This window comes from Rhizobium sp. N122 (assembly GCF_002211295.1).
Classification (GTDB): domain Bacteria; phylum Pseudomonadota; class Alphaproteobacteria; order Rhizobiales; family Rhizobiaceae; genus Rhizobium.
In genome coordinates this window covers 1-55159 of sequence record NZ_LOKU01000023.1, presented here as the reverse complement: position 1 = coordinate 55159, position 55159 = coordinate 1, and the positions used below count along the sequence as shown (strand labels likewise).

At 62.8% G+C, this 55159-nt stretch carries 56 protein-coding genes, 3 pseudogenes and 1 riboswitch (1 of these 60 cut by a window edge); of the genes and pseudogenes, 18 read left to right on the top strand and 41 right to left on the bottom strand.

Features of this window, described 5'->3' with window-relative positions:
• Positions 1 to 695, bottom strand: partial view of an ABC transporter substrate-binding protein gene (locus ATY75_RS17075; RefSeq protein ID WP_088938489.1) — the 5' portion only. 541 nt of this gene lie to the left of the window's left edge; the window shows 695 of its 1236 coding nt (coding positions 1–695); its start codon is at positions 693 to 695; the stop codon falls past the left edge of the window.
• Between the two features lie 454 nt (positions 696 to 1149).
• On the opposite strand from ATY75_RS17075, the gene ATY75_RS17070 reads away from it, so the two are divergent.
• The 4 genes from ATY75_RS17070 to ATY75_RS17055 all read left to right on the top strand — a co-directional run bounded on the left by ATY75_RS17070 (position 1150) and on the right by ATY75_RS17055 (position 4699).
• Entirely contained in the window at positions 1150 to 2193 is a 1044-nt protein-coding gene (locus ATY75_RS17070) for a LacI family transcriptional regulator (RefSeq protein WP_064838880.1), read from the top strand.
• 246 nt (positions 2194 to 2439) lie between these two features.
• Entirely contained in the window at positions 2440 to 3054 is a 615-nt protein-coding gene (locus ATY75_RS17065) for a C39 family peptidase (protein ID WP_088938488.1), read from the top strand.
• A gap of 32 nt (positions 3055 to 3086) precedes the next feature.
• Positions 3087 to 4163 carry a D-alanine--D-alanine ligase family protein gene (locus ATY75_RS17060; protein ID WP_088938487.1) on the top strand — a complete coding sequence of 359 codons (1077 nt, stop codon included), beginning with the start codon at positions 3087 to 3089 and terminating at the stop codon, positions 4161 to 4163.
• A gap of 2 nt (positions 4164 to 4165) precedes the next feature.
• Positions 4166 to 4699: an AAA family ATPase gene (locus ATY75_RS17055; RefSeq protein ID WP_088938486.1), complete on the top strand. Its 534-nt coding sequence runs from the start codon at positions 4166 to 4168 to the stop codon at positions 4697 to 4699.
• Positions 4700 to 4730: 31 nt separating this feature from the next.
• Here the strand turns inward: ATY75_RS17055 and ATY75_RS17050 are convergent, their stop codons facing one another.
• From ATY75_RS17050 to gndA, 4 genes are all read right to left on the bottom strand, one after another.
• A complete protein-coding gene (locus tag ATY75_RS17050; RefSeq protein WP_088938485.1) occupies positions 4731 to 5348 on the bottom strand; it encodes a class I SAM-dependent methyltransferase in 618 nt (205 codons plus the stop codon).
• A gap of 89 nt (positions 5349 to 5437) precedes the next feature.
• Positions 5438 to 5947 carry a GNAT family N-acetyltransferase gene (locus tag ATY75_RS17045; protein WP_088938484.1) on the bottom strand — a complete coding sequence of 170 codons (510 nt, stop codon included), beginning with the start codon at positions 5945 to 5947 and terminating at the stop codon, positions 5438 to 5440.
• A 38-nt stretch (positions 5948 to 5985) separates the two neighbouring features.
• Entirely contained in the window at positions 5986 to 6480 is a 495-nt protein-coding gene (locus ATY75_RS17040) for an N-acetyltransferase (protein ID WP_088938483.1), read from the bottom strand.
• 120 nt (positions 6481 to 6600) lie between these two features.
• The gene (gene gndA, locus ATY75_RS17035) at positions 6601 to 8052 is read right to left on the bottom strand and encodes an NADP-dependent phosphogluconate dehydrogenase (RefSeq protein WP_190241375.1); all 1452 of its coding nucleotides are present in this window, start codon (positions 8050 to 8052) and stop codon (positions 6601 to 6603) included.
• Between the two features lie 204 nt (positions 8053 to 8256).
• Here gndA and ATY75_RS17030 point away from each other — a divergent pair.
• The 3 genes and pseudogenes from ATY75_RS17030 to ATY75_RS17020 all read left to right on the top strand — a co-directional run bounded on the left by ATY75_RS17030 (position 8257) and on the right by ATY75_RS17020 (position 9876).
• Positions 8257 to 9047: pseudogene (locus ATY75_RS17030) on the top strand (helix-turn-helix domain-containing protein).
• A 70-nt stretch (positions 9048 to 9117) separates the two neighbouring features.
• Positions 9118 to 9516 (top strand): polyketide cyclase, encoded by a 399-nt coding sequence (locus tag ATY75_RS17025; protein ID WP_088938481.1) that lies wholly within the window; start codon positions 9118 to 9120, stop codon positions 9514 to 9516.
• Complete coding sequence (locus tag ATY75_RS17020; RefSeq protein ID WP_088938480.1) at positions 9517 to 9876, top strand: VOC family protein; 360 nt, start codon at positions 9517 to 9519, stop codon at positions 9874 to 9876. It begins immediately after the preceding gene.
• 26 nt (positions 9877 to 9902) lie between these two features.
• Here ATY75_RS17020 and ATY75_RS17015 read toward each other — a convergent pair whose 3' ends face one another.
• The 7 genes from ATY75_RS17015 to ATY75_RS16985 all read right to left on the bottom strand — a co-directional run bounded on the left by ATY75_RS17015 (position 9903) and on the right by ATY75_RS16985 (position 16236).
• Positions 9903 to 10604, bottom strand: a complete 702-nt coding sequence (locus ATY75_RS17015) for a PAS domain-containing protein (RefSeq protein ID WP_088938479.1) — start codon at positions 10602 to 10604, stop codon at positions 9903 to 9905.
• 225 nt (positions 10605 to 10829) lie between these two features.
• Positions 10830 to 11765 (bottom strand): lipid A biosynthesis lauroyl acyltransferase, encoded by a 936-nt coding sequence (locus ATY75_RS17010; RefSeq protein ID WP_088938478.1) that lies wholly within the window; start codon positions 11763 to 11765, stop codon positions 10830 to 10832.
• A 7-nt stretch (positions 11766 to 11772) separates the two neighbouring features.
• Positions 11773 to 12801, bottom strand: a complete 1029-nt coding sequence (locus ATY75_RS17005) for a zinc-binding dehydrogenase (RefSeq protein WP_088938477.1) — start codon at positions 12799 to 12801, stop codon at positions 11773 to 11775.
• Between the two features lie 57 nt (positions 12802 to 12858).
• A complete protein-coding gene (locus ATY75_RS17000; RefSeq protein WP_088938476.1) occupies positions 12859 to 14145 on the bottom strand; it encodes a beta-ketoacyl-ACP synthase in 1287 nt (428 codons plus the stop codon).
• Between the two features lie 12 nt (positions 14146 to 14157).
• On the bottom strand, positions 14158 to 15363 hold the full coding sequence (locus ATY75_RS16995) for a beta-ketoacyl-ACP synthase (RefSeq protein ID WP_088938475.1): 1206 nt from the start codon (positions 15361 to 15363) through the stop codon (positions 14158 to 14160).
• Complete coding sequence (locus ATY75_RS16990; RefSeq protein WP_003564235.1) at positions 15360 to 15842, bottom strand: 3-hydroxyacyl-ACP dehydratase FabZ family protein; 483 nt, start codon at positions 15840 to 15842, stop codon at positions 15360 to 15362. Before ATY75_RS16990 ends, ATY75_RS16995 begins: the two co-directional genes overlap by 4 nt.
• Before the next feature lie 115 nt (positions 15843 to 15957).
• A complete protein-coding gene (locus ATY75_RS16985) occupies positions 15958 to 16236 on the bottom strand; it encodes an acyl carrier protein (protein ID WP_003540486.1) in 279 nt (92 codons plus the stop codon).
• A gap of 427 nt (positions 16237 to 16663) precedes the next feature.
• Between ATY75_RS16985 and ATY75_RS16980 the strand changes: the two genes are divergently transcribed.
• Complete coding sequence (locus ATY75_RS16980; protein ID WP_088938474.1) at positions 16664 to 17386, top strand: Crp/Fnr family transcriptional regulator; 723 nt, start codon at positions 16664 to 16666, stop codon at positions 17384 to 17386.
• Here the strand turns inward: ATY75_RS16980 and ATY75_RS16975 are convergent.
• The 8 genes from ATY75_RS16975 to ATY75_RS16940 all read right to left on the bottom strand — a co-directional run bounded on the left by ATY75_RS16975 (position 17376) and on the right by ATY75_RS16940 (position 24079).
• Entirely contained in the window at positions 17376 to 17804 is a 429-nt protein-coding gene (locus ATY75_RS16975) for a L,D-transpeptidase (RefSeq protein WP_049731878.1), read from the bottom strand. The two genes, ATY75_RS16980 and ATY75_RS16975, sit on opposite strands and share 11 nt — an antisense overlap.
• A 149-nt stretch (positions 17805 to 17953) precedes the next feature.
• Entirely contained in the window at positions 17954 to 18154 is a 201-nt protein-coding gene (locus ATY75_RS16970) for a hypothetical protein (protein ID WP_064838911.1), read from the bottom strand.
• A 93-nt stretch (positions 18155 to 18247) separates the two neighbouring features.
• The gene (gene cbiB / locus ATY75_RS16965) at positions 18248 to 19228 is read right to left on the bottom strand and encodes an adenosylcobinamide-phosphate synthase CbiB (RefSeq protein WP_088938473.1); all 981 of its coding nucleotides are present in this window, start codon (positions 19226 to 19228) and stop codon (positions 18248 to 18250) included.
• Entirely contained in the window at positions 19225 to 20310 is a 1086-nt protein-coding gene (locus ATY75_RS16960) for a threonine-phosphate decarboxylase (protein ID WP_088938472.1), read from the bottom strand. The genes cbiB and ATY75_RS16960 overlap by 4 nt, the downstream gene beginning before the upstream one ends.
• Positions 20307 to 21614, bottom strand: coding sequence for a cobyrinate a,c-diamide synthase (locus ATY75_RS16955; RefSeq protein ID WP_088938471.1), 1308 nt, complete (start codon positions 21612 to 21614; stop codon positions 20307 to 20309). Before ATY75_RS16955 ends, ATY75_RS16960 begins: the two co-directional genes overlap by 4 nt.
• Positions 21611 to 22450: a uroporphyrinogen-III C-methyltransferase gene (gene cobA / locus ATY75_RS16950; protein ID WP_088938470.1), complete on the bottom strand. Its 840-nt coding sequence runs from the start codon at positions 22448 to 22450 to the stop codon at positions 21611 to 21613. The genes ATY75_RS16955 and cobA overlap by 4 nt, the downstream gene beginning before the upstream one ends.
• 189 nt (positions 22451 to 22639) lie before the next feature.
• Positions 22640 to 23590: a nucleoside hydrolase gene (locus ATY75_RS16945; RefSeq protein WP_088938469.1), complete on the bottom strand. Its 951-nt coding sequence runs from the start codon at positions 23588 to 23590 to the stop codon at positions 22640 to 22642.
• A gap of 69 nt (positions 23591 to 23659) precedes the next feature.
• Positions 23660 to 24079 carry a cobalamin biosynthesis protein gene (locus ATY75_RS16940; protein ID WP_088938468.1) on the bottom strand — a complete coding sequence of 140 codons (420 nt, stop codon included), beginning with the start codon at positions 24077 to 24079 and terminating at the stop codon, positions 23660 to 23662.
• 98 nt (positions 24080 to 24177) lie between these two features.
• Between ATY75_RS16940 and ATY75_RS16935 the strand changes: the two genes are divergently transcribed.
• A complete protein-coding gene (locus ATY75_RS16935; protein ID WP_088938467.1) occupies positions 24178 to 24963 on the top strand; it encodes a TSUP family transporter in 786 nt (261 codons plus the stop codon).
• 33 nt (positions 24964 to 24996) lie between these two features.
• On the opposite strand, the gene cobO is transcribed toward ATY75_RS16935, so the two are convergent.
• Genes cobO through cobU form a run of 4 tightly spaced genes read right to left on the bottom strand, consistent with a single transcriptional unit; the run spans position 24997 to position 31090 of the window.
• Positions 24997 to 25632, bottom strand: a complete 636-nt coding sequence (gene cobO, locus ATY75_RS16930) for a cob(I)yrinic acid a,c-diamide adenosyltransferase (protein WP_088938466.1) — start codon at positions 25630 to 25632, stop codon at positions 24997 to 24999.
• Positions 25629 to 29507, bottom strand: a complete 3879-nt coding sequence (cobN, locus tag ATY75_RS16925) for a cobaltochelatase subunit CobN (protein WP_088938465.1) — start codon at positions 29505 to 29507, stop codon at positions 25629 to 25631. The genes cobO and cobN overlap by 4 nt, the downstream gene beginning before the upstream one ends.
• Positions 29508 to 29511: 4 nt before the next feature.
• Positions 29512 to 30561: a cobalamin biosynthesis protein CobW gene (gene cobW, locus ATY75_RS16920; protein ID WP_088938464.1), complete on the bottom strand. Its 1050-nt coding sequence runs from the start codon at positions 30559 to 30561 to the stop codon at positions 29512 to 29514.
• Positions 30562 to 30565: 4 nt separating this feature from the next.
• Positions 30566 to 31090 carry a bifunctional adenosylcobinamide kinase/adenosylcobinamide-phosphate guanylyltransferase gene (cobU, locus tag ATY75_RS16915; RefSeq protein ID WP_088938463.1) on the bottom strand — a complete coding sequence of 175 codons (525 nt, stop codon included), beginning with the start codon at positions 31088 to 31090 and terminating at the stop codon, positions 30566 to 30568.
• A gap of 295 nt (positions 31091 to 31385) precedes the next feature.
• Positions 31386 to 31783: riboswitch (cobalamin riboswitch) on the bottom strand.
• Between the two features lie 226 nt (positions 31784 to 32009).
• Between cobU and ATY75_RS16910 the strand changes: the two genes are divergently transcribed.
• On the top strand, positions 32010 to 33800 hold the full coding sequence (locus ATY75_RS16910) for a chloride channel protein (protein ID WP_088938462.1): 1791 nt from the start codon (positions 32010 to 32012) through the stop codon (positions 33798 to 33800).
• Here ATY75_RS16910 and ATY75_RS16905 read toward each other — a convergent pair.
• The 3 genes from ATY75_RS16905 to ATY75_RS16895 all read right to left on the bottom strand — a co-directional run bounded on the left by ATY75_RS16905 (position 33749) and on the right by ATY75_RS16895 (position 37541).
• The gene (locus tag ATY75_RS16905) at positions 33749 to 34900 is read right to left on the bottom strand and encodes an adenylate/guanylate cyclase domain-containing protein (RefSeq protein WP_245317597.1); all 1152 of its coding nucleotides are present in this window, start codon (positions 34898 to 34900) and stop codon (positions 33749 to 33751) included. The genes ATY75_RS16910 and ATY75_RS16905 overlap by 52 nt on opposite strands.
• Positions 34901 to 35117: 217 nt before the next feature.
• Positions 35118 to 35888, bottom strand: a complete 771-nt coding sequence (locus ATY75_RS16900) for an SDR family oxidoreductase (protein WP_088938461.1) — start codon at positions 35886 to 35888, stop codon at positions 35118 to 35120.
• 198 nt (positions 35889 to 36086) lie between these two features.
• On the bottom strand, positions 36087 to 37541 hold the full coding sequence (locus tag ATY75_RS16895; RefSeq protein WP_088938460.1) for a cobyric acid synthase: 1455 nt from the start codon (positions 37539 to 37541) through the stop codon (positions 36087 to 36089).
• A gap of 543 nt (positions 37542 to 38084) precedes the next feature.
• Between ATY75_RS16895 and ATY75_RS16890 the strand changes: the two genes are divergently transcribed.
• Entirely contained in the window at positions 38085 to 39086 is a 1002-nt protein-coding gene (locus tag ATY75_RS16890) for a glycine betaine ABC transporter substrate-binding protein (RefSeq protein WP_190241374.1), read from the top strand.
• 34 nt (positions 39087 to 39120) lie between these two features.
• Positions 39121 to 39468 (top strand): hypothetical protein, encoded by a 348-nt coding sequence (locus ATY75_RS16885; protein ID WP_088938459.1) that lies wholly within the window; start codon positions 39121 to 39123, stop codon positions 39466 to 39468.
• Positions 39469 to 39523: 55 nt separating this feature from the next.
• Here ATY75_RS16885 and ATY75_RS16880 read toward each other — a convergent pair whose 3' ends face one another.
• Both ATY75_RS16880 and ATY75_RS16875 read right to left on the bottom strand, forming a co-directional pair.
• Complete coding sequence (locus tag ATY75_RS16880) at positions 39524 to 39679, bottom strand: hypothetical protein (RefSeq protein ID WP_003540537.1); 156 nt, start codon at positions 39677 to 39679, stop codon at positions 39524 to 39526.
• Between the two features lie 97 nt (positions 39680 to 39776).
• Positions 39777 to 40718: a LysR family transcriptional regulator gene (locus ATY75_RS16875; RefSeq protein WP_190241373.1), complete on the bottom strand. Its 942-nt coding sequence runs from the start codon at positions 40716 to 40718 to the stop codon at positions 39777 to 39779.
• Positions 40719 to 40789: 71 nt separating this feature from the next.
• Between ATY75_RS16875 and ATY75_RS35095 the strand changes: the two genes are divergently transcribed.
• The gene (locus ATY75_RS35095; protein WP_088938715.1) at positions 40790 to 41002 is read left to right on the top strand and encodes a hypothetical protein; all 213 of its coding nucleotides are present in this window, start codon (positions 40790 to 40792) and stop codon (positions 41000 to 41002) included.
• 140 nt (positions 41003 to 41142) lie between these two features.
• On the opposite strand, the gene ATY75_RS16865 is transcribed toward ATY75_RS35095, so the two are convergent.
• Positions 41143 to 41751, bottom strand: coding sequence for a LysE/ArgO family amino acid transporter (locus ATY75_RS16865; protein ID WP_088938457.1), 609 nt, complete (start codon positions 41749 to 41751; stop codon positions 41143 to 41145).
• A 100-nt stretch (positions 41752 to 41851) separates the two neighbouring features.
• Here ATY75_RS16865 and ATY75_RS16860 point away from each other — a divergent pair, with 100 nt between their 5' ends.
• On the top strand, positions 41852 to 42745 hold the full coding sequence (locus ATY75_RS16860) for a LysR family transcriptional regulator ArgP (RefSeq protein WP_088938456.1): 894 nt from the start codon (positions 41852 to 41854) through the stop codon (positions 42743 to 42745).
• A gap of 39 nt (positions 42746 to 42784) precedes the next feature.
• Here the strand turns inward: ATY75_RS16860 and ATY75_RS35560 are convergent.
• Together ATY75_RS35560 and greA are read right to left on the bottom strand one after the other, a co-directional pair.
• Positions 42785 to 43128: pseudogene (locus tag ATY75_RS35560) on the bottom strand (hypothetical protein).
• 136 nt (positions 43129 to 43264) lie between these two features.
• Entirely contained in the window at positions 43265 to 43747 is a 483-nt protein-coding gene (gene greA / locus ATY75_RS16850) for a transcription elongation factor GreA (protein WP_088938455.1), read from the bottom strand.
• A gap of 228 nt (positions 43748 to 43975) precedes the next feature.
• On the opposite strand from greA, the gene ATY75_RS16845 reads away from it, so the two are divergent.
• Entirely contained in the window at positions 43976 to 44695 is a 720-nt protein-coding gene (locus ATY75_RS16845) for an MgtC/SapB family protein (RefSeq protein ID WP_088938454.1), read from the top strand.
• Between the two features lie 27 nt (positions 44696 to 44722).
• On the opposite strand, the gene ATY75_RS16840 is transcribed toward ATY75_RS16845, so the two are convergent.
• Genes ATY75_RS16840 through ATY75_RS16830 form a run of 3 tightly spaced genes read right to left on the bottom strand, consistent with a single transcriptional unit; the run spans position 44723 to position 45437 of the window.
• Positions 44723 to 44908: a DUF3008 family protein gene (locus tag ATY75_RS16840; RefSeq protein ID WP_064841359.1), complete on the bottom strand. Its 186-nt coding sequence runs from the start codon at positions 44906 to 44908 to the stop codon at positions 44723 to 44725.
• Positions 44909 to 44940: 32 nt separating this feature from the next.
• Positions 44941 to 45150 carry a DUF2945 domain-containing protein gene (locus tag ATY75_RS16835; protein ID WP_088938453.1) on the bottom strand — a complete coding sequence of 70 codons (210 nt, stop codon included), beginning with the start codon at positions 45148 to 45150 and terminating at the stop codon, positions 44941 to 44943.
• 53 nt (positions 45151 to 45203) lie between these two features.
• Positions 45204 to 45437 carry a DUF2171 domain-containing protein gene (locus ATY75_RS16830; protein ID WP_012557983.1) on the bottom strand — a complete coding sequence of 78 codons (234 nt, stop codon included), beginning with the start codon at positions 45435 to 45437 and terminating at the stop codon, positions 45204 to 45206.
• Positions 45438 to 45713: 276 nt separating this feature from the next.
• Between ATY75_RS16830 and ATY75_RS16825 the strand changes: the two genes are divergently transcribed.
• Both ATY75_RS16825 and ATY75_RS35555 read left to right on the top strand, forming a co-directional pair.
• A complete protein-coding gene (locus ATY75_RS16825; protein ID WP_088938452.1) occupies positions 45714 to 45914 on the top strand; it encodes a hypothetical protein in 201 nt (66 codons plus the stop codon).
• A gap of 293 nt (positions 45915 to 46207) precedes the next feature.
• Positions 46208 to 47230: a GlxA family transcriptional regulator gene (locus ATY75_RS35555; RefSeq protein ID WP_088938714.1), complete on the top strand. Its 1023-nt coding sequence runs from the start codon at positions 46208 to 46210 to the stop codon at positions 47228 to 47230.
• Between the two features lie 30 nt (positions 47231 to 47260).
• Here the strand turns inward: ATY75_RS35555 and ATY75_RS16815 are convergent, their stop codons facing one another.
• Both ATY75_RS16815 and ATY75_RS16810 read right to left on the bottom strand, forming a co-directional pair.
• A complete protein-coding gene (locus ATY75_RS16815) occupies positions 47261 to 48592 on the bottom strand; it encodes a diguanylate cyclase (protein ID WP_088938451.1) in 1332 nt (443 codons plus the stop codon).
• Positions 48593 to 48778: 186 nt separating this feature from the next.
• Positions 48779 to 49609 (bottom strand): response regulator, encoded by an 831-nt coding sequence (locus ATY75_RS16810; protein WP_049731849.1) that lies wholly within the window; start codon positions 49607 to 49609, stop codon positions 48779 to 48781.
• A 211-nt stretch (positions 49610 to 49820) separates the two neighbouring features.
• On the opposite strand from ATY75_RS16810, the gene ATY75_RS16805 reads away from it, so the two are divergent.
• Positions 49821 to 50804, top strand: a complete 984-nt coding sequence (locus ATY75_RS16805; RefSeq protein WP_088938450.1) for a squalene cyclase — start codon at positions 49821 to 49823, stop codon at positions 50802 to 50804.
• On the opposite strand, the pseudogene ATY75_RS16800 reads toward ATY75_RS16805, so the two are convergent.
• The 4 genes and pseudogenes from ATY75_RS16800 to ATY75_RS16785 form a co-directional block, all read right to left on the bottom strand.
• Positions 50790 to 51188, bottom strand: a pseudogene (locus ATY75_RS16800) (TetR/AcrR family transcriptional regulator); the annotation flags it as partial. The gene ATY75_RS16805 and the pseudogene ATY75_RS16800 overlap by 15 nt on opposite strands.
• A 188-nt stretch (positions 51189 to 51376) precedes the next feature.
• Positions 51377 to 51643 carry a hypothetical protein gene (locus ATY75_RS16795; protein WP_088938449.1) on the bottom strand — a complete coding sequence of 89 codons (267 nt, stop codon included), beginning with the start codon at positions 51641 to 51643 and terminating at the stop codon, positions 51377 to 51379.
• Positions 51644 to 51755: 112 nt separating this feature from the next.
• On the bottom strand, positions 51756 to 54287 hold the full coding sequence (locus tag ATY75_RS16790; protein WP_088938448.1) for a mechanosensitive ion channel family protein: 2532 nt from the start codon (positions 54285 to 54287) through the stop codon (positions 51756 to 51758).
• 90 nt (positions 54288 to 54377) lie between these two features.
• On the bottom strand, positions 54378 to 54929 hold the full coding sequence (locus ATY75_RS16785) for a DUF924 family protein (protein WP_088938447.1): 552 nt from the start codon (positions 54927 to 54929) through the stop codon (positions 54378 to 54380).
• Between the last annotated feature and the right edge of the window lie 230 nt (positions 54930 to 55159).

The following is a 55159-nucleotide window of genomic DNA, read 5'->3' as shown; positions in this document are numbered from 1 at the left end:
TCGGCAGCCTTGAAGACCTTGGCGATTTCAGGACCGGCAGCAACTTCCGCGTCCTTATCCTTGAACACCTTGTTGAAGACGTCCTTGCCGGCGACGGCGACCATCAGCACGTCGAAAGCACCCGTTGCCTGCCACGGCTGGCCGCCGACGGCGAGCGGAATGATGCCGGCCTTTTCCAGAGCCGGAGCGGCAGCGACGAACTCGTCCCAGTTCTTCGGAACCTCGACCCCGGCCTTCTTGAAGGCGGCGTTCGAAAGCCACAACCACTGCCAGGAGTGGATATTGACAGGCGCGCAGTAGATCTTGCCGTCGATGGTGCAGGAATCGAGCAGGCTCGCCGGACGGATGATATCCTTCCAGTGCTCGGCAGTCGCCACATCGGTCAGGTCGCGCATCAGCCCGGCCTGGACGAGCTCCTCGGCCTGGCGGCCATGGTTGAACTGGGTGGCGCCCATCGGGTCGCCGCCGGTGATGCGGCTGATCATGATCGGACGGGCAGTACCGCCGGAGCCGGCGATGGCGCCGTCGACCCAGTGATTGCCGGTGGCGTCGAATGCCTTGGCCAGCTCGGCGACAGCAGCCGATTCGCCGCCTGAGGTCCACCAATGCGTGACTTCGAGATCGGTGGCATTGGCGGAGCCGAACGGAAGCGCGACCGACGCGGCAAGCAGGGCCGCCATAATACGGATTTTCATGAGTTTTCCTCCCTCACTGAAACGTTGCCGGAAAAACTTAGTTCAATCGATTTCAGCGCGCAACCGTCCGCCTGCAAATTTTTCCCCAAGAACAGGAAATGCTACCTATGCCTGCTTCAAACTGGATTGTAACTTCTTTTAAGCCGGCATTTAGCCACAGCATCTCGCAGGCGCACTGCCGCACCAGGCATGTGAAATTAAAAGCAAATTTTCGCTAAGACGTTTTCTCTGGCACATTATCCTTTTCGCATATGCAGAAAAACGCGGAATAAATCATGAATTCAACCTCTGCGTACAATGCTGCAATGCACTCAACACAAAGCACTCGACATTTCTACTGTATCGTTACAGATTGCGCTCCTTAGGGAGGCGCGATTTTGGCAGGCGGCGGGCTTACGGCGTCTGAAAAAGCCTCTATAAGCGACACCAATTCGCGCGAGGCAGGCCTACAGGGATGGAAAACAAGGGAAATTTCGGGCAAGCGGCATCGGCGCCGGCAGCGCGCGAGCGCCCGACGTTGAAGACGATCGCCTTCATGACCGGTCTCGGCGTGACCACGGTGTCTCGCGCGCTGAAGGATGCGCCCGATATCGGGGCTGAAACCAAGGAGCGGGTGCGCATGGTCGCCCGCCAGCTCGGTTACCAGCCGAACAGGGCGGGTGTGCGTCTGCGCACCGGCAAGACCAACGTCATCGCCCTCGTCCTCAGCATCGACGAGGAGATCATGGGCTTCTCCAGCCAGATGGTCTTCGGCATCTCCGAAGTGCTGTCCGGCACGCCCTATCATATCGTCGTTACGCCGCATTCCCACAGCAAGGATCCGATGCTGCCGGTGCGCTATATCCTCGATACCGGCTCGGCCGACGGCGTCATCATCTCGCGCATCGAGCCGGACGATCCGCGCGTGCGGCTGCTGACCGAGCGCGGCATGCCCTTCGCGACCCATGGGCGCACCGATGCGGGTCTGACCCACCCCTTCCACGATTTCAACAATGAAGCCTTCGCCCACCAGGCGGTGGAACGGCTGGTCAAGCGCGGCCGACGGCGCATCGCCCTGCTGCAGCCGCCGAGCAAGCTCACCTATTACACACATATCCGCATCGGCTTCCAGACCGGCCTGCATGACTACGGCGCAGAAGAAGTGCCGCTGCGTATCAACAGCGATGCGCCGCTCGCCGATATCCGCGACGTCGTCGAGGTGATGATGCGCTCGGAAAACGCCCCTGACGGCATCGTCTGTTCCGCCGGCAGCGCGGCAATCGCCGTCAATGCCGGCATCGAGGCCGCCGGCAAGGCGCTCGGCCGCGATCTCGACATGGTGTCCAAGCAATCGGTGCCGATCCTCAACTGGATCCGTCCCGAGATCATCACCGTCCAGGAAGACGTGCGCCAGGCCGGCCGAGAAATGGCCAAAGCCGTCATCGCCCGCATCGACGGCGTCGAACCGGAACTGCTGCAGAGCATCAGTCAGCCGATCTGGCCGGAAAACGGCAGGTAGGCGGGACGCGCGGCGCCGCTCCTTGCCTCCATCAAACGCCGGAACACCGCCCGCCTCATCCTTCGAGCCTGCATGGCAATGCTAGTCTCTCCTCCATCATTCCTGTGACGAGCTCAGCTCCTTGTTCGGACGATCGGTTGGCCGCGGTCTCCTGAAGAAAAATGAACCCTGCGCGCAAGCGGGCATTGGCTCGAAAAAGCCAAGATTGCCCGCCATCTCACAACCAGCGACGGGGAGATCAACAGAATGCGGCAGAGCGGCGTGCCCTATTTCAGCCAATGGGAAACACCCGGCATGACGCTGCCGGTGCTTGCCGAGGGATCGCAGGCCCTGCTCGGCGATCCGCTCTGGCGCCATTCCGGCGCCGCGACGATCGAGGAATATGCGCGCTGGGCAGGCAATGTCTGCGGCATGGCCTGCTTGAAGATGATCCTTGCCGCCCGCGGTGAGATCCATCCGACCCTCGAGCTTGCCCGCGCCTGCACTGCCTATGGCGGTTATGTCGTCAACGAGATCGATGCCTCGATCAAGGGGCTGATCTACGCACCCTTCGTCCGCTTCGCCGCCGACCGATTCGCGCTTGGTGCGGAGACGATGACAGGAGTCGAGACATCGGCCATTCCGGAGCTTCTATCGAGGCGACGCTTCTTCATCGCCTCGGTGCATTCGGGCATCCGCTGGCCGGAGCGCGAGCCACCGTCCAAGGGCGGACATCTGGTGCTGGTGACGGCAGCAAGCGACGAGACGATCCGCTTCCACAACCCGTCCGGCCATGACGAGGCAAGCCAGGCTGATGTGACGCTGCCGCTTGCCGTCTTCGACCGCTTCTTCGCCAATCGCGGCATATCTGTCGACGCCTGACCTTTTCAACACCAGATCGCTCGGAGGCTTGCATGACCCCTTCCCCAAACAGGCTGCGCATCGCCGTGCTCTTCGGCGGCCGCTCGGCCGAGCATGAGGTTTCCATCCTTTCGGCAACCAATGTCATGGGCGCGCTCAAGCCTGAAAGATATGACGCCATCCCGGTTTTCATCACCCGCGAAGGACAATGGCTGCTGAGCAGTTTCGCGGGCAGCGTACTGGCGACACCGTCATCAGGAGTCCAAATCTGCCTCGTGCCGGGCGGACGGGGCCGGATGCTGGCGATCCCGGCCCATGGCGCGGCCCATGAATTGCCGGGGATCGACATCCTGTTTCCCGTGCTGCACGGTCTGCATGGCGAAGACGGATCGGTGCAGGGTCTGGCGGAGGTGGCGCGCGTGCCGCTCGCCGGCTGCGGCATCCTCGGTTCGGCCGCGGCACTCGACAAGGACATCGCCAAGCGCCTGCTCCGGGCGGCGGGACTGCCGGTGGCGCGCTCCGTGACGGTGCGCGAAGATGCGGCCCCCTCGCTGGCAGCTCTCGAAAACGAGCTTGGGCTGCCGCTCTTCATCAAGCCGGCGCGGCAGGGATCGTCGGTCGGCGTCGCCAAGGTCCATGCCAGCCAGGAATTCGCGCCCGCCCTTGCCGAGGCCTTCCGCCATGATCGCATACTGCTCGCCGAGGAATTCGTTGCCGGCCGCGAGATCGAATTCAGCGTGCTGGAGGATACGGCAGGCGAGCTCTTCGTCTCCCGGCCGGGCGAGATCGTGCCGGCCGAAAGCCATGGCTTCTACAGCTATGATGCAAAATATATCGACGAGAAGGGCGCGGCGCTGAAAGTCCCGGCCGAACTGCCTGGGGAGGTCGAGGCGGCCATGCGCGACATGGCCGCGAGAGCTTTCCGGGCGGTCGGCTGCGACGGCATGGCCCGCGTCGACTTTTTCCTGACGGATGACATGCGGTTTCTCGTCAACGAGATCAACACCATTCCCGGCTTTACCGATATCAGCATGTATTCCAAGGCGATGGCCGCAAGCGGCGTCAGCTATGCCGAGATCATCGATAGGCTCGTCGATCACGGCCTGGCGCGCGCCCGCCGGGCTGTCTGAGCATGAACAGGTCGGTCCTGATTTCAGGCTGTTCCGGCGGCGGAAAATCGACGCTGCTGGCAGAACTCGGCCGTCGCGGTTATGCGATCGTCGAAGAACCGGGCCGGCGGATCGTCAGGCAGGAACTCGAAAGCGATGGTGCAGCCCTGCCCTGGATCGATATGGCGGCCTTCGCCCGCCGCGCCATCGAGATGGCGACGGCCGATCACGCGGCCACGCGCGGGCGGACCGGCTGGACGTTTTTCGACCGAGGGCTGATCGATGCCGCAGCAGCACTTCAGCATCTCACCGGAGAATCGGTCCTGGAAAGATTGAGCGCCCTCCCCCGTTATAACAGCAGCGTTTTCCTCACCCCGCCATGGCCGGAAATCTATGTTGCCGACCCTGAGCGGCGCCATGGCTTCGACGAGGCGGTCGCCGAATACGATCGGCTTGCCGCAACCTGTCCGGCGCTCGGCTACGACGTCGTCATGCTGCCGAAAACCGCGGTCGCCGACCGGGCGGATTTCATCCTCGATCGCCTGGAAGTGACGTAGCCGCCTCGCGGCTGCTTTTTCAAGGGAAACCTCAGCGCCTGCGGAAGACGCACCACTGAAACGACTGCCGGCCGCCGCCGGGCGTCGTATGCTCCTCGCGCCAGTCGCGCTGAAGCGCGAAGGCAGCGGAGAATTCACGCGCAAGGGCGGCCGCGTCGTAACGTTCGACCGGCAAGCCGCTGCACCGCTCCGGCCCGTCCGGTGCGAAAGTAGCGATGATCACGACGCTGCCCGACGCCGTTCCGGTTTCGAGCGCGCGGCGATAGGCCAGCCGCTGCTCGGGCTCGGTGAGGAAGTGAAAGACGGCGCGATCGTGCCACACATCGTACTGGCGCCCCGGTCTCCACATGGTGACATCATCAATCACCCAGGCGACGCGGGCGGCCTCGTCCCCAAGCCGCGCCTTGGTAACATCGAGCGCCGGCGCGGCAATGTCGAGAACGGTGAGATCGGACCACCCGCGCTCGACTAGACGATCGACAAGGCTCGATGCGCCGCCGCCGACATCGATCAGCGAAGCCGTGACCGGCAGTTGCAGCGCGTCAAGCGCCCGCAGGGAAGGCTCGGGCGTCGGCTGATACCAGCTGACGCTGTCGGCAGCTTTCGTGCGGTAGACCGTGTCCCAATGCTCCCGCTTCGCGTCCGTCATCCGGCATCCCCATTTTTGCAGCGCCCGATCCTGACCGATCAGCGTAAGGACTGAGACCTGCCTCCAAACGCCGTTCCCATGCCATTTTATCAGGAAGCGAAATGACGATAAACGAGAGCCGCTGGATCGGTCCGAGGGGCCGTCAGATCGAGACGCGCGCCCAGCCGCTCCGCCACGGCAATCGAGGCTGTGTTGCCGGGAGCGATATAACTGACGAGCGACGGCAGGCCGAGCGTCGCAAAGGCCCAATCCCGTAGCGCCAAGGCCGCCTCGGTCGCATACCCCCTGCCCTGACGGCTCTCATAGACGAACCAGCCCATCTCCTTTTCCGGAAAGAGCGGCCCGTGATTGATCCCCACCTGACCGACGCATTCGCCTGTCTCGGCAAGGTCGATCATCAGCGCGCCGTGCCCGAACAGCTGCCAGAGCGCTATGTCGTGACAGAACATTCCCCAGGCCATGCGCTCATCGAACGGCCCGCCCATGCCGACCGACCACGGCGAGGCCATGAGCCGCGCATAGGCGGCGAAATCGTCTATACCAGGCATGCGGAGAACAAGACGCTCGGTTCGGATGATGATCGCGCCCGATTCGAACATGTCGTCCCTTCTTTCGGATAAGGTGTGGCACGGAACGTCTAGCTTTCAAACGCCGGAGCGAACCGAATCGCGCCGCTCGGCTCTGGTCCGCGAAGAACAATACGCTGCACCAGCCGCGTATCGAGATCGAGATATGTCAGCTGGCCATCGCTGCTGAAACCGACGCGACTATAGATATCGGGATTTCCGATCAGCGCGCATCCGCTCGCGCCCATCTCCATCAACAGTTCAAGTCCCCTGGCTATCAACGCCTTGCCGATGCCTTGTCGCTGTCTCTCCGGCTTCACCGATATCGGACCCAGCCCGAACCAGCCACCATGCACGCCGTCGATCGTCACCGGCGAAAACGCAACATGTCCCAGGATTTCGCCTGCTTCTTCAGCAACCAGCGATATCGTCAGATCGCCGTTCGCGCGAAGCTTCCGGACGATCTCCGCCTCCGTACCCTCACTGTACGGCATCGGCGCGAAGGCAATCGAAGTCAGATCGTGGATCGCGTCGATATCCGCCGGTGTTTCATATCGGATGAGCATCTCCGTCAACTCCTCATGCCTGATCAATCGCGGATGGACGCCTCGCCGTCTGAGCGGCCAAAGCCACGAAAAAGCCCGGCGCGGCGGCCGGGCTCTTCCTTGATGTCTTCTCGGCAAACCTTAGAAGGTCGCCGCACCGCTGCCCCAGGGACCGTGGTGGAAATCCTTGCCATCCAGGCGATCGAAGCCATGGGCGCCGAAGAAGTCGCGCTGCGCCTGGATGAGATTTGCCGTTCCCCTGCCCTGGCGGTAGGCGTCGAAATAGGTGAGCGCCGAGGTCAGTGCCGGCACCGGCAGGCCGGCGGAGATCGCGGCGGCAACGACGCGGCGCAGCGCCGGGATCGATTCCTTGACCATGTCGGAGAAGGCCGGCGTGACGATCAGGTTCGCAGCGTCCGGGGCCTTGGTGAAGGCCGAGGTGATCTCGTCGAGGAACTGCGAGCGGATGATGCAGCCGGCGCGCCAGATCCTGGCGATCGTCGGCATCGGCAGCGACCAGTTGAACTCGCGCGAGGCTTCCGCCATCACAGCGAAGCCCTGGGCGTAAGCGCCTATCTTGGCGGCAAACAGCGCCAGTTCGAGATCCTTGTTGAGCTCGGGACCGTAAGCAATCGGGAAGGATGCGGCCTGCGTGCCGAAGATCTTTTCGGCGGCTTCGCGCTGCGACTTCATCGAGGAGAGGCTGCGGGCGGCGACCGCGGCTTCGATCGCCGTTGCCGGAATGCCCATGTTCTGCGCCTCGATCGCCGACCATTTGCCGGTGCCCTTCTGACCGGCCTTGTCGAGGATCATGTCGACCATCGGGCCGCCGGAAACCGGATCGGTCGCGGCAAGCACCTTCTCGGAAATCTCGATCAGGTAGGAGTTCAGCCGGCCCTTGTTCCATTCGCCGAAGATGCCGGAGATGTCGGAGGCGCTCTTGCCGAGGCCGTCACGCAGGATGCCGTAGATTTCAGCGATCATCTGCATGTCGGCATATTCGATGCCGTTATGGATGGTCTTGACGAAGTGGCCGGCGCCGTCATTGCCGAGCCAGGCGACGCAGGGCTCGTCATTGTAGCGCGCGGCAATCGAGGTCAGCACCTTCTCGACACGTTTCCAGGAGTCTTCAGTGCCGCCGACCATGATCGACGGGCCGTGGCGCGCACCTTCTTCGCCGCCGGAAACACCCATGCCGATGAAGGTGAGATCGGTATCCTTGAGGCGGTCGAAGCGGGCGACGGTGTCGCGGAAATTGGCGTTGCCGGCATCGATCATGATGTCGCCCTTGGACAGATGCGGGCGTAACGCCTCCATCTGCTGATCGACGGCGTCGCCGGCCTTGATCATGATGATGATCGGCCGTGGCGGCCGGATCGCATCGACGAACTCTTCGATGGTCTTGCAGGGAATGATCTGCTTTTTCAGATCGCCGGCGCTTTCGTAGAATTCGTCGGTTTTCTCAGGCGTACGGTTGAAGACCGCAATTTTATTGCCTTTCTCCGCGATGTTGAGCGCCAGGTTGGAGCCCATGACCGCAAGACCGATCAGTCCGATTTCTGCCTTTTCCACGACAAACCTCCGATGTGTCATTTGGACCGGTGTTGTGGCACTGTCTCGGTCAAACGGCAAGTCTCGCAAGGGTCTAATCGGTTCGCAAAAGCAATGAAATGAAGCTTACAAATATCCCGACTTGTCCGACAACCGCTTATGCCGGCCGGTCGGCAACCAAGTTTTCGCGCGACCTGCCCTTGATGCCCTATCTGATGATATCATCGGGATTCGGGAGGTGTCGCCTTGGCATCGGAAAGACGGAAAGATACGGCCCTGCTCGCCGCCCGCGCCGGCCGCTACCGCGAATATGCGCCGTCGCCGGCGCTGCGGCGTCATTTCAGCCGGCTCTGGTCACATGCGCTCCACGACGGACCGCCGGCGCAGGTGGCGATCGTTCCGGACGGTTATTGCGACCTCCTCTGGATCGAAGGCCGGCTGGCCGTTGCCGGGCCCGACAGAACGGCGGCCTTTCCCGTTCTCCGGCCCGGCGCGACCGTCATCGGCGCTCGTTTTGCGCCGGGCGCCGCCGCCACCTGGCTGAAGACGCCGCTCTCGGCGCTGGTCGGCTGTTCGGTGCCGCTTGCCGAGATCGGCTGGAAGGACACGGCCGAATTCGAGGCACGGCTTGGCGATTGTCCCGATCCCTCGGATGCCATGGCGCTCTTCGCCGGCTTGCTCGAAGAGGCCGCCCGCCATGCGGACGAACCCGCCCGGGACACCGCCGTGATCTTCGCCGCCGTTGATGGCGGTCGCCCGGCGTCCGGGCTGCTCGGCCGGCTCGGCATGAGTGAAAGGCAGCTGCGCCGCCGCTGCCATCACCATTTCGGCTACGGCGCCAAGACGCTGGAACGCATTCGCCGGTTCCAGCGTTTCCTCGATCTCCGCCGCAAGGCGGGCACCATGCCGCTTGCCCGCCTGGCGCTGGAAGCGGGCTTTGCTGATCAGGCCCCATGACGCGCGAGGTCGGCGAACTCTCGAGCCTGACGCCAGCCGTCATTCTTGACCAACTCGGCATGCCGAAAAGGCCCGACTGACCGTTTTGTTCAAGACACTGCGGATCAGCCTGCTACGACAGCGAGACCCGATATCAAGGACCTGCAAGCCATGTCGACAATGCCCGCGAAAATCATCCACCAATCGATCGAGCGTGACTGGCGCGACGTCTACGACTTCGCCGGCAAGCCCGAGAACATGCCGCTCTGGGCCTCCGGCCTTGCGAGCGGCCTCGAGCCTCACGGTGCCGACTGGATCGCCGACGGCCCTCTCGGATCCATCAAGGTGAGTTTCGTGCCTGCCAATGAATTCGGCGTGATCGACCACACGGTGACGATCGAATCCGGCCTCAGGGTCTATAATGCGCTGCGCATCGTGCCGAACGGCGATGGCTGCGAGGTCATGTTCACGCTGTTGCGCCTGCCCGGCATGAGCGATGCGCAGTTCTCAGCCGATGCCGCCCATGTCGAGAAGGATCTCGCCATGCTGAAAGCCCTGATGGAGAGATAGATGGCCGACAAATCAGACAACAACGACCGCCGCATCGACTATGTCGAATTCAACGTCGCCGACATCGCCGCCGCCAAAGCCTTTTACGGCTCGGCCTTCGGCTGGCGTTTCACCGATTACGGCCCGAACTACTGCGAATTCGACGATGGCCGGCTGAAAGGCGGCTTCACCGATTTCGGACCGGTGCGGCCGGGCGGCCCGCTTGTTGTCGTCTACGCCACGGATTTGGAAGAGGTGCTGACCTCGGTCGAAAGGGCCGGCGGCACGATCGTCCGGCCGATTACCGATTTTCCCGGCGGCCGCCGCTTCCACTTCCTCGACCGCGACGGGTATGAACTGGCCGTCTGGGCGACGGCCTGAAGGCAGCGCCATCCGCTACCTCCGGGCTACCGATCGAGATCTCCCATGACGATCAGCGCGCCGATCACCGTGCCGCCCGCATCGCGCAGCGGCGACATACGACAGCGCACCTGGCGCGATCCACTGCGCTCGGCCGGGCGCTCATAGGTGTAGTCGATCTGATCGCCGGCAAAACAGGCGTCGAGCTTGTGCTTGGCGCAGTCGGCAAACCGATCCTCGCCGATGAATTCGCAAACGTGGCGGCCGATGAGCTCCATCGGCTTTCTGTTGAGATGGGCGCAGTTGACCGGATTGGAATAGAGGTAGCGATAGTCCCTGGTCAGCACCGCCACCCGGTCCGGCAGGCTTTCGAGGATCACCGCGTTGAGGAACTGGCCATTGTCGGTATCCGGCACATAGGCCGCCGGCGGTTCGATGCGCACGTCCTGCGGCGAAGGCACGCGCCAGTCCGGCCCTTGCGTGCCGAAATAGCGGTCGAGCAGGTAGGAAAGCAAGGTTGTGTGCTCGGCGACGCTGGCGCTGTCGTCGGCGTCCTGGCCGATCAGATGAGTCACAAACTGCAGCTGCATATAGGCTTCGATCAGATTGACCGCCCGATGGGCGAGGATCGCCTCGACCAGCGGCTCGACATGGCGGTCGAGCGCCGTGACGCGCCGGTCGTCGCCCAGGCGTATGGCTTCCTCTATCTGCGTGCAACGCAAGGAAAAAGCTCGAAAAAGCTCCAGCAAGACGCCCAACTCCCATTGGCCCAAGAGACGTGTCCGAGACCTGACATGGCTGCATCTTTCGAAAAATGCGCCTTTCGGTAGACATTGTTCGCGCTTCGGTAGCGACGGGTACCATGAAGGTACACTCAGTTTCAATCCGAGAGCACTGCCGCTTTTCACCGCTGATAAATGGGGGTGGTATTCTTGGAGCACGCAGTGTGCCGCATCTTGCGATAACGACATGTATCAGGAGCTGAGCGTCTCTTTGATTTGCCAGCGGTCGTGATACCAGAGCCACTGTTCCGGGTATTCCCGCACCCAGCTTTCCACCTTGTCGTTGAGCAGTTGCGCCGCCGCCGGCAGGTCGAGATTGCCCTTGGCATCGCGCGGCATGTCCAATCGCGTCTCGATTTCCAGCCGATAGCGGTTGCCGGGCAGCCGGATGCAGCGCGCCGGATAGACCTCGCAGTCGAACTGGCGCACCAGCTTCGGCAGCAGCGGATTGGTCTTGACCTCGCGCCCGAAGAAGGTGCCCTTCAGCCCCTTGCGGAATTTCTGGTCGACGAGCACGCCCACGCCCTGGCCTGCCTCCAGCTGGCGAGCAAGGGCGAAGGAGGAGCCGGCATGCGAGGGCACCAGCTTGCCCATCCGCGCGCTCCTGAAATCGAAGACCTTCTTGGCGACATAGGGATTGTTCGGCGGCCGGAAGAGCACGGTCACATGAAGCCCGAAGGCGGCACCGGCCACCGGCAGCAGCTCGAAATTGGCGGTGTGGCCGGTAAAGACGATGAAGGGGCGCGGATTGTCGCGCAGATCGAGGAAGATCGGGATACCCGACACTTCGACCCTGCCCGGCTCCGTTTTTTCGGGATCATAATCGAACAACTGGTCGAGGAAGACATATTCGGCCGCAAGCCGCCCCATATTGCCCCAGCTGGCGAGCGCGATCTCTTCGATCTCGGCCTCGCTCTTCTCGGGAAAGGCGTTGCGCAGATTGACGAGCATCAGCCTGTGGCGGCGCGTCCGCCGGCCGAGGCGGCGCATCATCCTGTCGGCGAAGCGAATCGCGCCATCGGCCGGAAATAGCTTCAGCACGTTCAGAAAGCCGAACATCACCTGCGCCACCAGCCATTGCTGGAAGTGCCTGAGCGCCAGAACGATCCGGGTGATGAAAAGCTTCACTTGGAACTCAATCCATCTTCAGAATGATCTTGCCGAAGATCTGGCGCGATTCCATCCGCTCCAGCGCCCGGTCGATATCGCTGAAGCTGACCTCGGTGTCGATGACCGGATGCACGAGCCCGCGGCCCATCTTCTGCATCGCATCGGCCATGTTCTCCATGCGGCAGCCGAACGAACCGAAGAGCTTCAGCTGCTGCTGGAACAGCATCATCAAGTTCATCTCGGTGGAAACTCCCGAGGTCGAACCGCAGGTCACAAGCCGCCCGCCGCGCTTCATACAGAGCATCGAGCCTGCCCAGGTATCCTTGCCGACATGTTCGAAAACGACGTCGACACCCTTCTTCTTGGTGAGCTTGCGCACCACGCCCTCGAAGCGGTCGGTGCGGTAGTTGATGACGTGATCGGCGCCGAGCGCCTTGGCCTTTTCGATCTTGTCGTCCGAACCGACCGTGGTGATGACGGTGCAGCCGATTTTCTTGGCAAGCTGGATCGCCGCCGTGCCGATGCCAGAGCCGCCGGCGTGGACGAGGATCGTCTCGCCGGGCTCGAGCCTGGCATTGTCGAACAGCATGTGCTCGACCGTGCCGAAGGTGACGGGCGCAAGTGCTGCACCGATCGCGTCGACGCCGGGAGGGGCCGGTACCAGCAGGCGCGCGGGAAGGTTGACCTTCTCCTGCGCAAAGCCGTCGAGATGGAAACCGTGCACGCCGGAGACATGTTCGCAGAGATTGTCGCGGCCTTCGCGGCACGGGCGGCAGAGGCCGCAGGTGCGCGCGCCGTAGATCGAGACCAGCTGGCCAGGCAGCACGTTGGCGACACCAGGCCCAATCGCTTCGACGACGCCGGAAGCCTCGGCACCGATGACCAGCGGCATCTTGCGCTTGGCGAATGCCATGCCGCGCCAGCCCCAGACGTCGATATGGTTGAGCGCAACCGCCTTGACGCGCAGCGTCACCTCGCCGGCGCCAGGGGCCTCGGGTTCCGGCAGGTCGGTGATCTCCAGCTTGCGGTCGTCGATCAGTTGCAAAGCGCGCATGGCAAAACCCCTCGCCTCGAAGGCGTAATTCCTCTCAGAAAATGTGTCGGGAACCGCTTAAGCCGGTTCGAGCGCCATGACAAGGCTGGCATTCTGACCGCCGAAGCCGAAGGAGTTGGAAAGCACGGCGGAAACCTGCGCTTCCCGCTTCTTGTTCGGTACGACATCCAGCACGATCGACGGATCCGGATTGGTGTAGTTGATCGTCGGCGGCAGCGTGCCGGTCAACATCGTCTGCAGCGAGAACACCGCCTCGACGGCGCCCGCCGCCGTCAGCGTATGGCCGATCATCGACTTGTTCGAGGACACAGGAATGCCGACGAGCCGCTCGCCGAAGACGGCCGACATCGCGCCATATTCCATCTTGTCGTTTTCGGGCGTCGAGGTGCCATGGGCGTTGATATAGCCGATGCCGCTCTCGTCGATGCCGGCATCGGCAAGGGCCGCGCGGATCGTCGCGATCGCCGGGCCGCCATCGGGCGATGACCGGGTGCGGTGAAAGCTGTCGGCCTTGTCGCCGGCACCCTTCATGATACCGAGCACCTTGGCGCCGCGGGCGACCGCCGCTTCCAGCGATTCCAGCACCAGGGTCGCCGCACCCTCGGCGATGACGAAGCCGTCACGATCCTTGCTGAACGGCTTGGAAGCCCTGGTCGGAGGATCGTTCTGCGTCGAAAGCGCAGACAGCAGCGAGAAGCGGATCAGCGCCTCGGCGCTCAGCGATCCGTCGGTTGCAACCGTCAGGGCGCGGGTCGTGCGGCCCTGGCGGATCGCCTCGATGCCGAGCTGGATCGCCGTAACGCCGGAGGCGCAGGCGGTCGACAGCGTAACGGGAAGGCCGCGCGTGCCGAACCGGTCGGCAAGCCGCTCGGAAATGGCGCCGAAAAGGGCCGCCTCATGGAAGGCCGGATCCGGCCGCTGGCGCAGTGCCGTCAGGAAACGCTCATAGGCGTCCCCGGGATGCTCGGAGGCCGGCGAACGATCGGCAAGCTCGAAACGCGCGCTCCATTCCGGCTCGATCGGCGGCGCGGCGAGGAACAGCGGGCCGTTGAAATCGCCGGAAAGGCCGGCATCGGCAAGCGCCTCGATCGTCGTTTCGCGGGCGAAGGCATAGGAGCGCTCGACGGCATTCGGAACCGGGATGCTGATAAAATCAACGGTGCCGGCGATCCGCGTCGACAATCCCTCGGTCGGAAAACGGTTGATCTCGTGGATACCGGACGTGCCTGACGAAAGCGCTGCCCAGTTGTCGCTGAGACCCTGACCGAGCGAGGTGATGATACCCATGCCGGTCACGGCCACGATCGGACGGCCGAGGTGATCTCTGTAAGCGGAAGCTGTCATATCTTTCCCTCCTCACGCATTTGCGGAAAGGACGGCGACGCCCTCGCCGCGCTGGTGTCCGACCGCGGTCACGACGGCGGCGGTGGCGCCTGCCTGCATCGGCGCCTCATGGGCGGCATCGAAGGGCGGAACCTTGGCCTTGCCGTCAACGGCAAGCGCTGCAAGCGCCAGACCCAGCGTGAACTGCGTCTCGATCGTATGGCCGGTGACGCCGCCAAAGCCGCGGATTGCGGCACCCGGCAGCTGGTGTTCGAGCACCGCTCGCTCACGGGCGGCAAGGTCGTGCATGCCGGTCGAGCCGGAAAAGATCGCCGTGCTTTCGGCGGCAAGCTCGGCGGCAGGTGCTAAAAGCCGCTCCAACCGGACCTCGAGATTGCCGGCATTGCGGTTGCCGCGGTCGCCTTCGACCGCGTCGATGACCGCATAGATATGCGCGCCGCGCGCTTCCGCATGCTGACGCGATTCGAGCACCAGGAAGGCGCCTGCCGAACCGGTGATCATGCCGCCGCCGTCGCTCGGTCTGCGGGACCAAAGCGGCACCCAGTCGCCGCGCGCATGGGCGCCGATCGCTTCGGTGAGCAGGATCATATCCGGCCGCTCGGCCGCAAAGGCGCCGCCAACAAGCGCATGCGAGGATTCGCCTGATTTGATACGGTAGAAGGCGGTCTCGACGGCCGATATGCCGGCCGCTTCCTCGCCCATGAAGGTGCGCGACGAGCCGGTGACCTTGTGCACGATCGAAATATTGCCGGCGAGCAGGTTGGAAAGCTGGGCGAGGAACAGTGTCGGCCTGAGCTCTGTCGTCAGCTTCTCGTTCAGCAGCAATTCGCGGTCGTTGCGCTTCAGCGCCTCGTCGACGATCAGCGTGTCGACATTGATGTCGCGCTCGCCGCCGCCGGCCGCCACGATCATATCCATCGCGCCGCAGGCCTCGAGATCGTCCTTGAAGCCGGCATCGTCGAGTGCCAAGCCGGCGGCGAAGACACCGATGCGCTGCCAGTTTTCCATCTGGCGCTGGTCGCCGCGCTTGGCGATCTGCTGCGACCAGTCGATCTCGGGCAGCGGATGCACCGGATAGGGCTTGAACTTCTCGGTCTCGACGATCGCCTTCGGAGCTTTGCCGGCCTGGAGAAGCGCGATATGCGCATCCTTGCCGACGCCCTGACAGGTGACGATGCCGATGCCCGAGATGACGACGTCGTTTGCAGCCTTGCTCATCCAATCACTCCCTGCGCCGCGATCGCTTCGAGAAGCCCGATCTCGCCGGCACGTTTCTTCACGATATCGCCGAGCGGCACCTCGGAAAACGGCATGGTGCGAAGCTTCAGCTGCGCATCGCAGACCTTCTTGCCGGCGCTGGTGATTTTAGCCTTGGTGACCGCAAAACCCGAACCGTCGTGTTCGAGCACCGCTTCGATGTCGAGCACGGCTTCCGGCTCGACGAAGGTGCGCATCTTGGCGCCGTCGACCGTCATCAGGAAGGGCATGGCGGCAAAATCGGTGACGGCAAGCACCAGCATGCCGGAGGCCTGCGCCATGGTCTCGATCAGAAGCACGCCTGGAACGAGCGGCATGCCGGGAAAATGACCCTCGAACACAGGGCTCTTGGCCGGCACGACGGATCGCGCCTTCAACGTGCCCTTCTTCAGGTCCACCGCTTCGACGCGGTCAATCATCTGGAAATATTCCAGCAGCATTCGGATCCTCCGGCCCGACAGGCCAGATCCGCCCGCCGGTGACGCCTAGTTAGGAACGAAACCGCCCGGCCGCCATAGTCAGGCGGCAGGGCGCTCAAAAAAGACGGTTATGTCTTCAGGCCTTGGCTGCTTTAAGCTCGTCGATCTTGGCGCAGAGATTCTTCAGCACGAAATATTCTTCGGTGGAAACCTTGCCCTCGTTGACTTCCTGCGTCCACTTTTCGAGCGGAATCTTGATGCCGAATTCCTTGTCGATTGCAAAGACGATATCGAGGAAATCGAGGCTGTCGATACCGAGGTCGTCGATCGTATGGCTCTCCGGCGTGATCGTCGCGCGGTCGATCTCGCTGGTTTCTGCAATAATGTCGGCAACTTTATCGAATGTAGCGGTCACGCGCTGTACCTCATGAAATGACGATTTAAATCCCCTCATAGGCAAATCCATTTCAAAAGCCAATGCTTTCGTCCGGGCGTTGCGGCAATTTGCCGGTCGGGTGTTGCCTAAACAGCAATGGAATGCAGGCCTTTGCCGTCACCCCAGGCGGGGCGAAGCCGCTGCCCCCCCCTGCACCGGCGGCCCAACAAGCATCCGAATCAAAACCGCGCACGGCCTCGCCTCGGCGCAAGCGCCCTTCCCGGCCGGAGCCGCAAACACGGACACTTGATCTGGATCAAATCGCAAGCCCCGCGATTTTGATAATCATCAAACGGCACGGGAAGAAATCGGGATAGCCGAACCCGCAATCGGGGCGTAATCGTCTCGGAAGAGCCAGCCATGCCCGGGCATGCCGGCTGCATCCGGATTTCGAAGGGATCAGGAAATGGACGTCGCACGCAGTAAGGTTTCCGAGGTCGGCACGCCTGTCGCTTGCCGCTCCTGCCAGGCCCGGCACGGCGTCGTCTGCGGCGCCTTGTCGAGCAGCCAGTTGCAGGAACTCGGCCGCCACTCGCTACGCCGCAAGGTCGATACCGGTTCGGAAATCGTCGCTCAAGGCGCGGAAAGCACCTTCTATTCGAACATCATGCGCGGGGTGGTGAAGCTCTGCAAGGTGATGCCGGACGGTCGCCAGCAGATCGTCGGCCTGCAATTCGCCCCCGATTTTGTCGGCAGGCCGTTCATGCGCGAAAGCACGCTGTCGGCCGAGGCTGCGACCGATGCGGAGATCTGTGTCTTCCCCTGCAATCTGCTCGACCGGATGATACTGGAGACCCCGGAGCTGCAGCGCAGCCTGCACGATCAGGCGCTGAAGGAACTGGACGCCGCGCGCGAATGGATGCTGACGCTCGGCCGGCGCACCGCCGAGGAGAAGGTCGCGAGCCTGCTCCACCTCATCGCCACGCACGCCGAGCCGGAAACAGCCACCAGCACCGCCTTCGACCTGCCGCTATCGCGCGCCGAGATCGCCGATTTTCTTGGGCTGACGATCGAGACGGTCAGCCGCCAGATGACCCGGCTGCGCAAAAGCGGCGTCATCCGCATCGAGAACATCCGACATATCGTCGTCCCCGACATGGATGAGCTGGAAAAGAAAATCAGCGCGTAATCACCACACGGGTATTGGCAAGGCCGGCCTGGCGCGCCAGCGAGAAGAACTCGGCCGCATTGTCGGGATGCAGACGGACGCAGCCATGCGAGGCCGGCCGGCCGAGGCGCTTCAGGTCGAAGGTGGCGTGAACGGCGTAGCCGCCGTTGAAGAACACCGCATAGGGCATCGGCGCATTGTCGTATTTGCGGGAACGGTGATCGCGCGACAGCCACTTGGCGCTCCACGAACCGGTCGGCGTGACATAGCCGTTGCGCGCGGTCGAAACCTTCCAGCGATACTTGACGAAGCCGTTCTCGGTGACGGTCATCGTCTGCTTGCCGATACTGATATTGGCGACCAGCGTCGCCGCCTCGGCGGCAACGGGAGAAAATTGCAGCAATAAACTTGCGGCGGCGGCCGCCAAAATCGTCTTCATGAATAACCCCTCTTCGCACCCGCGCAGTTTAATTGCGCCCTCACGACAGAGAGACTACGGCAATACTTATTATTTAGCTTTAACCCGAATGGTAATCACAATTTTAACACGTTGAAGCCGGAAGCGCCGCTGCAGGACAGCGATCCGCCTCACTGGAGCTTGCGTGGAGCCGAAGGCCGGTTGAGCCGCTGGTAGGCCTTGTTCATCTTCTCACGGATCGAGGCCATCGTGCCGAGATTGTGACCGCAGGCGGCACAGGTGATGATATCCGTCTCGCGGATCTCGGCCCGCTCGAACTTCATCTTGGTGCTCTTGCACTTCGGGCACGGTAATTCAACCTGAACTGTCATCGCTCTGCTTCCGGTCTGATGAGATATGAGGCGCTTCGCATAAACGTTTGCGGAGAAGCTGTCCACCGCGGTGTGGACGCGCTCCGTGGCACCCTACAGAAAACACAGAAACAACCCGAAGGTCAGGCCAGTCAGCACCATGCAGCTGGCATAAAACACCGACACGCCGTCTTCGATGTCCGCGGCGGTGGCAGTGTCCCGGCCAGGGTTGTTGATCATCGGCTCCGTCACGACGACCCCGCCATAAATGCGCGGGCCGGCGAGCTGGACGTTAAGGGCGCCGGCCATGGCGGCCTCCGGCCGGCCGGAATTCGGCGAGCGGTGCAGGCCGCCGTCGCGCATCGCCACCCGGATCGCCTCGCGGCAGGGGCTCATGCCGCGCCGGATCCAGGCGCCGGCGGCGATCAGCAGGATGGAGAGGCGCGCGGCCGGCCAGTTGGCGATATCGTCGAGCCGGGCCGCGGCCCAGCCGAAATCGATGTATTTTTCCGACCTGTGGCCGATCATCGAATCGGCCGTGTTCAGCATCTTGTAGGCGAGCAGGCCCGGCAGGCCGAAGACGGCATAGCAAAGGGCAGGCGCCACGACGCCGTCGGAGAAATTTTCCGCCAGGCTTTCGATCGCCGCGCGGCAGACGGCCGGCTCGTCGAGGGTCTCGGGATCGCGCCCGACGATGCGCGAGACGGCGTTCCGGCCGCCGGCAAGCCCCTCGCCGCGCAAGGCCACAGCGACGGCCGCGACGTGATCGGCAAGGCTCTTCTGCGCCAGGAAGATCGCCACCAGGCCGGCCTCCAGCACGAGGCCGACAAGCCCGAAGAGCGCGAAGAACCGGTCGAACACGAAGCCTGCGGCGATCGACAGCAGAAGCAGCGCCAGGATCGCCGCAACGCCGTTCATCCGGCGCTGGGAACCCGTAAGGCTGGAGGGATTGAGCTGCTGATCGGCGTAAGAGATCGCCGCGCCAAAGATGACGACGGGATGCGGCACGCGCGACCACAGCCATTGCGGATCACCGGCGATCCGGTCGAGCAGCAGCGCCAGAAGCAGGACCAGAAGGTTTTCGTCGATCGTCATCGCTCAAATCCCTGAAGAGCTTCACCAAGCCGTCTGTCCGCCGCCGCATCCGGCGTCAGGCCGAAACGCAGCCAATCCGGCGCATAATCGAACTTGCGGATGAGAATATGATGCCGGCAAAGATGCGTGTAAATGTCACTCGCCCTGCCATCGGCAACTAGGGTGAACAATGCCGTCCCTCCCCTGATCCGCAACCCGGCCGAGGCCAGCGTCGTCTGCAGGGCGGCGCTGCGTTCATCGAGAGAGTGACGAATCACGGAGACGTCGGACCGCAGCAGCGAGGCGGCAATCGACAGCGCCGGGCCGGAGACCGCCCAGGGGCCGAGCCAGTCCTCGAAACGCGCGAGGATATCCTTGCGCGCAATCGCAAACCCCAGCCGCAGGCCGGCAAGCCCGAAAAACTTTCCGAAGGAGCGGAAGATAACCAGGTTGGGAAGTTCTTGCGCGCGGGCCGCGAGGCTCAGCGCCGGATCGGTATCACCGAAAGCCTCGTCGACGACGAGAAATCCGCCTGCCGCCGTCATCCTGTCGTGCAAGGCAATCAGCGCTTCGGCCGGCCAGATCCTGCCGTCCGGATTGTTCGGATTGACGACGACGGCTAGCCGATGCTCCGCCCCGATCTCGGCGACATCGCCGACCGCATCGACGGCAAAACCAGCCGACGTAAAAGCGCGCGCATATTCGCCATAGGTCGGCGCTACCACGGCAACGCTGTTGTCCGTCACCGCAACCCTGTTGTCCGTCACGGCAACCCTGTTGTCCCCAGCGGCGATATGATCGTCCGTCGCGGCAACCTGCCTTTCCCGCCAAAGCAGGCGTGGTAGAAGCTGGATCACCGATTGCGTTCCGGGCACCGGCAGCGGCAAGATCTCGCCGCTGCCATAATGGTCGCGGGCCGCAAACCGTGCCTCATCGACGAGATGCCTGTCCGGTAGTCGGCGCCAGGCCTGTGCCGGGATCTCGGGCAGAGCGACGGGACAGGGATTGATGCCGGTGGAAAGGTCGAGCCACTCTTCCGGTCTGCCGCCGAAGCCGGCGGCGGCTGCGGTGATGCCGCCGCCATGGGCAATCGGCGCGCTCATGCGGGCGCTCTCGCAAGGTCGATCAGGTGCATATAGGATCCCGCCACCTGGCCGCGGCGCAGCCCGACAGCACCGAGATCGGTTCCCAGCGCATCCTGCGCTGTAAACAGCCGCTTTCCCTCACCCTCGGAGACAACGGTGGAATAGTGGAATTCATGCGCCGTCATCGTCCGCGCGAAGAAGGCGCCGTCGAGCGGCGTCACACGGCGATAGCCGAGATGGCGCCGGCGCTCGGCATAACTGGTGACGACAGGCAGCAGGCCGAGCATTTCGTGGCGCTTGCCTGCCGCATCGATCAGCCCATCGCCGAGCACCATGTATCCGCCGCATTCGCCATAGATCCGGATGCCGCGCGCCGCCGCATCGAGCATGCCGGCACGGAAATTCTGCGCTTGAGAGAGCTGCCCCGCATGCAGCTCGGGATAACCGCCCGGCAGATAGATCGCATCGGCGTCACCGGCCGGCGCCTCGTCGGCAAGCGGCGAGAAGAACGAAATTTCAGCCCCGCGGCGGCGCCACCCAAGCAGCATATGCTCGTAGGAAAAGGCGAAGGCGACGTCGCGCGCCACGGCGATGCGGGCGCCGATCGGCATCAGCCGATCGATATTGGCGGCCGACGGCCGATTGAGCCCCTGCCTGGCAATGCGCAGCAGGAATTCGAAATTGCATTCCTCGGACACGGCGTCCGCCGCATGGTCGATGAAATTCTCGAGCGTCGCGTGCTCGCCGGCCTGGACGAGACCGAGATGGCGTTCCGGCAGGGAAATCGCCTTGTCGCTGCCGATTACGGCGACAACGGGCATACGGATCGCTTCCAGCGCCTGGCGCAACATCGCCTCATGCCGTTCGCTGCCGACCTTGTTGAGGATGACGCCGGCAACGCGGACATCGGCGCGGAAGCCGGCAAAGCCTGACACCAGCGGCGCCACCGATTGCGACATGCGCGAAGCGTCGACGACGAGCACCACGGAAAGGCCGAGCTGGGCGGCAAGATCGGCCGCCGTCCCCTTTCCGTCGGCCGCTCCGTCGAACAGACCCATCATCGCCTCGATGACCAGGATGCGGTCGCCGGAGCGGTGAAGGGCAGCATTGGCCGAGATCAGCTCCGGCCGCATCGCCCAGGGATCGAAATTCAGACAAGGCGTGCCGCTCGCCGCCGCATGGAAGGCGGGGTCGATGTAATCGGGGCCGGCCTTGCCAGGTGCGACCGCGACGGCGCGCCGGCGCAGCGCCCGCAACAGCCCAAGCGTCACCGTCGTCTTGCCGGCGCCGGAGGAAGGGGCTGCGATCAGGAGGCCGCTCATACCGGCACCTTGCCCGCCTGGCGGAACGGATCGGGCTGCAAACGCCGGCCGGCAAGCGCGCCGAGCCAGTCGAGCGAGGCCCTGAGCCGCACCACCTCGCCGACGACGACCACGGCCGGCGGTTCGAGCCCGGCGGCAGCGACCGCCTCGGCTGCCTCGCCCAGCGTCGTTTCCAGCACCTGCTGCCGGCCGGTGGCGGCGTTGCAGACGAAAGCGACGGGTTCGGAGGCGGGCCGGCCGGCGGCGATCAGCCGGGCGCTGATCTCGGCGATATGTTTCATCGCCATATACATGACGATAACGGGCGAGCCGAGGCCGATCGCCTCCCAGTCGATCCTGTCGGGCACGATGCCGGAAGAATCATGGCCGGTGACGAAGGTGACGGCATGGTTGATGTCGCGATGCGTCACCGGGATGCCGGCATAGGCGAGCCCGCCAATGCCGGCGGTGATGCCGGGCACGATGCGGAAGGGGATGTTATGCTCGACCAGCATCAGCGCTTCCTCGCCGCCGCGGCCGAAGACGAAGGGATCGCCGCCTTTCAGCCGCAGCACCCGCTTGCCGGCCCGCGCCAGCTCCACCAGCCTCAGAGAAATGTCGCGCTGTATCGCCGAAGGCTTGCCGCCTCGTTTTCCCGCATATTCCACCACCGCCTCCGGCCGCGCCAGCGCCAGGCATTCCTCGTTGACCAGCGCGTCATGCACGATGACGTCAGCCTGGGAAAGCCCCTTGGCGGCAAGCAGGGTCAGGAGGCCTGGATCGCCGGGACCGGCGCCGACGAGCCAGACGCTGCCCGGCTCCAGCGCCGGAAGATGGGAGAGTTGGCTATTCAACATTTTGTTGATCTAGGCCCCGGAAAGGCCAAGGTCAACGCCGCGCGCCACGCCTCACTTGAAGTTGCTGAGATAACCGCGACTCACTTTGCGAGGAAGCGGATTCGAATTCTCCGAAAACCCTGATAACAATATGAATATATTATCATATGATCGCGAAGGCCGGCCGCGATGCAGCCGACCTCTCAAGGGTCAAACCGTAAGCAGCGTATCGCGGATGAGATTGATGACCTTCTCCGATTCGATGCCGGTGCAGACGACCTGACTGGGCAGGCCGTCCCAGTCGCCCGGCGGGAAACGGCGGCCGTCCGGCTTGACGATGATCTGGCCGTCGGCAATGCCGCCGCAGACAACGCGCACCGCACCCGATATCGACGAGAACAGCTCCGGCGCCACGACATAGACTGAAGCGCAGCTGTCATGCACCATCATGCCGTCTTCGACCGCATGCTTGTAGAAATCGATGTAAGACTGCGACAGCGCGTCGAGCAGCTTCACCGCCCCGTCGCCCCTGGCCGCCATTTCGCCGAGATAGCTGCGGCTCATCGTGGTGATCGAGGTGACGTCGAGGCCGATGACGGTGACCTTCCAGGGCGCGGTCATGACGATGTCGGCAGCTTCGGGATCGCCGTGGATATTGGCCTCTGCGACCGGCGAGACATTGCCCGGCACGTAGAAATTACCGCCCATGATGACGACGTCCTTGACCAGGCGCGCAATCTCCGGGTCTTCCTTCAGTGCCCGCGCCAGATTGGTCATCCGGCCGACGGCCACCAGGCGGACCTCGCCCGGATGGGCGCGGACCGTGTCGATGATGAAGCGATGTGCCGGGCGCGGATCGAGCGGCAGGTCGATCGTCTCAGGCACCGCGATATCGCCGAGACCGTTGTCGCCATGCACCATGAAAGGCCATTCCCGCTCGGCGCGCGAGGGGTCGATGGTGACACTGGCGCCTTTGGCGACAGGTGCCGGGATATTCCATTCGCGCTTGAGGAAGAGCGCATTGCGCGTCGTCGTCTCCACCGAGGCATTGCCGAATACCGTGGTGATGCCGATCAGATCGATTTCAAGATGGCGGTGCAGGAAAAGAAGCGCCATAGCGTCGTCGACGCCCGGGTCAGTGTCATAAATGACCTTGTGCATGATATGTCCTCTAGATGTAAACCGCGAGCCGCCGGACAGCGCCGCGAATTGCCGCCACCATAACGCCCGTCAGCCTTTCTGCAACCCGATGCGGGCAATCGCCGCCGTCGCATGCGCGGATTTGATCTTGCCGAGCAAGAATTCCGCATCCGGGCCGATGGCCGCCAGTGCCGCCGATTCCGCCACGCCGTGGCAGCCGACGCGGGCAAAGACGATATCTGAGGGATTTTTGAGCCGCGGCGTTTCCTCTTCCAGCCGCGGCGCATCGAAGAACAATACGGGCACCGCAAAATGCACGGCGACGGCAAGAATGGCCGGCTCCTGCCTGCGGCTATCGATGGAAGCGATAGCCGCGAGATCCGCCTTGCCGATACCAGCCGCCTCAAGCGCGGCAATGGCCAGGGCCAGCAGTTCGGCCGGCGCCGTCCCGCGCTCGCAGCCGAGCCCGAGCACGTGGCGCCTGACCGTATCGAAGGGAATGTCACTCATCGAAGCTGCCGAACGTACCCTGCTGTGTCCTTGCAGCCATTGCAGCTTGAGACGGGAAATGCAACAAAGCCAGCCGAAAGCCCCTCCGGAATACCGTCTTGCCTGACATTGCCCTTCATCTGCTTCTGCTGCTCTGCGCGGCAGCCTTCTTTGCCGGTTTCGTCGATTCGATTGCCGGCGGCGGCGGTCTCATCACCGTTCCCGCCATGCTGATCGCCGGCATTCCGCCGCTCCAGACGCTCGGCACCAACAAGGTGCAGTCGATCTTCGGCGCCGCTTCGGCAACACTCGCCTATGCCCGCAAGGGCCATGTGCAGCTTCACGAACAGCTGCCGATGGCGCTGATGGCGGTCATGGGCGGGGCGCTCGGCGCTGCCCTTGCCACGATCGTGCCCGGGCAGGTGCTGCAGGCGATCATGCCGGTGCTGCTGCTGTCGATCGCGATCTTCTTTGCCGTCAAGCCGAACCTCAACGACGTCGATACCCATCGCCGCATCACGCCCTTCGCCTTCGGCCTGACGCTGGTCCCGGCCATCGGCTTCTATGACGGTGTCTTCGGCCCCGGCACCGGCTCCTTCTTCATGCTCGCCTTCGTCACGCTCGCGGGCTTCGGCGTGCTGAAGGCGACCGCCCACACCAAGCTCCTCAATCTCGGCTCGAATTTCGGCGCGCTGATCGTCTTCGCAAGCTTCGGCGCGATACTCTGGAAGATCGGCCTGTTGATGGGTGTCTGCCAGTTCCTCGGCGCGCAGCTCGGTTCGCGGCTCGCCATGCGGATCGGCGCAAAGCTGATCAAGCCGCTGCTGGTGATTGTCTGCGTCGCCCTTGCCGTCAAACTGCTCGCCGACCCGGCAAATCCGCTGCGCGTCTGGCTCGGCGTCTAGCCGCCGAACCTACTCTCGTCGTCTTCGAACGCCTCAGAATTCAACGCCCGGCTGGCCCTTGATGCCCGAGCGGAAAGGATGCTTGAGGAGTTCCATCTCCGTCACCAGATCGGCGATCTCGATCAATTCCTCTTTGGCGTTGCGCCCGGTCAGCACGACATGCGTCATGGCGGGCTTCTCGCTCTTCAGGAATTCGACGACCTCGTTGATATCGAGATAGTCGTAACGCAGCGCGATGTTGATCTCGTCGAGCAAGACCATGGAATTGCGCTCGTCGCGGATCAGTTCCTTGGCCTTCTCCCAGGCAGCAGAAGCCGCAGCGACGTCGCGGGCGCGGTCCTGCGTTTCCCAGGTGAAACCCTCGCCCATGGTGTGGAACTGGCAGAGATCGGAAAAATGCGTCTCGATCAGATCCCGCTCGCCGGTCCACATCGCGCCCTTGATGAACTGCACGACGGCGGACGGTTTGCCGTGGGCGATGTGGCGGAAAATCATGCCGAAGGCGGCGGACGATTTGCCCTTGCCCTTGCCGGTATGGACGATGATCAACCCCTTGCCATCGGTCTTGGTCGCCATGATCTTGTCGCGCGCGGCCTTCTTCTTCGCCATCTTCTCGGCATGGCGCGCATCGTCCTTGGCCGTTTCGTTGTCCGGGATCTCGTCACTCATCGGTTCACCTCATTCTGTTGTTTGGCCAGGTCGAACCGGGCCGAATTGCTGCGCGGCGTCCAGAGGCTGCGGTCGATCGCCTCAGAGAGCCGCGCCGTCATCTCGTCGAATGCCGCCGGATTCTTTTCCACCATGAAATCGCGCACAGCGGGATCGGTGACGAAAGCCTGATAGACCGCCTCGAAATGATGGGCGCCGACTGCGCCCGTCGTCGCCGCGAAAGCGAAGAGATAGTCGACCGTGGCGGCGATCTCGGCCGCGCCCTTGTAGCCGTGGCGCATGACGCCCGATATCCATTTCGGATTGACGACACGTCCGCGCACGACGCGGCCGATCTCCTCCTCCAGCGAACGGATCACCGGCTTTTCCGGCCTTGAGTGATCGTTGTGATAGATCGAGGGACGCGCGCCGGTCAGTTGTTCGGCCGCCGCTGCCATGCCGCCCTCGAACTGGTAATAGTCGTCGCTGTCGAGCAGGTCGTGCTCGCGATTGTCCTGGTTCTGAACGACGGCCTGCACCGAGCGCAGCCGCTCCTCGAATAGGCCGCGTTCGGCCTTGCCTTCCTCGCCGGCGCCATAGGCATAACTGCCCCAGACGAGATAGGCTTCGGCGAGATCGGCGCGCCGCTCCCAGCCCTTTTCGTCGATCAACGCCTGCAATCCGGCGCCGTAGGCGCCGGGCTTGGAGCCGAACACCCGGTAGCCCGCCCGGCGTTTCGCCGAGGTGGCGTCGAGACCGGCAGCCGCAAGCCTTGCCGCTTCGCCGCGCATGCGGGCTGCGATCGGGTTGTCGGCCTCGTCCTCTTCAAGCGCGCCGACGGCGCGGATCGCCTTATCGAACAGGGCGATCTGCTCGGGAAAGGCGTCACGGAAGAAGCCGGAGATCCGGAGCGTCACGTCGACACGCGGCCGCCCGAGCACAGCCTGCGGTATGATCTCATAGCCGGTGACGCGGCGCGAGCTCACATCCCAGAGCGGCTTGACGCCGATCAGCGCCAACGCCTGGGCGATATCGTCGCCGCCGGTGCGCATGTTCGACGTGCCCCAGGCCGTCAGCCCGAAGGAGACGGGCCAGTCGCCGTGATCCTGCACATAGCGGCGGATCAGCAGCTCGGCGGATTTCTTGCCGAGTTCGTAAGCCGCCGGCGTCGGCACCGCGCGGCTGTCGACCGAATAGAAATTGCGACCCGTTGGCAAGACATCGGGCCGCCCGCGGGTCGGAGCGCCGGAGGGGCCAGGGGCCACGAAGCGGCCGTCGAGGCCGGAAAGCAGGCCTGATATCTCAGCCGGGCCGCAGGCAAGAATCGAAGGCTTGAGACGGGTCTCGATCTCGGAAAGCACCAATCTGGTTTGGGACCAGAGAGTCGGGCATTCCATCTCACCGGCAACGAATTTCGCCGCCAGCAGCTCGATGCGCTCGACGGTGTCGCCGTTGGTGCGCCAGGGGGCGTCGAGGAGGCCTGCGAGGATGGCGGGCCGCGGGCCGGTCCAGAGTGCAGCCATGTCACAGTTGAGCGGGTCGAAAGAAGGCCCCTCCCCAACCCCTCCCCACAGGTGGGAGGGGCTTGCTGGGCGCACCGTCTCATCATCAGCTTTGGTAGCCAAGGTTGCCGCGAGCGCAGTGGTAAGTCCCTCCCCCTTGTGGGGAGGGGTTGGGGAGGGGTTTTTCAACACATCCCCCGCAATTGCCCGCTGCAGACTCGCATCCCCACCCTCGCCCAGCCCACGCGGCACCCTGGCCAGCGCCACGGTCAAATCGGTCAGCAGCCGCCCCTCCGGCGAAACGCCGAACACATGCAGTCCATCGCGAATCTGCATTTCCTTGAGGTCGCAAAGATAGGCGTCGAGCTTCTTCAGCGCTTCGCCTTCGCTTTCGCCGCTCGTTATGCCGGCATCCCGATCGAGGCCGATATCGGTGACGAGATCGAGGATCTGCCGGCTGAGCAGCCGGATGCGGCGGGGATCGCCGCCCGATGCCTCGTAATATTCGTCGACCAGCGCTTCCAGATCCTTGAGCGGCCCATAGCTCTCGGCCCGGGTCAAAGGCGGCGTCAGGTGATCGATGATGACGGCGGCAGCCCGGCGCTTGGCCTGCGTGCCCTCGCCCGGATCGTTGACGATGAAGGGATAGAGATGCGGCAGCGGCCCGAGGATCGCCTCGGGATAACAGGTCTCCGACAGCGCCAGCGCCTTGCCCGGCAGCCATTCGAGATTGCCGTGTTTGCCCATATGAATGACCGCGTGGGCGCCGAATTTTCCCCGCAGGAAGGCGTAGAAGGCAAGATAACCGTGTGGCGGCACGAGATCCGGCGAATGGTAGCTCTCCTTCGGATCGATATTATAGCCGCGCGCCGGCTGAATGCCGACGAGAACGCCACCGAAGCGGGCAAAAGGCAGGACGAAGGCGCCGTCGCGAAAATACGGATCGTTCCCGGGATCGCCCCAACGGGCCCTGACCTCATCCTGAATCTGATTGGGAAGAGACGCCAGGAAGCTGTTGTAGAGACTCAGGGATAACGTCTCGCGGATGACGCGGCCGTCATGTCCCGAATTGGTCGGTCCTTCCATCAAATGCCGGATCAGCGTGTCGCCATCGGCCGGAATATCGGAGAGCGGGTAACCCGCTGCTTCCATCGCGCGAAGCACCTGGATGCTGCCGGCCGGCGTATCCAGGCCGACCCCGTTGCCGAGCCGGCCGTCGCGGTTCGGGTAGTTCGCCATGACGAGCGCAATGCGCCGGTCGTGTGCCGGCGTGGCGCGCAGCCGCGCCCAGTTGGCGGCGAGTTCCGCCGTATAGCGCACCCGGCCGGCGTCTGGTTCGCTGGCGACAATGTTGGTCTCGACAGCGGCGTCGTAACGCGCCGCCGTCTTGAAGGAGACCGCCCGCGCCAGCACCCGGCCGTCGACTTCGGGCAGCGCCACGTTCATGCCGAGATCGCGCGCCGACAGGCCTTGCGACGAAGCTGCCCATGCCTCCCGCGACGAGGCCGACAGGATCGCCTGCAGCACCACCGCCCCAGTCGCCTCCAGCACCGTCGGCTGCCGATCGGCGCCGGGCGCGGAGACGGCAAAGCCGGTCGTGTTGATCACGACATCGGGTTTCAGCGCTGAAAACACGCTTTCGAGAATGCCGGTCGAGACGGAATCCTTGAGGCTATAAGCAAAGACCGGCAGCGGCCGGAGGCCGTGCGCCTGCAAGGCTTCGATCAGCGCCTCGATCGGCCCGGTTTCGCCGCTCTGCACGAGGGCGCGGTAGAAGCTGATGGCGACGATTGGCCCCACCGCCGTCGAATGTGTCACCCGCCGCAACTCCTCGACCCCGATCAGCCCCCGCCCCGGCCACCAGATGCCGGCCTTCATCAAAGGTACCGCCGGCGCGGGCTTCTCCGCGCCCGAGAGCATCGCCGCGGCATAATCGAGAAAGGCGCGCGCATTGGCATCGCCGCCCTCGACGAGATAGGCCCAGAGCGCATCGAGATCATCGGAGGCAATGTTCGAGAAGGGCGCCAGCCCTGCATCCGGCCTGGCATCACCCGGCAGCACAGCAATCCGCGCGCCGGAGCGAGAGGCTGCCGCATGCAGCGCCTCGAGCGCATAGCGGAAATAGCTGGCGCCGCCGAGCGCCCGCACGACAATGAGCTTCGCATGCCGCGCCGTGCGCTCGACATAGGTATCGACCGACATCGGGTGTTTGAGGCTCATCAGGCTCGCAAGCCGCAGCGAATGCGGCCCACCGCAGGCGCGATGAGCGGCTGCGATCGCCGCCAGCTCGCTGTCGGCGGCCGACAGGAACAGGATGTCGCCCGGCGTCTGGCCGAGGTCGATCGGCTCCTCGCCGTCGCTGATCGTTCCCTGCTGGGCCAGAAGCAGATGCATGGGTTTATGCCAGCGCCTCGATCGCCATCCGTACAGCGGCCTCATCCATCTCATGCAGGCCGATGACGACGAGGCGTGTGCCGCGCTTTTCCCCAGGCGTCCAGGCGCGATCGAAATAGTGGTCGATGCGGCTGCCGACGGCCTGGAGCTGCAGGCGCATCGGCTTGCCGGCAACGTCGACGAAGCCCTTGAGGCGCAGCACGTCATGGGTTGATATGACGGCTTTCAGCGCCTCGACGAAACCGGCGGGATCGGCAATTGGTCCGAGATCGACGACGAAGCTGTCGAACTCGTCATGATCGTGCGGCGTCCCGTCCTCATGCTCGAGCTCATGATGCGACTTGCGATTGGCGATATCGTCCTCCGTGCCGATGCCGAGACCGAGCAGGATGCCGGCCGGCACCTCGCCGTTCCGCGCCTCGATCATCGCCGGCTTGCGTGCGGTGCGAGAGGCGACCTCGTCGCGCACCCGGCTAAGACCGGCCACGTCGATCAGGTCGGTCTTGTTGAGCACGATCAGATCGGCGCAGGTGAGCTGATCCTCGAACAGTTCCTCGATCGGGCTCTCGTGATCGAGCGATTCATCCTCGCCGCGCGCCGCCTCGACAGCATCGTGGTCGTCGGCGAAACGGCCGGCGGCGACGGCGGCGCTGTCGACCACCGTAATGACGCCGTCGACGGTGACCTGGGTGCGGATGTCAGGCCAGTTGAAGGCCGCGACCAGCGGCTGCGGCAAAGCAAGGCCGGAGGTTTCGATGACGATATGGTCGGGCCGCTGTTCGCGTTCCAGGAGCTTTGTCATCGTCGGGATGAAGTCGTCGGCAACTGTGCAGCAGATGCAGCCATTGGTCAGCTCGATGATATCGTCCTCGCTGCAGTTTTCAGCGCCGCAGCCCTTCAGCACCTCGCCGTCGACGCCGAGATCGCCGAACTCGTTGATGATCAGCGCGATCTTCTTGCCGCCGGCATTGGTGAGCAGATTGCGGATCATCGTCGTCTTGCCGGCGCCAAGGAAGCCGGTGATGACGGTTGCGGGAATTTTCTGCTGGTTCATGGATTTAACCCTTCATTTTCAGCGGCAGGCCTGCCGCAATGAAATAGACTTCGGCGGCATTTGCCGCGATCAACTGGTGGAGACGGCCGGCATGATCGCGAAAATCCCGCGCCATGCGGTTGTCGGGCACGATGCCGAGGCCGACCTCGTTGGAAACGAAAACGAGCCGCGCCTTTACGCGCGGCAGAAAATCGGCGAGTGCTGCAAATTCCCCCGCCATATCGCGCTCCTCCATCATCAGATTGGTGACCCAGAGCGTCAGGCAGTCGATCAGCACGATACGCCCCTCGCCGTCGATGGCGGCGAGCTTGCCAACAAGATTGAGCGGCTCCTCATGCGTCGTCCAGGACGGACCGCGATCGGCTCTGTGCTGGGCAATCCGCGCCTGCATCTCCTCGTCCCACGCCCGGCCGGTCGCGAGGTAGTGACGATCGAGGCCGGTTGCAACGACAAAAGATTCGGCAAAGCGGGATTTGCCGGAGCGTGCGCCGCCGAGGATGAAGGTGGTGTTGGTGAAAGCGATCGTCATACGCAAGCACTCCCGCTAGAGAGGGCGCGGCGGTGCCACATCCCTGTTCTCCCCAGCGGGGAGAAGGTGCCGGCAGGCGGTTGAGGGGGTGAGCGGCGAAGCCGCGAATGCACTGAGCGCAAGCGAAGGGCAAAATGACGGAGGTGCCGTGCGGCCCCCTCATCCGACCCTTCGGGCCACCTTCTCCCCGCGGGGGAGAAGGGGAAAATATGCACCGCACCAAGCCGCGCCGAATTCAATCGTTCAGCCAAAACAACCTCCGTGCTGGCAACGGGCATAGTGCCCAGGGTTGGGCTTCTCGCCCGGCACGAATGGCAGGTCTCCTGGCTCGCGGGTGTCGGCCGCGATCGGGACAGACCGGAAACCGGTCGCCCCTGATCGTGCCAGCGGATCTGCCTCGCCTTCCCGGCCGCATCGGCGAAGAGGTGGACGATTCGTAGAAATAGAGGCGTCCGACCCCGGTTGATCACCATGCATGTCCAGTGGCTTTTCCGGCATGTCGCCCGCCCTGCCCGCCTGCACCATTGCAGACTGCCGGCCGGAAGGGCTGGATGCCGGATGGAAGACCCTGACCGCTCTACAGTCGCGGGGTCGGCTGTGATGAAGGCGCCCGGTTTGGGTCCGCCCCGTCACATTCCCTTTTCATCCGGAAAGGCGTAACACCGATCCGGAACCATCCGTTATTCCAAAGATGGTTAGGCAAGCTCACGGGTGAAGTCAACCGGCCGATACGACCGCGAATGGCCAGCCAGGCGGAGCAACGCCGGCAAGACGACTTAGTCTACCTAAAACATCGTCTTTTATCAGTTACTTACGTCATAATTAATTGACCCGCTCGCCAGCTTTTCGCCGCAATTACGTCGCAAGCGGTCTGCGCCATCGCCCTTGACCGGGCCTCTTCCTGCCTAGTTGTCTAGCCATGCTTATGAAATTGGATCGGCGCCGTTTCCGTGCGCTGCGTGTCTTCTTCGACCCGGCGCGGCTGCGCGCCCTGACTCGCCGCAGCGAAATCGGCCTGTCGCTGGCGGGCGCCGTCGTCGGCATCGCCTCAGGGCTTGCGGTCACCGGCATGAGCTACGTTTCGAATGAGCTGCACCAGTTGGTCTTCGGCATAGCCGACAGTGAAAGGCTGAGCTCATCGGTGATCGACGACAAGCTGCTGCTGCTGACCGCCCCCGTCATCGGCGGCATTCTGCTCGGCCTGTTGCTCTTCATTTTGGCCAAACGCCGCAAGAAACCGATGGTCGACCCCATCGAGGCCAATGCGCTGCATGGCGGCCGCCTGTCCTTGACCGACAGCATCATCGTCGCCGTGCAGAACCTGATCTCCAACGGCTTCGGTGCCTCCGTCGGCCTGGAGGCCGGCTACACCCAGCTTGCCGCCGGCCTTGCCTCGAAATTCGGCCTGAAGCTGCAGCTCCGCCGCTCGGATCTGCGCATCCTCGTCGGCTGCGGCGCAGCCGGCGCCATCGCCGCCGCCTTCAACGCGCCGCTGACCGGCGCCTTCTATGCTTTCGAGCTGATCATCGGTACCTATACGATCGTGTCGCTGACCCCTGTGGTCGTCTCGGCCCTCGTTTCCACTTTGATCGCAAGGCTGCTGGCCGAAGGCGATTTCAGCATCGATATCGGCAGCTTCGGCGCAGTCGTGCCGGCCGATTATATCCCGGCGCTGCTGCTCGGCGCTTGCTGCGCCGGCGTCGGCATCCTGATCATGCAGGGCGTCTCCTTCGTCGAAGAACTGGCGCGCAAGAGCTCGATCGCCCCGCCCTTCCGTCCCGCCCTCGGCGGTATCATCGTCGGGCTGCTGGCGATAATCTCGCCGCAGGTGCTGTCGGCCGGCCACGGCGCGCTGCATCTCAACCTTTCCCGCGACGTGGCCATCCCGGCGCTGGTCGGCCTCCTCCTGTTGAAATCCTTGGCCTCGGCGATCTCGATCGGATCGGGCTTCAGGGGCGGCCTGTTCTTCGCCTCGCTGTTCATGGGCGCTCTGCTCGGCAAGCTCTTCGCCTATTGCGGTCCCTATTTCGCCGATGCGACGCTGACGCCGGTCATCTATGCCGTGGTCGGCATGAGTTCGCTTGCCGTCGCCGTCATCGGCGGGCCGCTGACGATGACGTTCCTGGCGCTCGAAATTACCGGCGACTTCCCGATCACGGCGCTGGTGCTCGCCGCCGTCATCACCTCCTCGCTCGTCGTGCGCTCGACCTTCGGCTACTCCTTCGCCACATGGCGCTTCCATCTGCGCGGCGAAAGCATCCGCAGCGCCCATGACGTCGGCTGGATCCGTAACCTGACGGTGGACAAGCTGATGCGCGCCGACGTCAAGACGGCAAGGGCTGGCATCTCGCTGGAGGAATTCAAGCAGGCCTTCCCGATCGGCTCAACCCAGCGTGTCATTCTCGTCGAGGAGAGCGACAAATATGCCGGCCTCGTGCTGGTGCCGGAGATCTACGCCAATCCGACCGACACCCAGGACGAGGGCAAGACGCTGGCCGACTTCATCCACTATCGCAACGATTTCCTGCAGCCGCAGATGAATGCCCGGCAGGCGGCGGCGATCTTCGACAAGAGCGAAAGCGAAGCACTCGCCGTCGTCAACAACCTGATCGAACGGAAGGTGATCGGCCAGCTCAGCGAAAGTTATACGCTGCGCCGTTACAGCGAAGAACTCGACCGCCGCCGCCGAGAGGTCTCGGGCGAGATCTGACCCCTCGCTTGCGTTGCTCCGGCGTCGGCGATCTTGAAGACGTCGGCCCGCTTCGAAACCCCGCGCAATTCGAAGGATCCGAGATACTCGCAATCCACGGCACAGGTCGTCGCGAAGCTCTCGGACAGCAACAGGTGCTGCTCAAGCGTGCCGCAGAGCTTTTCCAGCCGCGACGCTTCGTTGACGGCCCTGCCGATCACCGTGAAGTCGAGCCTGCCGTGGGCGCCGACATTTCCGTAGAAAACCTCGCCGAGATGCAGCACAACATCGATGCCGATATCGGGACCTCCGTTGCGCGTCCGCTCGCGATTGAGCTCTTCGTTGGCCTTCAGCAGATTCTGCGCCGAAGCCAATGCCGCCTTGCAGGCCTTTTGCGGGTCCTCGGCCTCGGTCGGAAAGATCGCCAGCACGCTGTCGCCCATGAACTTGAGGATCTCGCCGGAGTTTTCCTCGACATGCCGGCCGATCAGCTCGAAATGCTCGTTGAGAAACCCGACGATCTCGCCTGGCTGATAAACCTCGGTCAAAGCCGTGAAATTGCGAAGGTCGGCCAGCAGGATGGCGGCATCGATGGAACCGCCCATTCCCCTGCGGGTTTCGCCGGCAAGGATGCGCGCGCTCGTCCTGGCGCCGGTATAGACCGCGAGGATATCGGTCGCTGTCTTCGAAACCGCCACGCGGTAGGCCGCCAGTCCAAGCGCCGGGAATAGCGCCGCGACAATCGCCAGCTGATCATCGGAAAATCCGCCGGGCGCATCGCTCGTCAGCGAGAAGCCGAGCCCTCGCAACGCGACTTCCTTCGGGAATTCGAACAGGCTGATGACGTGATCCGTGCCCCCGGAAAGCGCGAATTCGTTGAGTTCGGTATAGTCGAGCCCCTCGCCGCTCGCCAAATTCCATCGCCCCGTTCTTTCGCCGCGGCTCAAGAGGTAAAAGATCGGCGTCCTCTCGAAGTCACGCTCCGTCTCGCTGCCGTGCTCCGCATTTTCAAGGACGGTCTCACCGCCCCGCATGAAATTGGCCGCGACGCCGCGATACATGGGATGCAGGGACGGCATTCTGATGCTCGCCCGCCAGATCGGAAACCCGTCCGCGATCAGCCGCTCGCACAGGCCGGAAACGAGGTCGCCAATATGCTCGCTGGTGATTCCCTGCTCTATAATCCATTGAATATGGTCGCTAATTTTCGAATCTCCACATGAGCCGGCGCAACCTTATGTCCGCAAATCGGGCAAATGGGCGGCGGTACCGAACCGGGCTGCCACCACATCGATAGATAGCCGCCTCCCGTCGATATTTCCAGCGGTCGATGACGGCTCACATCCTGACGGTCATGCCGCCGTCGACAGTCAGCACGTGGCCGTTGACGAAGGAGGCGCCGCCGCTTGCAAGAAACAGCGCCGCGCCGGCGATCTCGTCGGGGCGTCCCCAGCGCTGGACCGGAATGCGCTGGCGCACGAAGGGCATCAATTCCTCGTTCGCGGCCATCGCCGCATTCGTCTCCGTGGCGAACCAGCCAGGCGCAATCGCGTTGCTGGTGATGCCGTACGGACCGAATTCGACCGCCATGCCGCGCATCAGTCCCGTCAGGCCCTGCTTTGCCGCCGGATAGACGCAGTCGCCGGGCATGACGACATGACCGCTGATCGAGGTCACCGCGATCAAGCGGCCATAATTGCGCCGCTTCATCAGCACGGCGGCGTCCCGCGAAAGCATCATCGCGGCGGCCAGATCGGTGCGCAGCAGTTCGATGATCGCGTCATCGTCGAATTCGGCCAACGGCCGTCTGTCGCGGGCGCCGACATTGTTGATCAGAATATCGAGGCGGCCGTGGCTGTGGTCGATATCGGCCATCACAGCACGCTGCGCTTCGCGGTCGGCGATATCGAAGGCCGCAGCCTCCGCCGTGCCGCCCGCGGCGCGAATGATGTTTACCGCATCTTCCAGCGTCGCCGCCGTGCGGCCGGTAACGATGACATGGGCGCCGGCCTCCGCAAGGGCGCGCGCCATCTCGAAGCCCAGACCACGGCCACCGCCGGTCACCAGCGCCACCTGACCTGCCAGTGAAAATCTATCCGATACGCTCATGGTTATACTCTCGCCCGGACTCTCGTGGGGAGGGAATTAATGGACTCAGTCAACCAATTTGGCAAGAGTGGAATGAAACACTAACCGTGGAATGATGGAGGCTTGGCTCCCTCTTCTCCCCTCGGGGAGAAGGGACAAGTGGCAGCGCCTTGCCCATCCTCATCCCTGCGAGGCCAGACGACCCAACACACATCCGGCTTACCCCAGCAACCCCGCAAGCCAGCGCGCATCGAGATGCTTCTCCAGGTCGCTCGCGACCTCATCAAGCGCCCGCTCGACGCTCTCGCGGTAATTCCTCTGCTCGCCCGAGAGCCCAAAGCTTTGCAGCAGCCGGGCGCGATAGGCGTCGCTGCCGAAGAGCCCGTGCAGATAGGCGCCCATGATTCGGCCGTCGGCCGAAAGCGCCCCGTCGGGCGCGCCGTCGATAATCGCCGAAGGTCTATCGCAATCCGGGCCGCGGGTGATGCCGAGATGGATCTGGTAGCCGGCAAGCGGCACGTCGTATTCGGTCGAGCGGGCATGGCTGTTGCGCAGGGTTTTCTCAGGCGCCATCTCGGTCTCGACGTCGAGAAGCGCCAGCCCCGGCGTCTCGAGCGTCCCGCCCTCGATACCGAGCGGATCGTGCACCGTGCGGCCGAGCATCTGGTAGCCGCCGCAAATGCCGATCACCCGGCCGCCGCGCCTGACATGCGCCTGCAGATCCCGGTCCCAACCTTCCGCCCTGAAATCGGCGAGATCCGATATCGTCGATTTCGAGCCGGGAAGAATGACGAGGCTCGCATCGGCAGGCAGCCGTTCGCCTGATCGCACGAAGACCAGTTCGACGTCCGGCTCGGCCCGCAGCGGGTCGAGATCGTCAAAATTGGCGATGCGCGGCAGCACCGGCACGGCGATCTTCAGTGCACCCGCCCCGCCCTTCGCCAGCCGTTCGAGCACGACCGAATCTTCGGCCGGCAGACGCGCGGCACCCGGCAGCCACGGTACGACGCCGAAACACGGCCAGCCGGTAAAGCCTGCGACGGCGCGGATGCCGTCGTCAAACAGTGAGGTGTCGCCGCGGAACTTGTTGATGATATAGCCCGCAATCATCGCCCGGTCGGCCTCGTCGAGGATCGCATGCGTGCCGACCAGCGAGGCGATGACGCCGCCGCGGTCGATATCGCCGATGAGCACGACAGGCACGCCGGCCCGCGTCGCAAAACCCATATTGGCGATATCGCCGGCCCTGAGATTGATTTCGGCCGGCGATCCGGCACCCTCGACGATGACGAGATCGGCGCCCGCAGCGACTTTTTCGAAGCTTTCCAGCACCGCGCCGAGCAGCTGCGGCTTCAGCCGCTGATAGTCCCGCCCCTTCGCCTGCCCGAACACCCTGCCCTGCACGATGATCTGGCTGCCGTTTTCCGATTGCGGCTTGAGCAGCACCGGGTTCATGTGCACCGAGGACGGCGTGCGCGCCGCCAGCGATTGCAGCCACTGCGCCCGGCCGATCTCGCCGCCGTCATCGGCAACCGCGGCATTGTTCGACATGTTCTGCGGCTTGAAGGGCCGAACGGTGAGGCCCCGATTGGCAGCCAGCCGGCAGAGGCCGGCGACCAGCACCGTCTTGCCGACATCCGAGCCGGTTCCCTGCAGCATGATCGCTCTTGCCATTGGCGGCCTGTATCCGTCCTTTGTTCAGGCGAGGCCTACAATGGCCGACAATCCCAGGTCAAGGCGCCAGCTGAAAACGCGAAAACCGCGCATGGCCTTGGCTCTGCGCGGTTTGCCGAAAACTCAGGCGTCTTCACCCCTACACGGCGAAGCTCGCTTTCTCCGGTACGCACTACCTGAACCGGACAAGCAGCGGTCATTGCCGCCACGACCCAACTGATAACGGCACATTCTTACCGGAGAGTTATTGAAGGCTTACGCAAATGTTAATTTTGATCTTTTTTGACTTTCTCGCCGAAATTTCTGCCGAACATCCGCCGGCGATCGCCAACAGCGTGCAGTCCGCTTAAAGGTGCCATTTTCGGAATGTTGAGATAAATTATTCGAATTCAATCATTTAGTACCGCAACCACTAGCAGAAGACGGTTGATTTCTGCGAGCGAACGCGTAGGCTTCCCAAAAACGCCATTTTCGAGCCATGACCTGCGATAAGCTGCCGGAGCGCGTCTCAAAGACGCGGCGCTGTAAGGAAGAATTCGGGGAATGACGATGAAGACGTTTCTGATTCCGGCCGTCTTTGCCGCGGCTCTTTCTGCCGTCGCGCCGGCCGAAGCCGCAGAATGCGGCAAGGTTTCGATCGCTGAGATGAAATGGGCCTCGGCCGGGATTGCGGCGAACTTCGACAAGATCATCCTGGAAAAGGGCTACGGCTGCTCCGTCACCATCGTCGACGGCGACACCCTGCCGACCTTCGCCTCGATGAATGAAAAAGGCACCCCCGACATCGCCTCGGAATACTGGATCAATTCCGTCAGGGCCTTGCTCGATCAAGCGGTCAACACCGGCCGGCTGGTGCAGGGAGCCGAGATCCTGGCTGACGGTGCCGTCGAGGGCTGGTGGATTCCGAAATTCATCGCCGACGCCCATCCCGACATCCGTTCGGTCGAAGATGCGCTGCGGCATCCCGAACTTTTCCCCGCCGAGGGCGATGCGGCGAAGGGCGCGGTCTACAATTGTCCCACCGACTGGAGCTGCCAGATATCGACCGCCAACCTGTTCAAGGCGCTTGCCGCGGACAAGAAGGGCTTTGAACTCGTCGAAACCGGCAGCCCCAAACAGCTGGACGCTTCGATCGCCTACGCCTTCGACAACAAGGTCGGCTGGCTCGGTTACTATTGGGCGCCGACCGCCGTCCTCGGCAAATACGACATGACGCGGCTGAGCTTCGGCGTCGGCCACGACAAGGCCGAGTGGGACCGTTGCACCGCAGTCGCCGGCTGCATCAGGCCGCAACTCAATTCCTACCCGGTCTCGCGCGCCTTCACGTTGATGACCAGGTCTTTTGCCAGCCGTGCCGGACCCGTCACCACCTATCTCAAAACCCGCAAATGGGACAATCAGACGATTAACCAGGTGCTGGCCTGGCAAGACGAAAACCGCGAAAGCAACGAGGATGCCGCGATCCATTTCCTTCGCAATTACGAGGGCCTGTGGATGAAATGGGTTCCCGCCGATATAGCCGAGAAGGTCAAGGCGAGCTTATAACGACAAAAACACGATCAAGCATGGACGATTCGAGATGACAGGCAACGTTCCCTTTCCCGACCGCGATACCGTTGCGGAAAAGCTCGCCGCGCTGTCGGAGACGGACAAGTCATATCTGACGCTGCTCATGGAAAATGTCGCTCAGGACGACAACCTGCTTGACGGCCTGCGCCGCCATCTCGATCTCGCAGCCGGTTCGCGGTTCCTGAACTCGCTGAAGCTCGAAAACCTCGGAGTATGGCTCGGAGCCCAAGCGCCGGATCGGCTGCAGATCCGGCTGATGGAAACTGCCCGCTCAAGCCAGCATCCTGCCTACCAAGCCTTCCGGACCGGTCTCGACCGATCCGGCGGGCTGGAAAAGGCTTATCCGCCGGTGAATTGATCCGGTCCCCGGTCAATACGTGATCCGACGATCCCCAGAGGAATCCGAACGGTCATTATTTCTTTGCGGCGCGGTCAACCGAGCGGCCGGCATCCTGGGTGGCGTTTACGGTGTTTGCCGTATCTTTTCCTATGCCGCGGATTGTGTTGCCGCAGGAGGAAAGGGCAAGAAGAACCATCAAGGCTGCGGCGATTTTGGCCGTTGTCGTCATTTCGAATATCCTTGTTTGAAATCAACCCCGAACGGCACTTATGCCGTTCGCGCCGATAACGCACAAGGGAACAAAAGGTTCAACCTGAAAGACATGCTCAGGCGGCGACCGCCTTTGCTCTCTCGGCAAAAGCGCCGCGAATGCTGTCGGCCACCGTCTCGATCGGCCCCGACACCTGCGAGGCGGTCAGCAGGCGGATATCGAAGGCGCCGAGTTCCGGCAGGCCTTCCTGCGGGCCGAGGATCGCCATATCCTCGTTGACATAGGATAGCGGCAGCGGCGCAATGGCAAGATCGGAGAGCACGGCGGCGCGCTGCGCCATGGTGTGGCCGCTGAGATAGGCGACGCGATAGGGCCGCTTATTGCGTTCGAGCTGGGAGAGCGCCTCCTGGCGCCAGATGCAGCCATCCTCCCAGATCGAGATCGGCAGGGGATCGCGGCGATGCGCCGAACCGCATCTGGCGCCGGCCCAGACCAGCCGCTCGCGGAACACCACCTCGCCGCCTGTCGGGAACGGCCGCGTCGCACAGTTGATCAAGGCCAGGTCGAGCCGCTGTTCCTCCATGCGCCTCTTCAGCCCGATGCTCATGTCGATCGTCACGTCGACCATGATGCCCGGATAGCTCTCGGCGAAACTCTTCAGGATGCTCGGCAACAGCCGCTCGCCGATATCCTCCGGCGCGCCGAGCCTGACGACACCGCTGAGCTCCGGCATGATGAAGCGCGACACCGCCTCATTCGATAGTGCCAGGATGTTGCGGGCATAAGATAGCAGCATCTCGCCGTGGCCCGTCAGCGATACCGAACGGGCGTCGCGTAGGAAAAGCGTCGCGCCTAGTTGCTCCTCGAGCTTCTTGATCTGCATGGACACCGCCGACGGCGTGCGGAAGACCGCCTCGGCGGCTGTGGAAAAATTGCCTGTCTCGGCGATGGCGACGAAGGTTCGCAGCACATCGTTGTCAAGCAAAGGAATGGGACGGCGAAAGGGAAGGCTCATCGTCGCATCTTTCAATTTTTCTGATTTATAACCGCATATCATTTTGTTTGATTGAATGTCAATCGCTCCCCATAGTCTGCGCATCGGAACTGATGCAGCAAAGGAGGCTCGACATGGCCCATGCAAGCACATGGAATATCCTACAGACCTTTTCCGCATTCAAGTCGCGGGGGCGCAGAGATGCAAACCATGAACATGCACTGCGGGAATTGAAACGATTTCCGCCGCACCTACTGGCCGACTGCCAGCGCGAAATGGAACTGCCTTTACTGAGCGTAGCGGCCCGGCCGGGTCGCCACCTGAGGATCGTGGATTCCCGCGCATAATGTGCTCAGTAGGTTTTTGAATCTTCGCGCAGGCACGACAGCACTCGGAAAAATCCTCCATCGAATGGCTTTCGTGCCGCGCCCCCATTGAACCTGAGCCTGCCGCCAGTCGTGGGCCGGATGCTCGATCCCCCGAAAGGTCACATCCCACCCAGCAGCTTGAAGGCGATGATCCACATGGTGAAAGCGACGAGCGTTTCCAGCATCCGCCAGGAAGACGGTTTCGAGAAAGTCGGCCGCAGCCATGCGGCGCCATAGCCGAGAGAAAAGAAGAACAGGAAAGAACCTGTCACCGCCCCCGCGGCAAACGAAGCCTGCTGTCCGGGATAGCGCGTCGAGATGGTGCCGAGCAGCACGACCGTATCGAGGTAGACATGCGGATTGAGCCAGGTGAGCGCCAGGCAGGTCGCAAGCGTCTGCCGGAAACTCGCCGTTTTGGCCTCCGCTGCAATCAGGGTCGCCGAGGACCGAAAGGCGGAATAGAGGCTTTTTGCCCCATACCAGGCCAGAAACGCCGCTCCTCCATAACGCATGACCGGATCGAGCCAGGGCATGAACCGGGCGATCTGCTGCAGGCTGGTGACGCCAAGCACGATCAGCACTGCATCCGACAAGGCGCAGGCGAAGCAGACGGCGAAGACGTGTTCGTTGCGCAGGCCCTGGCGCAAGATGAAGGCGTTCTGTGCGCCGATCGCGACGATCAGGCTCAGGCCCATCATCAGGCCGGTGGCATAGATTGAAAAATTCATCGTTTCGGCAAGGGCCCCAGACTTCGGTGGGCTTGCAGTATTGCCGTTGCTTGAATTAGGCTAGTTAATCCGACTTACCCAAAGTAAGCAAAACTAATCCATGCTTGATTATTCCGCTCTCCGCGCTGTCGCAACGATCATCCAGATGGGCAGCTTCGAGAAGGCTGCGACCGTGCTGAACGTGACCCCTTCGGCCATTTCGCAGCGTGTCAAGCAACTGGAAGAGCGTCTCGGCACCGTCCTCATCGTCAGGGGCGCTCCCTGCACGGCGACAGAGAATGGGGAATGGCTCTGTCGCCATATGGAGAATGTCGGCATGCTCGAAGCCCAACTCTTCGGCCAGCTGCCGGCTCTCGTCGATCCCGACGCGCCACACCAAAGGGTGACGCTCCAGATCGCCACCAATGCCGACAGCCTCGGGACATGGTTCGTCGAAGCCATGTCGACCTTCGCCAGGAATTCTTCCTATCTCTTGAACATTGCCGTCGACGACCAGGATCACACCGCCGAATGGCTGCAGCGCGGGCGGGTGATCGCGGCCGTCACCAGCCTGGAAAAGCCGGTCCGCGGATGCCGGCGTTTTGCTCTCGGCGTGCTGCGTTACCACGCCACCGCAACCCCGGACTTCGTCGCCCACCACTTTCCGAATGGCGTCACCGCCGAGGCGATCCGCAACGCGCCTGCCCTAACCTTCAACCAGAAAGACAGGCTGCAGAGCAGCTGGGTGCGGCAGACATTCGGACGCGATCTCGATTATCCCACCCACTGGCTGCCGTCGCCGCAAAGTTTCGTCGAGGCCACCCTTTCGGGCATGGCCTGGGGCATGAACCCCACCCAGCTGACACGCGAACATCTCGCATCGGGAAGGCTGGTGGAACTCGTTCCCGGCACCCCGCTCGACGTCCCGCTCTACTGGCAGATAAACCGCCTCGCCGCCGACCGCCTGGCAGAGCTGACGCGCGAGGTCATCACCGTGGCCAAGCGCAATCTCTGAAGAGCCGCTCAGAACAGACAGCGGCTCAAACAGGCGCCATTACACATAAACTGTGCGGCTGCCGAATTCGCTGGTTTCGTCGAAATTCTTAGCCGATCCGCTCGCTCTCGCCGGATAGCTCCTGCGGAGCTTCAGTGGCGGGCGTCGCCGCAGCCGATGCCTCGGTCTCGCTGCTCTCGGACGCCTCGAGCTTGGCAATCTTGGCTTCCAGCGTCTCGATGGATTTTTCGATCGTCGCCTTCTCCTCTTCGTCCTGTGTTTGCGACAGGGCTGTCTGCTTTTCGGCAAGCTGCGCCTCGAGAGAGGCAATCCGATGAACTGGAAGATTTTGATGAACTCAAAAGGGTGGATGCAGAACTGGAAATCGCGCTGACCATGAGGATTGCTTTCGATGACGGAATGTCACCTTCTAGGCCGCGAGGGGTAAACGCCCGGAAAATAAAGAACTACACGGTACCACTTTCTGCAGCTAGAGTTGCGCATCACCCAGCTCGGCGCCGCTTTGAGTATTATTACGCCCTACTCGATAGCGATGATCTCCAGCTCCTGGCCACCCGCTTCCACCACATCGCCGACAGCCTTGCCGATCAGCAACCGCGCCACCGGCGAGACATAGGAAATCGATCCGGCCTTGGGATCGGCTTCGTCCTCGCCGACGATCCGATAAGTCTGCACGCGCCCGTCGTCGCGGCTGAAGGTCACCTTACTGCCGAAGGCGACGGTGCGGGTTGACGTGGGGTCGGGCATGAGCTGAGCGGTGCGCAGCCTTACCGCAAGGTAGCGCAGGTCGCGCAAGGGACCCGCCGCCTGCCGCCGCCGTTCGTTGACGTCATCGATGGTGCTCGCGGCGTCATAGGCCTCGCGCGCTTGCTGGAACTGCAATTCCAGCGCCTTCAATCCTGCTTCCGTCACAAGGTTCAGATGCGGCGAAACCGGGCGATCAGGCAGCAGGGTTTCCGAAGCGGTTTCGAAACTCTCTTCCTTGGTGAAGGCGACGGCCAATTCCGTACTCCGTTTTTTGGGGACACAAAATGCGCTTATGGCTGATGGGCGATCACCCACATTCACATTCACATACATACACCCACCGCAGACGAACCGCCAACCTCAGCTCATCGGCCTCGGGGAACGTCCCGCCTCACTCAGCGTTAGCCCCGTGACGCATTCTGGCCGAGGAGGACCAATGCCCGACGACCGACGGAAATCCCCCGGCCTCATCCGGAGCGAAACATGCCTTCGTTGCTGACGGACGCCATGCCGCTGACGCCGAGCTGGTGGGATATCGCCCTACGCATTGCACTGACGGTGATTGCCGGTGGTCTCATCGGCCTCGACCGCGAGCGCGGCGGCCATGCCGCAGGCTTCAGGACCACCATCCTGGTGGCGCTTGCCGCCTGCATTGCCATGGTCCAGGCGAACCTGCTTCTGTCGACCTACGGAAAAACGCTGAGTTTTTTCACCCAGATGGATGTGCTGCGCTTTCCCCTCGGCATCCTGACGGGCGTCGGTTTCATCGGCGGCGGTGCGATCCTCAGGCGCGGCGACATGATGACCGGCGTCACCACCGCGGCGACCCTGTGGTTCATGACGGTGGTCGGCCTCTGCTTCGGCGGCGGCCAGATCGTCACCGGGACGGTCGCCACCATCGTTGCCTTCATTGTCCTGTCGCCATTGAAGCGCCTGGACACATGGCTACGCTGCGAACGCAAGGCAACCCTCGTCATCCACTGCCCCGATGCCGATATCCCCAACCTGTCGGCGGTGCTGAGGCCTCTGGAATGCCATGCCTTGTTCATTTCATTCGGACCGACGAGCGAAGGCCGAACAGGGGCGACATTCGAACTGCGATGGATGGCGAAAGACCCCGACGCGTCCGCCCGGGCGATACTGAAAGGCGTATCCGAGGCCTATGACGTCGCGGGTTTCTCGATGCAGTCGACGACGAGCTGAACTCCCGCGCGACGCCTTCCGCCTCCTTCATTTGGAGACGTGCTGCGGCTTTCCCTTGGTCTTTGTCGATGCGAATTCCTCAAGCTGCTTTTCGCTCATGGACTCTTCCATCTGTTTGGAGGCGCCCTTGAGTTCCTTCTTGGGCGTCTCGCCGCGTTTGGCCGAGAGTGCGGCACCCGCCGCCTTCTGCTGGGCCTTGGATTTGGCTGGCATATCGATCTCCTTTTCGTTGGGATCAGCCGCCCTCAAATTTTCCTGAGTTCGTCTGGCTTGTGCGCGGCTCGTTTTCCCGATTTGTCGCTCTCGACGATATATTGCGGTTGCGCCGCCGATGCCTTCACTGTGTGGCCTTTGATCTTCGTCGGGCTGGTCTGTTTCTTGACCACCCTGCCCTCGGTCTTTCCCTGGCTGGTACCCCAGCTGACCTCGTCGCCCTTTTTCAATTGCTTGGACATGTGGCTCCTCTTGCGGCGAGGAGGCTGCGGCAAAAGCCGCAGCCGACCGCGCGTCAGTTGATGGTGGCCCACTGGCTGCGGACATCCCTGGCGTTCTTCGACAGATGAACATGCGCGTCGACGTGATCGACCCAATCGATCGGGATCAGGTGGTGCTTGCCGTCTTCCGAGTCGGTCTTCGTCAGCTTGATGCGGGTAGGCCCGTCGAGATGATCGACCGTCCCCATATGGGTGCCGTCGGCAGCCCGCACTTCCATATGTTCTCGGATCTGATCTGCGGAAATCATCATTTCCTCCTTTGCGTCATTGTCAGCTACCAAGCGGCAACGACGTGGAGCGGAGTTGGTTCCGATGCGTCCTGCCGCAGCTGGAATTATGCTGGCCAGGACAGATCTGGCGACGCGGGACGGCTCGGCAGCGGCGCAGCCATTGTTCAATATCTCTGATGTTATCCATAAGCTCTATTCGTTTGAATGATGAGTTCCGGAGGCCCATATTGTGATCATGGACATGGACGAAACCTCCCATCGAACCATGCCCCCGACCCAAGAAAGGAACGGAAAATGACTACGCTCACCTATCGGGGTGCCGGCAAGTCGCTCACCTCCGGCGAAGACCGCTTCGACCTGGCACATTATGCCCGTAGCCTGGTGCTTGCCTGGACGCGCTGGCGCACCGCCCGCGAAATCGAAGCCATGCCCTTCGACATCCGTAAGGATATCGGCTGGCCGAGCACGGACGACAACAAGCACCGGACCGTGTAGTGAATGCGACATTCCTCTCAATGACGGCGGCGTCTGCCTTATGCAGCGCCGCCTTTCTCGTGGCATGATCGTCCATTCCCAGCCCGTTTTCAGTCTTGAATTTCAGTCGCCTTTCAGCTTGTTCTTTGCCTCCACCGCGATCCTCCCGGCAGTTTGACCGGTCGGATATCGGCCGATGTCGCATATTTGCTCTTCCCGGCCGCATTTTTCCATGCCAGTGTCGCTTTCGGGATATCGGCGCGACGCATTCCGCGCAACGAATATGTCATCGTTCCTCGAGCATGGATTTCGCTATGAACAGGATGCAGATCAAGAAGCGTTCGCTGGTCTTCTTTATGGTACCGCAATTCACCATGCTGCCCTTTTCGGCGGCCGTGGACACGTTGCGCATCGCCAATCGCATGCTCGGCTATCAGGCCTATACCTGGCGGCTCGCCTCCCTCGACGGGGACAAGGTCTATTCCTCCTGCGGCATCGGCGTCGAGGCGAATTCCTCGCTCGCCGAGGAGCGCCGTCATCTCGGCGGCGAAAACCGGCCGGGCATGGTGCTCGTCTGTTCCGGCATCGATGTCGAGCAATTCAACAACAAGTCGGTCAATGCCTGGCTGCGCGAATGCTACAATCGCAGCGTCGCCGTCGGCAGCCTCTGTACGGGCGCGCATGTGCTGGCCCAGGCCGGGCTTTTGAATGGCAAGCGCTGCGCCATCCACTGGGAAAACCTGCCGGGCTTCTCCGAAGCCTTTCCGCAGGCGGAGGTCTATGCCGATCTCTACGAGATCGACGGCAATCTGTATACCTGCGCCGGCGGCACCGCCTCGCTCGACATGATGCTGAACCTCGTCGGCGAGGATTTCGGCGAAAGCCTCGTCAACCGCATCTGCGAACAGCACCTGACCGACCGCGTGCGCAACCCGCACGACCGGCAGCGCCTGCCGCTGCGCGCCCGTCTCGGCGTGCAGAACGCCAAGGTGCTGTCGATCATCGAGCTGATGGAAGGTAATCTTTCCGAGCCGCTGTCGCTGATCGAGATCGCCGACGGCGCCGGCCTCTCCCGCCGGCAGATCGAACGGCTGTTCCGCCAGGAGATGGGCCGCTCGCCGGCCCGCTACTATCTGGAAATCCGCCTCGACCGCGCCCGCCACCTGCTGGTGCAGTCCTCGATGCCGGTCGTCGAGGTCGCGGTCGCCTGCGGCTTCGTCTCGGCTTCGCATTTCTCCAAGTGTTATCGCGAACTCTACCATCGCTCGCCGCAGCAGGAGCGCGCCGAGCGCAAGATGACCATGGCGACCGCGCGCCAGCAGGCGGTCGCGGCCTGACATGAAAGGGCGGCGCTTCGCCTGAATAGCTTATTGCGCCGCTTCTTCCGTCATCTTGGCGTCGGAATAGACCTGGTTGCGGCCCCTGTGCTTGGCCATATAGAGGAACTGGTCGGCGGCGTTGAGATAGTTCTCGAAGGTTTCGTAGCCCTCGATTTCGGCGATGCCGATCGAAATCGTGACGCCGAGTTCCTCGTCGTCGGCGGTGACCTTCAGCCGGGAAATGTCGGAGCGAATTTCGTCGCAAAGCTTGGTCGCGGCAAGGGAATCCATCTGCGGGAAAAGGATGGCGAATTCCTCGCCGCCAAGCCGCGAGAGAAGATTATCGCTGCCGTCGAAGATCGTGAACAGCCTGTTTGCGACAGCCTTCAGCACCTTGTCGCCGATCTCGTGGCCGTAGGTGTCATTCAGCCGCTTGAAATGGTCGATATCGAGAATGGCGACCGAACTCGGCACTTTCAGCCGAAGACACTCGTTCACCAGCTTCGGGCCGTTGTCGTAGAAATAGCGGCGGTTGTAGAGGCCGGTCAGATAGTCGCAAGCTGCTGCCGCCCGCAACTGCCGCATCTGCGCCAGCGTTTCGGCATTGTTGGCGATGCGGCATTGCAATTCCTCGGCGACGAAGGGCCGGTAGAGGAAATCGCTGGCGCCGGCCTTGAGGAAGCTGGCAGACAGCATGCGGTCATTGGAGGCGGAAACACCGATGACGCGCAGCCTGTCCGAGCCGAAGCGGTGGCGGATGCGCCGCGTCAGCTCGTAGCCGCTCATATCGGGCATGTGGTGGTCGGTGACGACGAGTTCGATATCGCTGTAAGCCTCGAGTGCCGCCAATGCCTCGAGCCCCGAATTGGCCTCGACGACGAGATATTGCTGCGCCTTCAGCAGATCGACCAGCACCCGGCGCGCCGAGACGACATCATCGACGACGAGCACCCGCGTCTTGCGGTTGGAGATCGCGCGGCGGACGGTGGCGACCAGATTGTCGAGCGCGAATTCATTGTCCTTCAGCACGTAATCGATGACATTGCGCTCCATGATCTTGTTGCGCGTGTTGAGATCGAATGTGGCGGTGAAGACGATTGCCGGGATATCATGCTCGATCGTGCAGTCGAGCGCTTCGCCATAGGGCGAATCCGGCAGGTTGAGATCGACGACGGCCATGGTGTAGCCGTGACCGTCCTCGGCAAGTTCTTTGCGAAGCGCCTTTAGCGAGGAGCAGGATTTGACCGCGAGACCAAGTTCGGTCTGGAACCGGTGGCAAAGCACGGCGGAAAACATTCGGGAATCTTCAACCAGAAGTATTTTGAGCCCGCCGGAGCGGAGCCCGATGCCATCTCGCTGAAAATCCGCTTGAAAAGCCACAGCCGCTAATCCCCCATGCGTCCGATGGCCTCGACTCGGCCCTCTCCCCGGCGGGGCGAACGATAACCGAGAGGCCTGCGCGCGTGAAGGGGACAAATAGCGGCGTTACTTGCAATTGCAGAAATTCGACGACGGTGTGCGACCGTCGTCTCCTCGCCTGTGACGACGCCGATACTGGAAGGGCCGTCAGGCAACCGCCCGCTCCTTGCGCATCGACTGGATTTGCAGCAGCGTGTCGAGATTCTGGTTGACGCGGCAGTAGAACTCCTCGTCGATGAACGGGCGCAGCATGAAATCATTGCCGCCAGCCTTCAGGAAACGCGCCGAAAGCAACCGGTTCGACGAGGAGGAAACACCGATGATGCGCAGCTCGTGCGAGCCGATATTGGAGCGAATGCGCCGCGTCAGCTCGAATCCATCGATGTCGGGCATGTTGTAGTCGGTGATCATCAGGCCGATATCGCGGTTGGCCTTCAGGATCTCCAGCGCCTTGGCGCCGTTCTCGGCGGTGCTGACACGGAAATTGTAGCGTTTCAGCCGGCTCGACAGCAGCGCGCGGGCCGTCGCGCTGTCGTCGACGATCAGCACGTGGTGACGATGATTGGTCAGGAACCGGCAGATCGATTCCGCCAGAAGGTCGACGGCGAAGATATTGTCCTTGAGGATATAATCGACAATGTCCTTGGCCATCAGCTTGTCGCGCATGCTTTCATGGAAGGTGCCGGTAAAGACGATTGTCGGTATGGAAAGATCGACCAGATATTCGAGCGCTTCGCCGTTTTCGGCGCCGGGCAGGTTGATGTTCGAAATTGCCAGCGTGATCGGATCGGAAGACTTGTCGTAGGAAAACTGCAGATCCTCGAAGCTGCGGCAGATCTCGACGTCGATGTCGAACAGCTCCTTGAGGCGTTTGCTGATCATCGAGGTGAATACGTTGGAATCTTCCGCGACAATAATGCGCGCACCGGCAAACATCTCCCCGGAATATTGCATCCCCGAAATACCTAGAAACGCCATAGCAAACCTTTGATGTAAATCTGTCCCCGGATCAAACCGATACATCAATTGATTTGACTAATGATTAATCAGCACTGCTGGATATGAACGGAAGACGCGGCCGGATGAGGCTGCCTCAGATTTCTTGCGGATATGATTAAGAAATCAGCCGCGGTACGCCGATCAGCTCCAGCCGCAACACGCCGCGACCGACCCGCCGAGAGGTTCCCCCATGACCCAATCCGACCCGGTGATCGAATGGCTCCTTGATTCCGACCCGTCGATCCGGTGGCAGGTGATGCGCGACCTGCTTGACGCCCCGAAGCGAAATTGGACGGCCGAGCGGGCGAAAGTCGAGACCGAAGGTTGGGGCGCCAGGCTGCTTGCCTGCCGGGACGAGGACGGGCAATGGGCGGGCGGCGCCTTCCTGCCCGCCGGTTTCGATCCCCAGGAGTGGCGCGAGCACGGCCAGCCGTGGACGGCCACGAGCTTTTCGCTGTCGCAGCTCAGGGAGTTCGGTCTCGATCCCGCCTGCGAGCAGGCCAGGCGCGTCGTCGAGTTGATCGGCGCCAATGCCCGTTGGGAAGAAGGCGGCCAGCCCTATTGGCACGGCGAAGTCGAAGAATGCATCAACGGCCGCACTGTCGCCGACGGCGCTTATTTCGGCATCGATGTCTCGCCGATCGTCGACAGGCTGGCCGGCGAGCGTCTCGACGACGGCGGCTGGAATTGCGAAAGTATCAACGGCTCTCACCGCTCCTCCTTCGCCAGCACCATCAATGTGCTGGAAGGACTGCTGGAGTTCGAGAAATCGACCGGCGGCACGCCGCGATCCCGCGAAGCGCGCCGGACGGGCGAAGAATTCCTGCTCGAGCGTCACCTCTTCCGCCGTCTCGGCACCGGCGAGCCGGCCGACAAAAACTTCCTGCAGTGCCTGCACCCGAACCGCTGGCGCTACGACATCCTGCGCGCCCTCGATTATTTCCGCGCCAGCGCCATCCTGACCGCCGCCGCTCCCGATCCGCGCCTCGGCGAGGCGACCGAGCATCTGCGCTCCCGGCGCCGTCAGGACGGCCGCTGGCCACTCGACTGGAGCCTGCCGGGGCGTGTGTGGTTCGATGTCGACGACGGGCAAGGCGAGCCCTCACGATGGATCACGCTCCGTGCGATGCGGGTGCTCAAATGGTGGGACGCTCAGCTCTCAATCGATGCCTGACGCCAGGCTCAGCGTACGCAGGAAATGCGCCTCGATCTTGCGCAGCAATTGGCCGCGATCAGCAGGTGTTTCGCCGACCGGCTGATTGACCGCGCCGTGCAGGGCATTGAACAGGAACACCGCGGTAAAGCCGGGATCATCGACAGACCAGGCATCCCCGCCTACCCCGCCGGCGAGCAGTTCGCTCAGATGGTCGATCAGGATGTTGCGCGAAAGGCCTTCCCGCGTTGCCGGGGGCTCGGCCACGAAGGCCAGATGATGCAAGCCGGCCGCGTCGAGATAGCCGGTGGCGCATGCCGTCGACTAGGCGGAAAGCTTGCCGCACCAATCCGTTTGCTTTCGTTCCGCGACCGCCACGACAATGCCATCGAGAACGCCCTGCACGAGCATGACGTCGAGAAGCTGGTCGTCGCTGAAGGGTCTCAGGCAGAATTTCCAAACCAGCTCGGAGAGCCGGGACAGGCGCGTGCCCAGCGGTGTCACGACGAACGGCCGATTACAAGGGCGCCTTCGCCAAGGAAGACGGCGAGAAAGTGCTCGATGCCGAGGGCAAGCGGATCGTCTGATCCCGCTTACTTGACGACGGCCGAGCCCTTGACGATGTCTATCGTCTCGCCGCCGTCGAGGCCGATGCGGTCGCCGTCGGGCGTCGTCATGAAGCAGCCGGAAGTACAGAGGTTTTCCGAAGCGCCGGCATCGACCACGACTTCGACGCGCTGGCCGCTCTCGGTGATGACGAGCACCACGGCAGCTGGATCGGTGTTGGTGATGGATGCCGCCTGGACCGCGGGCGCGGCAAGCAGCGGGATAAGCAAAACGGCGGCAAACCTTGCCATCATGTGCGGCGGCGCGGGCGCGCCCTCCCCTCGAAAGATCGGTGCTGCCCTCGGCAGCAATCCCGATGGAGGAGATCATGCACATAGACCTGTGAATGATGGCTGAATGAGCCGTTCAGCTCTTCAGGCTGCCATCCGCCGTCCGCCCACGCAGCTGCCGCACCGGCCGCTCCTCTTCCTCGATGGGCTTGTTCTTTGGATCGTCCTGGCCGTCCGTCCGCTCCTTGACGGTATTGGCAAGGACCGGCGCGGCATCGCGATGAATGGTGAGGTCGCTCTGCGGCAGCGGGATCTCGATACCTTCGGCCTTGAAGCGCCGCAGGATCTCGATCCTGAGATTGTTGCGCACCGTCATGCCGTCGCCCATATCGGCGAGGAAGAAACGCAGCTCGAAATCGAGCGAATAGGGGCCGAAGCGCAGGAATTCGACCTGCGGCTCGGGATTGCGCATGACGAGCGGAATCTTCGCCGTCAGCTCCAGCAGGATATCCATCACCTTCTGCGGATCGGCGTCGTAGCTGACGGAAACCGGGATTTCCGAGCGGCCGATCTTGTTGCGGTGCGTCCAGTTGCCGACGAGTCCGTTGATCAACTCCGAATTCGGCACGATGATCGACTGCTTGCGGAAAGTCTCGATCTCGGTGGCGCGCACCGAGATGCGCTTGACGATGCCTTCGGCTGTGCCCGAGACGACGTGGTCGCCGACCTTGAACGGCCGCTCGACGAGCAGGATCAGGCCGGAGACGAAGTTGGAGACGATATTCTGCAGGCCGAAACCGATGCCGACCGAAAGCGCGGAAGCGACGAGCGCCAGGCTCGACAGATCGATGCCGGCCGACGAAACGCCGATGATCGCCGCCAGGCCGACGCCGAGATAGCCAATGCCCGTCTTGACCGAATTGCGCACACCGAGATCGACATGGCTGCGCGCCATTACGTTGCTGTCGAGCCAGCGCTGCAGCCAGCGCGACAGGAGATAGACCCCGGCAAACAGCAGGATGCCGGTGCAGATGCCGAGCAGCGAGATGCTGATGCCGCCAAGCTTGACCTCGGTGAACAGCCGATAGGCGATGAGCTGCAGGTCCTGCACATGGAAGCCCCAGAGCAGCAGGATCAGGGGCACGCCGACGACGAGCGCCACTGCATAGATGGCGAGGCCGACCACCAGGCCGGCCTGGTCGATCGCCACCGGCCCGAGATTGAAGCGGCGCGTCAGGAAACGCGCGAAGAAGGTATCGCCGAAGCTTTCCTGCCGCGATATCGCCTTACCCGAAAGCAGGCCGACATACATGGTGGCGACGACAGCGCCGGTGATGATGAGCTGCGTGGCGACGAAGCGCGCCAGCCCGACGTAACCCGCAAGCGCCGTGACGATCAAGCCGGCGCCGACGACGCGCAGGATGATCGCCATGCCGCGCGGCCAATGCCGGCCCGGAGCATCGGGATCGCCGTTTTTCGCCAGCATCGGCTTGCCGAACGAGGCCACGATCAGGATCATGCCGATGATCAGTGCGGCGATCAGGCTTCTCACCACCGTCAGCACCAGCGGCGAGCCCATCGCTTCGCCGATCGAGCCGAAGAAATAATCGAGCCCGTTGATAATAGCCATCGCCAGCAGGCAGTAGCCGATCGAGAGTGCGCCGAGATTGGAAAGCCGCACCAGCCGCCAGTGCGGTTCGTGCGGCGCGAAGATGGCGTTGACGAAGCGGCCGACGAAATAGACGAGCCCGATCGTCCCGAACAGCGCACCGATGACAGGGGCGATGTCAGGCCTCAGCACATTGAAACTGTTGAGGAAGAAGAACGACGTGACGAGCAGGACCGAAAGCGCCAGCGTGCGGATCAGCGTCGACCAGAAGGCGATCGACAGCCGGCCGATATAGGATGGGTTCTCGATCGCCTCGTCTCGGCGCAGATAGGAGCCGAACAGCCGGTAGCTGCCGGAGAGCAGGATGAGGGCCGAGGCGAGCGACAGGAAAATCGCGGCAAACAGCGGGAAACGCTTGAACTTCCAGACGAAAGAGGTCCAGCTTGACAAAGCCTGCGAGAATTCGCCGGCCTCGTGCACGAAGGCGCTGGCGGCATCGTCAAGCACCGAGACGGAGATCTCCGTCCTCCTAAAAAGCGTGTCGGCAAAAAGCCGCCGCCGCATCTCGATGATCTCGTTGACGAGCTTCGTCACCGCGATCGACAGGTTTTCGGCGTCGCCCGTCACCGCATTGATCTGCGCCCGCTCGGCGGCGAGCGCGTTGCGTTCCTGGGTGACGATCTCGGCTTCGGGAGGCTGGCCATCCTTCGGCGGCTCGCCGATCTCGGCAAGCCGGTTCTTGATCTGGTCGAAACGCGGCCTGAGATTGACCGAAATGGTGATGACGGCGCGGCTGAGTTCGTCGGCCTTGGTCGCAAGCCCGACCAGAGCATCGTCATTGTCGGCATTCCCTTTGACGCTGTCCTGGAGGGCGACAAGCTCCGTCTTCGCCTTCTCGATCTCCTTTGCTGCCTGGTCGAATGGCGTATCCACGGGCGCCGGCGCGGCTGCCTGTGTCTGCGCTTCCTGCGCGAAGGCCACGGCACCTTCGAAAGGCGCGCCGGCACACGCCAGCGTCACGAGAAGAATGGTGCGAAGCAGGATGGACCTCAGCCGCAAAAGCGCCTCCGGAAAGGTTGTCGTCGGAATGGAATTCCAGCTTTTCCTAGCAAAGAAAGGCGACAGGATGGCGGAAACTCCTGGAAAGGCTCAGAAACCGGCGCCGGGCTTTGAGAGATAATCGCGCTCCCCGGCCGTCGACTCCCGTCCGAGCATCGCATTGCGGTGTGGAAAGCGGCCATAGGCGGTGATCACGTCGCGATGGCGGATCGCATAATCCAGATATTCCGCATCGCCGAGCGCACTGAACAATGCCACCGAGCGTTCCTGCTCGCCAAGGTCTTCGGCATGTTCGAAGGGCAGATAGAAAAAGGTGCGGCAGGCGGTCTCGACCGCCTGGTCGGCGCCGGCGGCAAGCGCGAGCTTGGCCTCTCGAAGCGCCAGCCAGTCGGTGGCGAAGGCAAGCGGCGTGCCGCGATAAATGTTGCGGGAAAACTGGTCGAGCACGATAATGGCCGCGAGCCGGCTTTCCGCATCGGCCCGCCATTCGTCACCGATGCCTGCCGCAAGGGTAAGATGCGTCTCGCGAAAACCCTCGCGGATCTCGGCGTCGAGTTCCGCCGGCGGCCGGAACCAAAGCTCCCGGCCGCATCGGACGAACCAGAAATCGTAAACTTCCTGCGGCGTACGGATCGTCATCATGTTCGCCCTCCCTAACGTTAAGCCTCTTATATCACTCTAGTAAGATGTTGGAGAAATTGGACAATGATGTGCCAAGCTGCCCCTCATCCGCCTGCCGGCACCTTTGTAACTTCCCTTTACCCGCTATTGGCGTAGTACTGCCTATTGCGGTGGCGGATGGAAGACCGTTGCACCTTTGGGACACCAAGCCCGTGGGAGAGCCTGGGTCTCCGTCCGCCGTTCCATTGAAC

What these genes read in the sequence shown, in the direction of transcription:
- ATY75_RS17070 (WP_064838880.1), top strand. Translation starts at nt 1,150, where the DNA reads ATGGAAAACAAGGGAAATTTCGGGCAAGCGGCATCGGCGCCGGCAGCG.
- ATY75_RS17065 (WP_088938488.1), top strand. Translation starts at nt 2,440, where the DNA reads ATGCGGCAGAGCGGCGTGCCCTATTTCAGCCAATGGGAAACACCCGGC.
- ATY75_RS17060 (WP_088938487.1), top strand. Translation starts at nt 3,087, where the DNA reads ATGACCCCTTCCCCAAACAGGCTGCGCATCGCCGTGCTCTTCGGCGGC.
- ATY75_RS17055 (WP_088938486.1), top strand. Translation starts at nt 4,166, where the DNA reads ATGAACAGGTCGGTCCTGATTTCAGGCTGTTCCGGCGGCGGAAAATCG.
- ATY75_RS17050 (WP_088938485.1), bottom strand. Translation starts at nt 5,348, where the DNA reads ATGACGGACGCGAAGCGGGAGCATTGGGACACGGTCTACCGCACGAAA.
- ATY75_RS17045 (WP_088938484.1), bottom strand. Translation starts at nt 5,947, where the DNA reads ATGTTCGAATCGGGCGCGATCATCATCCGAACCGAGCGTCTTGTTCTC.
- ATY75_RS17040 (WP_088938483.1), bottom strand. Translation starts at nt 6,480, where the DNA reads ATGCTCATCCGATATGAAACACCGGCGGATATCGACGCGATCCACGAT.
- gndA (WP_190241375.1), bottom strand. Translation starts at nt 8,052, where the DNA reads ATGACACATCGGAGGTTTGTCGTGGAAAAGGCAGAAATCGGACTGATC.
- ATY75_RS17025 (WP_088938481.1), top strand. Translation starts at nt 9,118, where the DNA reads ATGTCGACAATGCCCGCGAAAATCATCCACCAATCGATCGAGCGTGAC.
- ATY75_RS17020 (WP_088938480.1), top strand. Translation starts at nt 9,517, where the DNA reads ATGGCCGACAAATCAGACAACAACGACCGCCGCATCGACTATGTCGAA.
- ATY75_RS17005 (WP_088938477.1), bottom strand. Translation starts at nt 12,801, where the DNA reads ATGCGCGCTTTGCAACTGATCGACGACCGCAAGCTGGAGATCACCGAC.
- ATY75_RS17000 (WP_088938476.1), bottom strand. Translation starts at nt 14,145, where the DNA reads ATGACAGCTTCCGCTTACAGAGATCACCTCGGCCGTCCGATCGTGGCC.
- ATY75_RS16995 (WP_088938475.1), bottom strand. Translation starts at nt 15,363, where the DNA reads ATGAGCAAGGCTGCAAACGACGTCGTCATCTCGGGCATCGGCATCGTC.
- ATY75_RS16990 (WP_003564235.1), bottom strand. Translation starts at nt 15,842, where the DNA reads ATGCTGCTGGAATATTTCCAGATGATTGACCGCGTCGAAGCGGTGGAC.
- ATY75_RS16980 (WP_088938474.1), top strand. Translation starts at nt 16,664, where the DNA reads ATGGACGTCGCACGCAGTAAGGTTTCCGAGGTCGGCACGCCTGTCGCT.
- ATY75_RS16975 (WP_049731878.1), bottom strand. Translation starts at nt 17,804, where the DNA reads ATGAAGACGATTTTGGCGGCCGCCGCCGCAAGTTTATTGCTGCAATTT.
- ATY75_RS16970 (WP_064838911.1), bottom strand. Translation starts at nt 18,154, where the DNA reads ATGACAGTTCAGGTTGAATTACCGTGCCCGAAGTGCAAGAGCACCAAG.
- cbiB (WP_088938473.1), bottom strand. Translation starts at nt 19,228, where the DNA reads ATGACGATCGACGAAAACCTTCTGGTCCTGCTTCTGGCGCTGCTGCTC.
- ATY75_RS16960 (WP_088938472.1), bottom strand. Translation starts at nt 20,310, where the DNA reads ATGAGCGCGCCGATTGCCCATGGCGGCGGCATCACCGCAGCCGCCGCC.
- ATY75_RS16955 (WP_088938471.1), bottom strand. Translation starts at nt 21,614, where the DNA reads ATGAGCGGCCTCCTGATCGCAGCCCCTTCCTCCGGCGCCGGCAAGACG.
- cobA (WP_088938470.1), bottom strand. Translation starts at nt 22,450, where the DNA reads ATGTTGAATAGCCAACTCTCCCATCTTCCGGCGCTGGAGCCGGGCAGC.
- ATY75_RS16945 (WP_088938469.1), bottom strand. Translation starts at nt 23,590, where the DNA reads ATGCACAAGGTCATTTATGACACTGACCCGGGCGTCGACGACGCTATG.
- ATY75_RS16940 (WP_088938468.1), bottom strand. Translation starts at nt 24,079, where the DNA reads ATGAGTGACATTCCCTTCGATACGGTCAGGCGCCACGTGCTCGGGCTC.
- cobO (WP_088938466.1), bottom strand. Translation starts at nt 25,632, where the DNA reads ATGAGTGACGAGATCCCGGACAACGAAACGGCCAAGGACGATGCGCGC.
- cobN (WP_088938465.1), bottom strand. Translation starts at nt 29,507, where the DNA reads ATGCATCTGCTTCTGGCCCAGCAGGGAACGATCAGCGACGGCGAGGAG.
- cobW (WP_088938464.1), bottom strand. Translation starts at nt 30,561, where the DNA reads ATGAACCAGCAGAAAATTCCCGCAACCGTCATCACCGGCTTCCTTGGC.
- cobU (WP_088938463.1), bottom strand. Translation starts at nt 31,090, where the DNA reads ATGACGATCGCTTTCACCAACACCACCTTCATCCTCGGCGGCGCACGC.
- ATY75_RS16910 (WP_088938462.1), top strand. Translation starts at nt 32,010, where the DNA reads ATGCTTATGAAATTGGATCGGCGCCGTTTCCGTGCGCTGCGTGTCTTC.
- ATY75_RS16900 (WP_088938461.1), bottom strand. Translation starts at nt 35,888, where the DNA reads ATGAGCGTATCGGATAGATTTTCACTGGCAGGTCAGGTGGCGCTGGTG.
- ATY75_RS16895 (WP_088938460.1), bottom strand. Translation starts at nt 37,541, where the DNA reads ATGGCAAGAGCGATCATGCTGCAGGGAACCGGCTCGGATGTCGGCAAG.
- ATY75_RS16890 (WP_190241374.1), top strand. Translation starts at nt 38,085, where the DNA reads ATGACGATGAAGACGTTTCTGATTCCGGCCGTCTTTGCCGCGGCTCTT.
- ATY75_RS16885 (WP_088938459.1), top strand. Translation starts at nt 39,121, where the DNA reads ATGACAGGCAACGTTCCCTTTCCCGACCGCGATACCGTTGCGGAAAAG.
- ATY75_RS16880 (WP_003540537.1), bottom strand. Translation starts at nt 39,679, where the DNA reads ATGACGACAACGGCCAAAATCGCCGCAGCCTTGATGGTTCTTCTTGCC.
- ATY75_RS16875 (WP_190241373.1), bottom strand. Translation starts at nt 40,718, where the DNA reads ATGATATGCGGTTATAAATCAGAAAAATTGAAAGATGCGACGATGAGC.
- ATY75_RS35095 (WP_088938715.1), top strand. Translation starts at nt 40,790, where the DNA reads ATGGCCCATGCAAGCACATGGAATATCCTACAGACCTTTTCCGCATTC.
- ATY75_RS16865 (WP_088938457.1), bottom strand. Translation starts at nt 41,751, where the DNA reads ATGAATTTTTCAATCTATGCCACCGGCCTGATGATGGGCCTGAGCCTG.
- ATY75_RS16860 (WP_088938456.1), top strand. Translation starts at nt 41,852, where the DNA reads ATGCTTGATTATTCCGCTCTCCGCGCTGTCGCAACGATCATCCAGATG.
- ATY75_RS16845 (WP_088938454.1), top strand. Translation starts at nt 43,976, where the DNA reads ATGCCTTCGTTGCTGACGGACGCCATGCCGCTGACGCCGAGCTGGTGG.
- ATY75_RS16840 (WP_064841359.1), bottom strand. Translation starts at nt 44,908, where the DNA reads ATGCCAGCCAAATCCAAGGCCCAGCAGAAGGCGGCGGGTGCCGCACTC.
- ATY75_RS16835 (WP_088938453.1), bottom strand. Translation starts at nt 45,150, where the DNA reads ATGTCCAAGCAATTGAAAAAGGGCGACGAGGTCAGCTGGGGTACCAGC.
- ATY75_RS16830 (WP_012557983.1), bottom strand. Translation starts at nt 45,437, where the DNA reads ATGATTTCCGCAGATCAGATCCGAGAACATATGGAAGTGCGGGCTGCC.
- ATY75_RS16825 (WP_088938452.1), top strand. Translation starts at nt 45,714, where the DNA reads ATGACTACGCTCACCTATCGGGGTGCCGGCAAGTCGCTCACCTCCGGC.
- ATY75_RS35555 (WP_088938714.1), top strand. Translation starts at nt 46,208, where the DNA reads ATGAACAGGATGCAGATCAAGAAGCGTTCGCTGGTCTTCTTTATGGTA.
- ATY75_RS16810 (WP_049731849.1), bottom strand. Translation starts at nt 49,609, where the DNA reads ATGGCGTTTCTAGGTATTTCGGGGATGCAATATTCCGGGGAGATGTTT.
- ATY75_RS16805 (WP_088938450.1), top strand. Translation starts at nt 49,821, where the DNA reads ATGACCCAATCCGACCCGGTGATCGAATGGCTCCTTGATTCCGACCCG.
- ATY75_RS16795 (WP_088938449.1), bottom strand. Translation starts at nt 51,643, where the DNA reads ATGATGGCAAGGTTTGCCGCCGTTTTGCTTATCCCGCTGCTTGCCGCG.
- ATY75_RS16785 (WP_088938447.1), bottom strand. Translation starts at nt 54,929, where the DNA reads ATGATGACGATCCGTACGCCGCAGGAAGTTTACGATTTCTGGTTCGTC.